Origin of the sequence: Providencia sp. wls1922, assembly GCF_009706505.1 — a bacterium.
Classification (GTDB): domain Bacteria; phylum Pseudomonadota; class Gammaproteobacteria; order Enterobacterales; family Enterobacteriaceae; genus Providencia; species Providencia lanzhouensis.
Window position 1 is genome coordinate 57,672 of record NZ_WLUG01000119.1, and the last position, 57,671, is coordinate 115,342.

A 57,671-nucleotide genomic window follows, 5' to 3' on the forward strand; every position below is an offset into this window, starting at 1 on the left:
TGAAGGATTATCGAACGATAATACCTAATAAAATTCCGATAGCGCCGAAGTCAGCGTCACTAAAGGTCGTATTTGCAATACCGATGTCGCCGAGGACTGGCAGTAAGAATACAGGTAAGAAGGTAATTAACAGACCTTGAGCAAAGGCACCAAGGATAGCACCACGGCGTCCACCCGTAGCGTTACCGAATACCCCAGCCGCCGCACCTACGAAGAAGTGTGGTACAACTCCCGGAATAATTACCGTCATGTTCAGTGCATACAAAACAAACATGCCTAATACACCCGCTGCAAAGCTGCTTAAGAAGCCAACTAACACAGCATTCGGTGCGTAAGGGAAGACCACTGGGCAGTCTAATGCAGGTTTTGCATTTGGCACTAATTTATCAGAGATCCCTTTAAATGCAGGAACGATCTCGGCAATAACCATACGCACACCTTGCAGAATGATGTAAACACCCGCTGCAAAAGTAATAGATTGCATCAACGAGAACATGAACCAGTTTTTACCACCGCTCACTTCACGAACAAAATCACTGCCTGCAAACAAACAAGTAATGATAAAGATGATGAACATAGTGAACGAAATAGCGACAGGTGTATCACGCAGGAACAGTAAGCTTTTTGGCACATTCATATCTTCAGTAGAATGTTCTTTATTACCAAATTTGCTACCGATAAAGCCCGCTAACACATAAGATATCGTGGAGAAGTGACCAATTGCTACATCATCAGAACCGGTGACTTTTTTCATGTACGGGTGTGCAATCGCAGGGAAAAACACCATACAGAAACCAACAATTAGTGAACCGACAGCAACGAGCATAGTTCCTTCCATACCTGCGGTCGCTAAGATAACCGCAATCATCATGGACATGAATAAAGTATGGTGACCTGTCAGGAAGATAAATTTCCATGGGGTCAGGCGAGCAATCAAGATATTGATTAACATCGCAAAGAACATGATCATTGCCATTTCACGACCGAAGCTTTTTTGTGCAATAGACACGATTGCTTCGTTGTTCGGCACGACACCATTGATACCAAATGCGTGTTGAAAAATTGCGGAAAAATCACCTAAAGAACTGACAACTAACCCTGCACCGGCGCCTAAAATTACAAAACCCATGATGGTTTTGATGGTGCCTTTAATGCATTCAGTAACAGGTTTCTTTTGAGCAATCAGACCGATAAGTGCGATCAGGCCGACGAGTACCGCCGGTTCAGAAAGCACATCTTGCATCAGAAAACGAAAGAATTCCATGAAGCCTCCGGTTACATCGCGCCGAGTTTCTGTAAAGCCACGCTCAGACGTTCTTTCATCGCGACTTTATCAATCATATTTTCCAGAGCAACAATTTCACCGCCAACTTGTTGAGCAACTAATTGTTCTGCGATATCTGTAGTGCCGACAAAAATATCGCTGACAGTACCTTTGGCTGAACCTAAGTCAACGTGGTCAACATCAGCCGCAACTTGTAGGTCTTTTAAAATTGTCTTGATGCTCATTTCCATCATTAGACTTGTACCTAAACCATTTCCACAAACAACAGTGATTTTCATAATATTTACCTATGACTCAATTATTCATATTTAGCGATGATGTTAAGGATGTCATCTACGTTTTCTGATTGCATGATGCTATCAATATCTTCTTGGTTATCAAAAAGTTCAGCCAGTTTTGCAATCGCACCGATATGGCTGTTGCTGTCTGTTGCTGCAAGAACAATCAATAACTTAATTGGATCGTTACCTTCTGAACCAAACTCAACCCCTTGTTTGATGACGGTTAAACCAAGAGATAACTGGTTAACTCCGTCTTCAGGGCGGGCATGTGGCATTGCAATACCTGGGCCTAATACATAGTAAGGGCCGATTTTTTCGTGGGATTGAATGATGGCATCAATATAACGAGGTTCGATGAACTTATTATTAATTAAGGGATTACAGGCAATTTTTATTGCATCACGCCAGTCATTGGCGCTGTCAACCACCTGAACCACATTCGGGGTTAGTAACGTAGTTAGCATTGGTTTGGCTCCTGGTAAAAAAGAAATTCTATTAGATGTTTTAGTAATGGAATGAATAGTAGTGATCTATGGTAGCGCTATCTAGCTGAATTATTCATTTTCGTGATAGCGCTATCATTTTGGCTAAATATCGTTAATAAAATCATTTTTAGTGCATTTGGCAGTTAATTAACAAATCGGAGCTGTGATAAGTTATCGTCGTTGAATAATAAGTTTAGACGAAACAAAGTAATTTCATGCAGAAAACCCGAAAAAGAAAGAATACAGGCAGAGTCACATTACAAGACGTCGCGAAATATGCGGGAGTCGGTTCAATGACGGTATCGCGTGCTTTGCGTACACCGGAGTTAGTCTCGGATAAATTGAGGGAGAAAATCAATGAAGCTGTTGAGGAGCTCGGTTACATTCCCAATTCCGCTGCGGGCATTTTAGCGTCAGGTCAAAGCCGAACCATTGCAGTATTGATCCCATCATTACGAGACAGTGCAAGCTCAGTTTTTCTGCAAGCTTTACAAGAAGTCTTGAACAAAAATAATTATCAAGTGGTGATTGGTAGTCACGATTATCAGCATAAAAAAGAGTCTGAGGTGTTACTCACGCTGTTGCAAAGTAGCCCCGCCGCATTAGTAATTTTTGGTGCTATGAATTCTGAAAGTGCTTTGGGGACTCTGAATAATTTACCTATCCCCGTAATTAACGTGACGGGGGATCCTGCTCATCGCTTTACACTCAATATAAAAAACAATTTAGGTGAAGCGGTTAGTTTTCTTACACACTATTTGCTGCAAAAAGGTCACCAGCGCATTGGTTATATTGGTGCACAAATGGACAGCAAAATGCAGGGGCAACAACTGAGTGGTTGGAATAACACACTGTTAAAGAATAACTTAAGTGCTGAGCAAAGTATTACGACGCCGTATGTGGCCACCATGGACTTTGGTCGGCAGGCGATTAGTGAAATGTTGACCCGTCAACCAGAATTAGAAGCCGTGATTTGTAGCCATGAAATGATAGCGTTAGGGGTCATGTTTGAATGTCAGCGGCGCCTAATCAAAATTCCGAAGATGTTGGCAGTGGTGTGCGTTGAAGGGTCGGAAAATTGTGATCATATTCATCCATCGCTCACATCAGTGCGCATTGATTACAGTAAAATGGCGCGAGAGACCGCGAAAAAACTCTTAAAATGGTTAGGGGATACGGAAGAAAGCTTTGCCAATATTCAGGATGAAATTGTCTTCCCTTATAAATTTGAGGCAAGGCAAAGTGGCTAGAAATCACTGTATTTGTTGCACTATATTGTGTATCCGGTCACAGAATCACGTAAAGGTTAAAAGTTATTTTTAATCTCGAAATAAGAATGCTGTAGAGGTCACTGTTTATTTATTCTTCTGTGCTAATTTCCTCCTTATATCTATCGTGCATGTTCGGATTTTATGCAGAGATAGATGCTTTGTTTAACTTGAGATAGTTATTACACTGGGGATAAGTACATTATGAAATCAATAAAAACACTCGTGTCTGCCGCAATTTTAGTTTCGTGTGGTGCGACAGCGGCAACAACAGGTTCTGAAGTTTTAATGGTACAAAATGGTGGAACGCCGAATAAGGTGTATTCTGCAAATAAACCAACGATCAAAGTTGCTACTTATAATATTGGTAAAAATGAGTTGGCGGCGGATGTCGCTAATTTAGATGAATTGAGCAAAGCGATCGCTAAGATTGATGCGGATGTTATTGTCTTAACTGAAATTGACAATAAAACTGCACGTAGTAAGAAAGTGAACCAACTAGAGGAAATTGCCAAAGCAAACAAAATGGATTTTGCGTTTGGTAAGGCACTCGATTTTGATGGTGGTGAATATGGTGTAGGAATTTTATCAAAATATAAAATTGAGAAATCCCAAGTCGTGAATTTACCATCAGGCGGAGCAGAGCAGCGAGTGGTATTATTATCACAAATTACAAAACCTGGTTTTGACTCACCCATTATTATCATGGGAACTCACTTAGACTGGCAGAAAGATCCTACCATCCGCATAGGTCAAGTTCGCCATATTCTCGATGCGACGATTGGTGATACCGAAACAGGTTTTGATAATATTGCTGCCTCCATCAAAATCCTCGCAGGGGATTTTAACTCAACCGCAAAAGAGCAACCTATTCAGGAAATCAGCTATTTTTGGGATCCAGTTGAGAAAAAAGGGGTGAATTATCGCACATGGCCTGCAGTTAACCCTGCCATAGATATCGACCATATCTTTACCTATAAAGGTCAGGTTTGGGATGTGAAAACCATGACAATTCCAACAGACAGTAAAGACTTTCAATGGTCAAAAGTCAGTGACCATTTGCCGGTTATTGCAGAACTTGAGTTACAAGAACAGTAGTTATTGGGATAGTGGACAGGCCTCTATTTGAGGTCTGTTTTTATTAGAATCACTTACTTTTGCAGTAATTTTTGGCGCTGAATATAACGGACTTGAGCTATCCCTAAGTACTCTTCAATAGCGGCGTAAATGCGTGAGCTTAATGCGTGAAAATCCGCTTCATTTTCTAAGGCGGGTTTAGTTAATATAATGAATTCATACATAAATTCTTTAATTGTCGAGAATTTATTGGCGACGTTTTCATAGTAAAATTGATAAACATAGGACTCTTGAGAATGGCTGAGTTCGGTATTATTTTTGATGTTGTTGGTTGCCAACAACAGTAGTTGAGTATTTGTCATTGTGAGCCCTGTTTTGTTTTTTTGACCCGTTTTTGGTTTTTCAACCTGATATCGGTTTTCGATTTTTTAACTTATTTTCGATGCTGGAAATAGTACACAAGTTAATATAAATATTTTATCAAAATTAGTCGGATAATTTTAGTTTTTGGTTTTTAAATTAAAGGTTAAATAGCATTGTACATTATATCATTATGTTAGCGATTTATTTCACTGAAAGAACATTGCAGAATGAAAATCATAATCTAATTTATTTAAATGTTAATAATTTTCTATCATATTAAAATATATGAATATAGTCATTATTTTGGGTTTTGCTGCTAAGTAGCTTTGCTTTCCCCCTATATTTCACGGGCTTTTTGTGTGTTTTTTGTTCGGTGAGTGAAAGTGTTAAAATAAAGTATCATGTAATTCTTAAAATTGTTTATCATTGGATTCCCTATTAATAATATAGGCGATTTCGCTCAATTAAATTATATTAATGTATTTTATTTGATTAAATAAACCTATTTAATTTCTCCCTAATAAAAAAGGGAATAAGATAAACTTATTCCCTTGATAATATGCTGAAATACAATATTTAACCTTTCAATTCTCTAGCACATTGTTGTAAATGCTGGAAAGAAGTGAACCGAGTTTGATGATGTAATTTAAATTGCTCATTAGGCTGATATGTTAAATCAATATTTGCAAATTGAGCCATTGCTTGTGCAACATTCTCACAAACACCTCCTGCGACAGCACCCAAAATAGCAGAGCCCAGTAATACTGGTTCATCCGCTTGAGTTGAAATCACAGGAACACCACAGGTATCCGCTAGAAGTTGGCGGATCAGAGGGTGCTGACCAGCACCACCACTGATAGCGATGTTTTGGATAACGGCGCCTGATTGCGCCTGAGCATCAATAATTTGTCGCAATCCATAGCCAATACTGCAAACGCCAGCGGTATAGAAGGCAAGTAAGTTATCAAAGCTGTTATCCATGGTTAAGCCCGCTATGATGGCTTTCGCGTGGGGATCGGCGAAGGGGGCTCTATTGCCTAAAAATTCAGGAACAATATGAATACCTTTAGCTAATTCAACTGCTTGAGATGGGGTACCTGATTTTTCTAATACCTTATCCGCCAGCATAACGGGTAATGGTTTGCTTTGCTCTTTTGCCATCACTTTGGCTTGTGTAGCCATCGGATGTAACGAAAGTAGTTGGTCAATTGCCGCACCGGCAGCACTTTGTCCCCCTTCGTTGAGCCACATTCCCGGGACCATTGCAGAATAATAAGGTCCCCAAACACCAGGGATAAACACCGGGTCTTGGGTGGTGGTCATCGTGCAGGAAGACGTACCGAAAACATATGCCATATTTGCAGTAGCATCACCATTCACCCCAACTGTACCAATTCCACCAGCATGAGCATCAATCATCCCTGCGGCAACTGGCGTCCCAACCAACAGTCCCATTTGTTCAGCCGCTTGGGCGGTTAAGCCGCTTCCGTTTGGTGTGCCTGGTTCGACAATTTCTTGACCAATGCGAGCAAAGTTTTCGTCCGCTAATTCAGCGAGACCAATTTGGCGAAAATAATCAGCATCCCAGCGTTTTTCATGTGCCAAGTAAGTCCACTTACAGGTTACTGTGCATGTAGAGCGCGCTAAAGAGCCTGTTGATTTCCACGTTAGGAAGTCTGCTAAATCAAAGAATTGCCACGCATTATCATAAGTTTGGCGGCGATTTTCTTTTAACCAAAGAATTTTTGGGGTTTCCATTTCAGGAGAAATTTTCCCCCCAACATAATTCAATACTGGATGTTTTAGGCTATTGATGCGCTCAGCTTGTTCTGTGGCGCGGTGATCCATCCAAACAATAATATTGCGTTCAGGATCCTCACTCGGGCTGACAGAAATAGGTTGCTGGTTTTTATCTAAAACAACCAGAGAGCAGGTCGCATCAAAACCAATTCCTGCGACACGTTTCGCATCAATCTTGGCATTTGCCATTGCATGTTTCACACAATAACAAACGGCATTCCAGATTTCGTTACTTGATTGCTCTACGAAATTGGCTCCATCACGGTAGAGCGTAATATCGTGTTTAGCTGACGCAAGCATGTTGCCATGCAGATCAAAAATACCTGCACGGGCACTGCCTGTACCGACATCAATACCAATGACGACGTCGTCATTTTTACTTTGCGTAGGGCTGTTCATATGTCCTCTCACAATCTTTATGGTTATCGGTAAAAACTAGAGGTCAACACTGTTTGGCAGGATCACAAGATCACGGATGGTGATATTTCTTGGACGAGTCAGCATAAAGAGAACCGCTTCAGCGACTTCGATAGGTTGCATTAAGCTGCCATTAGCTAATGCTTCTTCCATTTTTTCTTTTGGCCAGTCATCCAGTAATGCAGTGACAACAGGACCTGGTAATACTGCCCCAACGCGAACTCCGTGTTGGGACACTTGGCGGCGAGTTGAATGGACAAACGCTTGAACTGCAAATTTAGACGCGGTGTAGATAGGCTCCCAAATCACGGGCACCATACCTGCGATTGAGCTAGTAAACAGGACATCCCCTGATTTTTGCTCAATAAAGTGTGGGAGAACGGCGCGTACACTGCGAAATGCGGCATTGATGTTGAGGTTTAATACTTTATCCCAAACATCTGGGTCGCCTTCTGCGACAGGACCACCGATATAAGCACCTGCGTTAGCGTGGAAAATATCTAGGCGACCCGCTTTGGCTAAAATGGCGTCCAACATGCCATCCACTTGTTCTGGTTTCATTAAATCAACAACCAGAGGAATAGCATTGTCGCCTAATTCGGCAACTAACTGATTTAATCGCTCTTCGGCACGGTCAATTAAAACAACTTTCGCGCCAGCTTTGAGTAGGGTACGTGCGCACTCAAGTCCAATACCAGAAGCCGCACCTGTGATGGCGGCAACTTTGTTTTCTAATGAGATAGCCATGATGTTCACTCCGGATAAGTTAGTTAATCAATAGGGAAGTCAAACTGAGTATTAGAAATTAATTTAATTTTAATAAGTTACGAGGGGATTTGGCGGAATGTATTCAGTGAGTGAGAATGCAGGCAAATCGCCATATCAACTCGATTCTAGGTTAATTTCGATGTCGCTCAATCGATGGAGCAGTATTGCGACTTTTACGCTTTGGTGTCAAGCTAGGAAAAAATGGAGGCATAAATTTGTGAGCAAGATCAGACAAAACAAGAAAACCACGATCTATGACCTTGCAGAATTGGCAGGGGTTTCAGCCAGTGCCGTTAGCGCTGTATTAAATGGAAATTGGCAAAAAAGGCGTATTAGTGCTCAATTAGCTGAAAAAATTATGCGAATAGCGCAAGAGCAAAACTATTCGGTGAATAAGCAAGCGAGTCTATTACGCAGTAATAAATCCAAAATTATTGGGATGTTGGTTCCTAAATATGATAACCGTTATTTTGGGTCGATTGTGGAGCATTTTGAGGAGATGGCGCGTGAACGCGGGTTATTTCCTATCATTACCTGTACACGCCGTGATCCCCAATTAGAGTTAGAAGCCGCAAAGGCAATGCTTTCATATCAAGTGGATTGGTTGATTTCAACGGGGGCAACCGATCCTGATAAAATTACGCAAATCTGCCACGCATCAGGTGTGCCGACACTCAATTTGGACTTACCTGGTACATTGGCTCCTTCGGTGATTTCCGATAACTATCAAGGTGCAAAGCAGTTAACGCTCAATATTTTACAGAAAAGGCAGCAACGAGCCGCATCCTCAGAATCGCTGGTGTTTGTGGGGGGACGGGAAGAGGAGCATAACACTCGAGAGCGAATTCGAGGGTTTATCGATGCTCACAATTCTTTGAATATAGAGGTTCCTCAACACCATATTTTGACTTGTGGTTATGCACCAGAAAAAGCCGAACGAGCACTCTCCATATATTCTTCCCAGCATTCGTTGTTACAAAAAGGAACACCTCCAGACATTGAACTTTGTGGGTTGTTTGTCAACTCGACCATTTCATTGGAAGGGGTGATGAGGTGGTTAATGAAAGAAGGTCATACGGGTGCGCATCAGCCGCCGATGGGATGTTTTGACTGGGATCCATTTGTTGCATTACTTGGGAATGATATTGAGATGGTTAAACAGGATGTTCCCGCTATGCTAGAGCAAATTTTCGCCTTGATAGAATCGGGAGAAAGCCAGCCTCAGCTGATTGAGGTGATGCCTGTCATGATAGGAAAAACAGAATAAAATAAAATCAGGCTTAAAGCAGAAATGTTAAGCCTGATTTGGTCTACTTAATATTTTTATTTAATGCTTTTATTTAAAGCATCTAAACGCAATTGATGGCGCTGATTATAAAATTTTACGTAGGTTAAATACCCCGCCAAAATCGTGGAGAGACTTGCCGTCGCTAATAGCATAAATGTCACCATAATTTGGTATTTAACAGCCTGCAAAGGATCGACCCCCGCAAAAATTAGCCCTGACATCATACCGGGCAAGCTCACTATCCCAACCGTCTTGGCAGAATCCACCGTAGGAATTAATGACGCTCGAATACTTTCACGAATAATCGAGGCAGAAGCAATTTTAGGTGTGGCGCCCAAGCTGAGCATTTCTTGAATTTGCTGTTGTTGGCTATTAAAGCGCTGTCCTAAGTTATTGAAGCAGAGTCCGACGGCAATCATGGCATTCCCGGCAATCATCCCTGTAATTGGAATCACTTGCATTGGGGTAAACGCGATAGCTTCAGTGAGAATTAATACTAGCAAAGTTAAAAATGTGCCTGAAGTAATCGCAATTAATGCGGTTGGAAATAGTTTATCGAGGTATTTACTGCGTTTTTTCGCATTCCAGGCGGCGTTAAAGCAAATAAATAGCACCAATAAAACAGTGAGTGCCTTATGGTCAACGTGGAAAATATATTTGAGGATATAACCCGCAATTAATAGCTGAACAATGGCGCGGCACGTACTCCAAATAATATCTTTTTCAAGAGAGAGCTTCTCTTTATGGCTAATAAAAATAGCCACTAAGACTAACATGATAGAAAATGCGAGCGACTCATTGGAAATAGTAGGTTGATGCACGATTAATTCCTATTTTTCGCTATGGTGTACGGGAAGGGTAATAATATCGTCAGCATGGCCAATTTCATCTTGGTCATGAGTCACCCAGAGGACGGCAATATTATTCTTGACCGCTAATTGATGAATAAGCTCATTCACTTTGATTTTATTTTGTTCATCTAAGGCACTAGTAATCTCATCCAGTAATAAAATTTGCGGCAAGAATTGTAAATTACGGATCAATGAGATTCTCTGTTTTTCGCCGCCTGAAAGCTCATTAATGCCTTTTTCTAGGATGGTATCAGGTAGTGAAAAATAGCTTAAATCATCGAGGATTTTTTGTTTATCAAATGGTTTATTCCGTATTTGATAAGGAAAAAAGAGATTGTCATACACGGTATTACCAAAGAGTGTGGGCGTTTGAGTGCAATAGGAGACTTGTTGACGATATTTCTCTGGTGCAATTGCGTTGATATTTTCGCCAGCAAATAGAATTTCACCGCAACTTGGCGGGATGAGTGAAGAGACAATTTTTAATAATGTACTTTTGCCACAACCAGAAGGACCCGTGATCAATTTAAATTCACCTGGGTATAGGTCAATCTGCACATTATCTAAAATTATCTTCTGACCAACCTGAAAACCGATATTCTTAAGCTGTAATAAAGGCTGTTTTGTTTCCATATTTGACCTAATCCATCTAATTCTATTATCGATATTACGGATATTATGCGCCAATTTAGGGTAAATAGACACCGCGTTATCTGGAATAGGTTTGGCAAATTAGATTTGCATGAAGAAAATAGTTGCCTTATTATTTTAATCAACGTCTCGTTAGGAGATGGCATTCCTCCTAGTTTAACCGTCCTTGATGTGGACTGATGATGCCTACGTAAACCTTTTCATTTGAATGGGCGCGTAGGTTATGTGCCCGAATTTAGGGCATAAATGTCTGCAGGAGATTTTCCTTGCATTTATTCCCATCTAACTTGTAAGGAAAGTGGTAATGTATGCATCCCTCATTTCTATTGCTTTAGGTTCCGTTTTAGGTGGCTGGTTAAGATGGTTGATTGGCTTAAAACTGAATAATCTGCACCCTCACATTCCATTTGGTACTGTTTTCGTCAATTTAGTTGGTGGCTTTATCATTGGTTTTGCTGTCTCTTACTTTGCGAGCGCCAATATTAACCCTGCTTACAAACTGTTTATTGTTACAGGCTTTTGTGGGGTGTTTACGACGTTTTCAACATTTTCGTTGGAGGTGTTGGTGATGCTGCAAGAAGGGAAATTGGTGGTGGCATTTAGCACGATCGCGATTCATGTTCTCGGGGCTTTATTATTTACGCTGCTCGGTATGTTGTGCCATAACATGCTTTCTCAAGGATAATAGATTTTAATTAAGTATTTATTTTCCACCGATTATTTTCGTACGATTAATAGCCTATCCCTAAGTGTGAATAGGCTATTTTTGTTTCTATTTTGAGCAAAAAAAGAGAATCACGAAATAAAGCAGAATATGTTACCAATGGTGATAATGATGAATTTTTATCGTGATATAACTGCATCAAAATTGTGAATGCATAAAAATATATTTCAGGGCAATAGATTATAAATTTATCGTTTTCCCTAAGCTGAAAAAGTATGAATTATCATCGAATATAAAGCATAAAACATATCCTATTAAAAACGGAGCTGAATACGAAACTATCGCTCTGCATTTTCATTATCTTCCCTCATATATGACTTTTTAATCTACAGTTTTTCACTAGTGTATTTTTAGCCTTACACTGTAACTTAATCTATACATCTGTTTATTCAATGTTATGATGAAATTGTTGTTTAAATGTAATGGCTTGGATGGATATGTTCTATTTTGCTTTATTCTGTTCTTTGTTTTGAATGAATAAATCTGACATATCAAAATTAATAGATTAAATAACTAAAACAGAAGTAAATAAAAATAATAAATACGGGGAAAAACTTATGTCACAAATGTTAGCTCTGTTATTAATTGTCGGGATACTGTACATCGGGGATGCCATAGCAGTACGAACAAAAGCATGGATCCCATCGGTGTTTGTTTGCGCTGTATTATTCCTTTTAGGTTATTGGACATTCTTTCCTAAAGATATTGTGAGCATTGCGGGAATACCAAAGGTTGTCGCCGTGATGTTGATGTATTTACTCATTACCAATATGGGTACATTGCTCTCATTGAAAGAACTATTACACCAATGGAAGACTATCTTAATTTCGTTATCCGGTATTTTGGGGATTATTGTCTTTATTTATGGAGTAGGTCTGGCGTTATTTGATTTAAATACAGTATTAGTGGCAATCCCGCCATTAGTCGGTGGCATCGTCTCTTCATTAATTATGTCAAAAGGTGCTGCGGAAGCTGGGCTGGTGGATCTCTCAGTATTTGCCATCTTAATTTATGTGATGCAAGGTTTTGCCGGTTATCCACTCACGGCCATCATGTTGAAACGTGAAGGTCGCCGAGTGCTTGAGCAGTATCGCAATGGTACTTGGAAAGAGTCATTGGCCGTTGACGGTTCGGATGATGTCGAAGTCAAAACACTGGCATCTGAAAGTGCAATGCCTCGCATGTTCAAGCGAATTCCGAGCCACTATAACACCAGCTATTTCCAATTTTTACGCTTAGTGGTGGTGGGATATCTCGCCTATCTAGTCTCTACCGTTGCTGCACCTTATGTGAGCATCAGTCCGTTTGTTTTGTGCTTATTATTTGGTGTTATTGCCTCGTCGATGGGCTTTTTAGAAAGGCAGCCTCTGCAGAAAGCGAACGGTTTTGGCTTTGCTATCATGGCATTAATGCTATTTATCTTTGATACGTTAAATCATGCGACACCGGATATGTTGTTGAGATTAGTCTACCCAATGGTAGTGTTGATTGTGGCAGCGGTCATCGGCATGTTTATCGCGTCTTGGATTGTTGGAAAAATTCTAGGGGTATCAAAAGAGATGGCTTTCGCAGTCTCATTGACGGCGCTGTATGGTTTCCCCGCGGATTATATCATTACCAATGAAGCCATTAACGCACTGACCAAAGACGAAAAAGAGCGCCAGATTTTAACTAGCCATATGTTAGGGCCAATGTTAGTTGGCGGTTTTATCTCTGTCACGATGGTTTCTGTGGTATTAGCGGGGATCATGGTCGCTTACATTGTGCCTGTTGCGGCATAACGATAAATAGAATATTAAAATTTAACACGCTGAAAAATAATAGTTTAAGAAAGCGAAAAGAATAGAAAAAGGACAGAAAAATGGTCAATAACAGCATCACAGCATCCATTAAAAAACACACAGAAGCGATGATTGCTTTTCGTCGTGACCTTCACTCACATCCAGAATTACCTTTTGAGGAAGTGAGAACCACGAAGCGTATTGCTGAAGAATTGGCAAAAATTGGTATCGAGTATCGCCTCACAGAACCTACCGGAATTATTGCGGACATTAAAGGCGGAAAACCTGGAAAAACGGTCGCCTTACGTGCGGATATCGATGCATTACCTGTTCAGGAATTGAATGATTCCCTTGAGTATAAATCGACAAATCAAGGGAAGATGCACGCATGTGGGCATGATGCGCATACCGCGATGTTATTAACCGCAGCCAAAGCGTTATATGAAGTGCGTGATGAGTTAAAAGGAAATATTCGTCTGATTTTTCAACCGGCTGAAGAAATAGCGCAGGGTGCGAAAGCGATGGTGAAACAAGGTGCAGTGGACAATGTGGACAACGTGTTTGGTATGCACATCTGGTCTACGACGCCATCAGGAAAAATATCATGTAATGTTGGCGGGACATTCGCTTCTGCGGACTTGTTGGTCGTGAAGTTTAAAGGGCGAGGTGGGCATGGTTCGATGCCGGAAGCGACCGTTGATGCCGCAATCGTTGCCTCGTCATTTGTGATGAATTTGCAAGCGGTGGTTTCCCGTGAAACTTCTTCTCTAGACTCAGCCGTTGTGACTATTGGCAAAATGGAAGTAGGCACCCGATTCAATGTGATTGCAGAAAATGCAGTGCTAGATGGAACGGTACGTTGCTTTGATATTGAAACCCGTACTCGCATTGAAGCGGCAATCCGCCGTTACGCCGAACATACTGCCGCGATGTACGGCGCCACTGCTGAAGTGGATTATATCTACGGTACGCTGCCAGTGATTAATGAAGAGCGCAGTGCATTACTGGCGCAGTCGGTGATCAGCGAAGCATTTGGTGAAAATGCATTAATGGCAGAAAGACCAACCCCTGGTGGGGAAGATTTCAGCTTTTATATGGAAAACATTCCGGGCTGTTTTGCATTATTAGGTTCAGGTAACCCAGAAAAAGATACCCAATGGGCGCATCACCATGGCTGTTTTAACATTGATGAAGATGTGATGGCGTCAGGTGCAGAACTGTATGCGCAATATGCATGGTCTTATTTACACCAAGATAAGTTCTAATAAAAGAATGGGACTTAGTGCAGAAAATAGGCTGTTAGGGTTTCACATCATGATAATAGATTATTAAATCAAGCCTGAGTAATAAATAGATTGCTCAGGCTTTTCTTTTGTATTTTAAATCGAGATATTAACCACCAAATCCCATTTAATTAAACGTTAATTACGAATTATGGTGAACAAAAATGGCGTCTCTAAGGCGTTGTTGCAGCTCAAAGCGTTGTTCTTGGGTTAGCTTATCATCATGAGAAAGCTGCATTAGCATTTCATTCATATTATGAACGGAGTTTTCATCTAGCAATAAGGCGACTTTGTTTGTTATTTCTTGATAGTAATTCACAGCAAATCCTCCAGCGTATTGGGCTAATTAATTCTGTTTATCAATCACCATGACTGCCATGGTGTTTGGTTCAAGTGCGCGCATAATGTGGGGTTCATCACCTCGGTAGTGAATATAGTCACCGACATTGAGCTCAACAGGGTTGTCGAGTGGCCCAACTAATGCTCTGCCTGACATCAAAATAATATGCTCAGTGACATCATGCATATGGGGTTCTGAAACGCGATCTCGGCCGGGCTGTGCAACAACTGTATAAATATCCCGTTGAGAATTAGGGGGTGCAGAAGAGAGTAAATAGGCCAAATAGTTTGCGTGCTCTGCGCTCACAGGGGTACCTTCACCATGGCGGATCACAGTCACTGCTGCGCGTTTTTCTTCAATTAAACGTGAAAATGGAATATCCAGCGCAACACATAATGCCCATAGGGTTTCAATGCTGGGATTGCCGCTACCGGATTCCAATTGGGATAGTGTGGATTTGGCGATCCCCGCTTTACGCGCAAGTTCAGAGAGAGAAAGCCCACTTTTTTGCCTTTCACAAGCCAATGATTTTGAGATTAATTCGATAGGGGGCGTGAATAAGGTCAACTTTAACATCCTATTTGATTGCACTTAGCCTAAAGCAACGACATAATGAACGAATGTTTTTTATATCGAACGGTCGTTCTATGCAGACATCTAAATTTCAGTTTTCTATTCTCCATAATAGCACAGTGAAAAATATTGCACTGGTGTGTATTGCAGACTTAATTGTGGGAATTTCCTACGGTGCATTAGCTCATTCACAAGGTTTTGATTGGTGGGTGCCGTTGATGCTGTCCATTTTTGTGCTAGCGGGTGCATCCGAGTTTCTGTTTATTGGCGTGGTATTTTCAGGGGGAAGCCCTCTGTCAGCTGCCTTAGCTGGGCTATTAGTCAACTCGCGCCATATTCCATTCAGTTTTGCCGTCAGTGAACTAACGGGAAAAGGGGCAAAATCGTTGCTGGGATATCACATTATGAATGATGAAAGTGTGGTTTTTGGCTTGGCACAAGACAGCGAACGCGAGAAAACCGCCGCATTTTGGTTATGCGGATTAGGAATTTTAATCTGTTGGCCTGTTGGTGTGGTCATCGGAGAAATTCTAGGAAGCTTTATTCAAGATACCCATGCACTAGGGATGGATGCCATGTTTCCCGCCATTATCTTAGCGCTGAGTTTACCCGCGTTGAAAGATAAGCGCTTAAGACTCGCGGCGATAGTCGGGGCTGTAGTTGCTGTGGTAACAACACCGGTATTACCGGCGGGAATCCCCGTTTTACTGGCCTTGTTGAGTTTAGTTATCTATATAAGGAAATCATGATGATGGAACATCCTTGGTTAATCGTCAGTGGGATTTTTATTTTAGCGGTTGGGACGTACTTAATGCGGGCATCCGGCGCATTGCTAAAAGGGCGGGTCAATTTAACAGAACAAAATAAAGCCCTATTTTCAGCTGCTGCTATTGTGATTTTATTTTCAGTCGCGATGACTTCAACGCTCTTTTCAGGCAATGAATTATCGGATTTACCGAAAATAATTGGGGTGGTGGTGGCAGGTATTCTGACTTGGTACCGCAAGCCATTTATTGTGATTGTTTTGTCGGCTGCGATAGTCACAGCGGTATTACGCGGGTTATTTTAGTTAAAAAAAAGCCCCTATGGCATTAGGGGCTAAAATTAGGGATATACCTAAACGTTATTGTGTCCATTAAGATACTGATTTTTAACTAACAATGCCAAAAGGTTGATGTTATCAGTGTAACAGGCACAGCCTATGGTTTAGGTTGACTCATTCTTATTTAGCTACGGGCGCCGTAGCAGGAACCGGCATTGGCATCGGTTGTGCTGGCTTGAATTCAGGCACTTCCACGACAGACATTTTCACCATGTAGCGTTTGCCATCTTCAATTTTAGGTGTATCGTTTGCCAGTTTTTTCAAGGTTTCATTAGGTTTGGTGGTTTGTTCAGTCACGCTATACACCATATTATGATGATTTCCGCTGTGATGGCGTGGTGATTTATTCATATCAACATTAGCGGCTGCGGCGGCAAAGCCGACAGACAGTAAAACGGCAGCAAGTAAACCTTGGTTTAATTTGTTCATCTTTTATCTCCTCATTAACGTGATGAGAGGATAATTCATCAATTAGATTTCCCTCGCAATGGCTTTTACCTGCTTTGACTGAAGCTCCATATTTCCTGCACGTTTTATCCTTTCTTTGCACATTTTATTGAAAATAATGAGATTATTTTACGTAGAGAAGATTATGTGAAGGTAAAGAAGATAACCCAGAAAAATCTCTGGGTCATTGACGGTTAGCACGCGATTTGCGGTTGCTGTGGCTCGAGAGGAGGTAAACCATAGGCTGCGCGAGCACGGTCGCAGGCTTCATTGTGAATGCCGTTATGCCACGATTGTTCGAATTCTCGGCATGGCGTAGGGCGCTGTTCATAAATAGAGCAAGAAACACATTCCCCGACGGTGCCACCAAGTGCAGTACAGCGGGTATTAGGTTTTTGGTTTGTACCTTGCATGCAGCTCATAAAAGGGGTGATTTGCTCTGTTAAATGTTGAGGAACTGAACCACCGCCAGCCTCAGCTTCTGCCCAGTAAAATGAGACACGAAAGTAAGCACAACAAGCACCACAGCTAACACAGGGATTATCTGAAGGATCAGTTTTTAGTATATGAATAATATTGGTCATATAAAAAATCTAACAATGAAGTTGATAGTTCCCGTAGGAAACGGGAGACGCAACACAGGCAGGAGGCCTAAGAAAATGTTGCTCAGTCACTATTATGTTATGCAGCTTTACGTATTGGCAATATTTTTTAGAGTAAAAACCCAGTATTTCCTATCAAGTCGAAATAAAGTAAAAAATTTCAATCTGTTGCAGTTTGATAAAATGTCGAACGCGGAAAATAACAAACACAAAAAAACCTGCCGTTTGACGGGCAGGTTTCAATGAGTGTTAGGAGATTAGGGTGATTAAACGTGTTTTAAATCACCATCGTCATCTTGATTGAAGATTGACTTGTCTGTTTCACCCATTAACTGGCTAGTAACAGTACCTGCTGTCATTGAACCACTTACGTTCAGAGCAGTACGACCCATATCAATCAGAGGTTCGACCGAAATTAACAGCGCAACTAACGTGACTGGTAATCCCATTGCTGGCAGTACAATCAGTGCGGCGAAGGTTGCACCGCCACCCACACCGGCAACACCGGCAGAACTGATAGTCACGATACCGACTAAGGTTGCAATCCATAGTGGATCAAATGGGTTGATCCCCATGGTTGGAGCGACCATCACTGCTAACATCGCAGGGTAGATACCTGCACAACCGTTTTGGCCAATAGTTGCACCGAAAGACGCCGAGAAGCTTGCGATAGATTCTGGTACACCAAAACGACGAGTTTGCGTTTCAATATTCAGTGGAATACTGGCTGCGCTCGAACGGCTAGTGAATGCAAATGTCAGTACTGGACCTGCTTTCTTAAAGAATTTGATTGGGTTTAAGCCCGTTGTCGCCACTAAGATGCCGTGAACCACAAACATAATAGCTAGCGCGACATAGGATGCGACGACGAAAGTTCCTAAGTTAATGATATCGGCTAAGTTAGAGCTTGCGACCACTTTGATCATCAGCGCCATCACACCGTATGGGGTTAAACGCATGACTAAGCGAACGAGTTTCATTGCCCATGCTTGCATCACATCGATAGCCGCTAATGCTTTTTCACCGCGCTCTTTATCATCTTTAAACAGTTGCAGCGCAGCTACCCCTAAGAAGGCTGCAAAAATAACCACACTAATGATAGATGTTGGGCTTGCACCCGTTAAATCAGCAAACGGGTTTTTCGGGATAAAGGACAGGATTAACTGAGGAACCGTTAAATCTGAGACTTTACCAATATAATTTGTTTCAATGGCCGCTAGACGTGCAGTTTCAGATTGACCTTGAACCAGACCTTCAGCGGTTAAGCCGAACAGGTTTGCGATCAAGATACCCACTAAAGCAGCAATGGCTGTGGTAAACAGCAGTGTACCAATGGTTAAAAAGCTAATTTTCCCTAAAGAAGATGCCTTATGAAGTCGAGCGACCGCACTCAGAATAGAGGCGAACACCAGAGGCATAATCACCATTTGTAACAGTTGAACGTAACCATTACCGACGATATTAAACCAAAGAATGGAGTCTTTTACCGTTTGGTGACCGGAACCATACACAAGGTGAAGTCCGACACCATAAGCAACACCGAATACGAGACCCAGTAAAACTTTTTTGGACAGGCTCCAACCATTCGATCCGAGTTTTGCTAACAGTATTAAAAGTGCTACGAAAACGAGCACATTGATAATCAGAGGAATATTCATTCCGCACTCCAAATTGTAATTATTTTACATAATGATTCTTGTTGTTAATCCTTAATAGGTATAAGGATTTCATTTCTTCTAACAACTGGTTATATGATATCAGTTGAAGTTAGTCATTACTTATAATCAAAAGTTATAATTTAGGTTGATTAATGCTTACAGTATATTACAAAAGTGAGCTTTTTGTCGGTAAGTGTATATTTATCTGATTATTAAAATAATTTAGTGCGTTTTCAATTTGCTGGAACCAATCAGCGAGATGGGCTGTTGGAATTAAGACAGCACAGACGGTCAAAAGCACAGCAATAAAGCGTTCTCCGCGTTTACTGGACTTGCCGCGTAAGATGGGAAAACAAAAACGTGTTGGCAGAGGCCATAAAAAGGGAACCCCCGATGGAGTCAGCATATCAGCCACTAAATGGCTCATATAACCTAATAAAAATGCTTGGATAAGGTCGCTAGGTAGGTCCCAATAGTGAGGTAGCCATTGGTAGCTGCTGATCAGTAAGATTAGCCAAGCGATCAGACTGTGAGTGAATCCTCGATGCCCACACAGTTTTGATATAGGTAGTGAAATAATACGAAAAAGCCGCCCGAGAATAGATGAAGGATGGTCAATATCCGGCAATAAGGCACCTAGCAACACTCCTGGCACCATATGCAACCAATCACCCTGAGCGAACTCTGGGGTAATTTGCAATTTATGAGCCATTACAAGTGAGGCGACGGAAAAAAGCAGATGCCCTTCAGCAGTCATGGTGGATAAAATACCATCTGTTTATCTATACAGTAGGCGGGCAGTATAAAGGGTTTGTAGGAAATATGGTAGTGGGGGAGAGTTAAAAAAACTCTTATTTATTAGTTAATAACCGTAGATTTTTATACTTTTTTAAATTTCCCCTACGTGAAAAACGTAAGGGAAATCGAGTTCCGTTAACTTATTTAAGATTAACGTAAATTTTCTGGGCGTAAATCGTTCAATGAGGCGATTTTAACATCAGCCAAACCCCAGCGTGGGTCATTGAAATGCTTACTATCAGGCACGACGATAGAACGCATTCTTGCCGCTTTTGCAGAAATCATTCCATTAAAGGAGTCTTCTAAAGAAGCACAATGGATAGGCTTGGTGGATAACTCAGCAGCTGCTTTTAAATAAACTTCGGGATGAGGCTTACTTAATGGCAAGTCTGCTGCTGAAACGACGGCAGAAAAATAATGGCGGATATCAAATAAGTTAAGCACTTTTTCTAGCATATAATCTGGAGATGCAGATGCTAAAGCGATTTTTAGATCCATTGAGCGGCACAGTTCAAGTGCATGCTGTACACCAGGCAGTAATGGGCGTTTTTCTTCCACTAAACCAATAACGCGGTCAATAATACGCTGCTTTGTTGCTTCTAAGCTACAACCTTGCCAAGGAGATGCGTTGTACCAAAGTTCAACAACGTGATCGATACGTAAACCTAGAGTGTCAGGAAGAGTGTGCTTAATGGACAAATCGACGCCTAACTCTGCAAAAACTTCATCTTCCCCTTGTTCCCAAAAAGGTTCCGAGTCAATCAGCAAACCATCCATGTCAAAGATGACAGATTGGATAGGTAATTTATGATACATAGCAAACTCCATTCATTTAGATACCCGCTTAAAAAGAGGGTGGGGATTGTCGCTGTACTTTAATCACAGTCATTTTGGTTTCTGAAACGATTCTAACAAGCTATGACTTGGGGTTATAGAGATATATGTGCTATCACATGATTTTATTAGAAATTTGAGTTTAGTTATTGATGTGAATTCAATTCAATTTTTGAATAATCCGAAACTCGGTTTTTAACTATCATTTTTTTATAGAAATTTGGAGCCAGCAAATATTATCGGCTATGATTAGCGTAGAAAAACACTTTAAGGAATAGTTGTAATGAATTACCACAAGGCAAATTCTCTTGCGATTGGCAAACGTATTTTGGGCTGGATCGTATTTTTTGTGGCGTTAATTTCCACATTGACATCGCTAATTAAATTAGCGGCTCTGAAAGGAATTCAAGGCGAAGGAATTAATGCAGTTGCCAATGATTTTGTTAAATTAATGGCGGAGATGACTCGACAAAGTACGCCGTTTCTCAATGTATTTTGGAATAATTCACCAGTCCCTGAAGTGAGCCATGGTTTTTCAGGTAGCTGCATCGGATTTTTTGTTATTTTTATTTTCATCTTTGTGGGGCTTGCTTTAAGTGCTTCAGGTTTACGCATGTATCGACAAATTAAATTCATTCGCGAAAGTATTGAAGATCATGTCATTCTTGAAAATGCAAAAGGCAGTGAAGTGACCAAAGAAGAATTAGAAGCCAAAGTCACTATTCCTCGACATACTATTTTCAAACAGTTCTTTTTGATGTATTTCTGGCCGATTGTTTTAGGGATCGCCATTTATTTTGCATTGAAACTTCTGAATTGGTAGTTTTTCATGATGTGGCCGCTTTTCATTATGTTGATAGTGCCCGTCATGTTGATGTTTTCCCATCATGAAAATGCACAGCATCGGTATTTACTCCGCCGCTGTGCATCTCTTATTTCCGTCTATTTGACTCGTAGTTATTCGTCGTCTAGTAAATTATCAATAATGCTGCGAGCGTGCAGATAGCTCTGTTCATTACCAAATATATTGGCTTGATTGAGTAAGAAATAGAGTTGATAGATTGGTTGCCTGTCTAAGAAGCCCGCTGGTAATGGCCAAACACTTTGGTACCCATCAATAATTTGAATCGGAATTTCTTTATATAATGGTAACATGGCGATATCACATTCCCGATCACCCCAATAACAAGCAGGGTCATAGAGTACGCCATCCATTTGGTTGGTGACCGCACAATTTGCAGGCCACAGATCCCCATGTAATAAAGAGGGCTGAGGTTGATGACCGGATAAGCGGTGTTTAACAATATCTACGAGTTGTTGAATATCACCAAAAACCATGCCTTTCTCAGATGCAATTTGTAATTGAAGACCAATACGTTTTTCTGCAAAGAATGCATTCCAACGCTTTTCCCACCCATTAGGCTGAACAATGGTACTGAGCATAGTATCAAAGTCGAACCCATAGCTCGGCTGTTCTTCCCATTGATGTAATCGCGCCAATTGTTGACCAAAATGCCAGGCATTGGTGCTATCAAAATGTTTTAACGGGAAATATTCGAGGAGAAGAAAGCTGTGGTGCTTGTTGCTACCCAAACCGTAGACTTTGGGAACGGTGATGGTTTGGCTTTTCGCTAGCATTTCAAGCTGCTCTGCCTCTTGTTTAAAAAGAGGGAGAAACTCGCGGCGATTTTGTTTTACGAACACCGTATGCTCACCATAATCGATTCTTAAGGTGTGATGAATATCCCCACCAGAGAGAATCACTTTATTTCGCAGCTCTGCCTCACCAAAGTGTTCAATTAATAAACGATTCATCGCTTGCCACATGATCCACCTCGCTGTGATTTGGTCTTCACTCATACCATACTATAGCGTCAATTTAGGAATTAACAGTGATCATTGTTTAATAATTACGCCTTATTTCGAAATGATTGATGGCTGATTTTGTTCAAGAATTGGGAGAGGATTGATTTCGGCGATAATGGATGGATATCGCGTTTCTTCTTTTATATAGAGTAAACTTCAAGATAAAAGAGAGTCGAATAGAAGAAAGAAAAAGCTGAATAGGTTTTCACCGTATTCAGCTGAGGTTGATGACAAAGAGGGATAAAAGCGTGGTTTTCCCTCTTTGTGTTATCAGGCGAAAATCAATAAATTGATTTTCCTCGTTAATTTTACAACCCAAACGAGCCATTTCCAAACCTGATGGGTTTGTCAATGGCCTGAGCTGAATAGGTTTTCACCGTATTCAGCTTTATATCATTAGGCAGTATGCAAATCTTGGCGTGTGCTATGGGATTTGCGGCGCGCGAGGATTAATTTGCTATAGAGCAGGGCGATAACAAAGTAGCCCGCTTGGATCACAACAATCGTTGGGCCTGTTGTCGCATTAATATGGAAGCTGACAATCGTACCCAGCACGCTGGAGGTGACTGAAGCGATAATTGCTATCACCAACATCCAACCAAAGCTACGGCATAGAACAAAGGCGATGATCCCCGGTGAAATCAACATTGCAATCACCAGAATGATCCCGACAGCTTGCAGTGATGCCACGATGGTTAAAGCTAATAGAGAAAGTAATCCGTAATGTAGCCATTTAACCGGCAAGCCGATAACACGTGCTTGATTTGGGTCAAAGCAGTACAGCATAAAGTCTTTACGTTTGAGTAAGATAATCGCAATGGTTATCCCCGCAAACAGTAAGATTTGTTTAAATTCTTCGTCGGTGATCCCCAAAATATCCCCGAATAAAATATGGGTAAGATGTTGTTCAGTATCAATTTTTGCGAACATTACCAAGCCGACAGCAAACATACCCGAGAAGACAATACCCATGACGGTGTCTTCTTTTATTCGACTGTTCTCTTTTAAATAGCCGGTAGCAACGGCGCAAAATAGCCCCGAAACAAAAGCCCCAATAGCAAGCGGAATGCCAATGAGTGATGCAATGATAATTCCGGGTAATACTGCATGGGAGATGGCGTCTCCCATTAATGACCAACCTTTCAAGACTAAAAAGCAGGATAAAATAGCGCAGACGGTTCCCGTAACAATCGCCGTAATCAAGGCTTTTTGCATAAATGGAAATGCGAAAGGATCCATCAGTAAGTCCATAAAATCACTCATGGGTGGCTCCTTGCTGTTTACGGTGATGCAAGTCAGCGACTTCGCTACGGGCTTTGCGACGAGAGGCAAACAGCCCGTGTTTTGGAGCAAAGAAGAATGCCAGTAAGAAAATTACTGTTTGGAACGTAACAATTAGCCCGCCCGTTGCCCCATTTAAAAAGTAGCTGAGGTAGGCACCAATTGCGCTGGTGGCAGTACCGATAGAGACGGAAATGATTAGCAATGTTTTAAATTTATCTGTCAGTAAATAGGCAGTGGCACCTGGCGTAACCACCATCGCAATGACCAATATCGCCCCAACGGTTTGCAGTGCGGCAACGGTACATGCGCTTAATAAGGTGAAGAAAATGATTTTTAGGCGTAGTGGGTTTAAGCCAATGGAACGCGCATGGCTTTCGTCAAAAAACACGGCCAGTAAGTCTTTCCATAGGCACATCAGGACAATAAATGAAACGGCAATGATAATCTCGACTTGAAGCACGTCAGCATCGGCGATCCCCAAAATATTACCGAAGATAATACTTTGCACGTTTACTGAGGTTGGGTTCAACGAAACAATTAATAACCCCGCCGCAAAAAAGGTGGAAAAGATAAAGCCAATAACGGCATCTTCCCGTAAGCGGGTGAGATGTTTAACAAATGTCATGGCGAGGGCGGCGAGAATACCTGTAAAAAAAGCCCCCGCAGCGTAAGGTAATCCAAGCGCATAAGCGCCCGCCACACCGGGCACAACAGAGTGGGAGAGGGCATCTCCCATCAACGACCAACCTTTGAGCATTAAATAAGCTGATAAGAAAGCACACACCGCTCCGACGATGGCACTCACCCATATGGCTTTAACCATAAAGTTGTACTCAAAGGGTTGCAGTAACAACTCAATCATTCAGATTCCTTAGGCTGATTTTTTCTAACCGGTGCATCGTGATCGTGACCATAGAAGACGGCGGCGCGTTCATCATCAGTAATTACCGTGACAGAGCGTGGGTCATCATCGTCGTGAAGCTCTTGACCAGACAGGTTAATATGACGTAGTACGCCACCAAATGCTTTTTGCAGATTACGCTGAGTAAAGGTGGTTTCTGTTGGACCACTCGCCAACACTGTGCGGTTTATTAAAATCACATGGTCACAAAATTCAGGCACACTTCCCAAGTTATGGGTTGAGACTAGAATTAAATGACCTTCATCGCGCAGACTGCGGAGTAGGTCAATAATGGCATTTTCTGTTTTTACATCGACCCCTGTAAAGGGTTCGTCGAGTAATAGAACTTTACCTTGCTGGGCGAGGGCGCGAGCCAAAAACACCCGTTTTTTCTGACCACCAGAAAGTTCACCAATTTGGCGATGCTCCAAACCCGCTAAATCTACGCGTTCTAAAGCCATTTTTACGGCTTCTTTGTCTTCCTTTTTAGGAATACGAAAGAAGCCCATTTTGCCATAACGCCCCATCATCACCACATCAGAAACTAGCACTGGAAAATTCCAATCCACTTCTTCTGTTTGTGGAACGTAGGCAATCACATTCTCTTTTAATGCCGCTTTAATCGGCTGATCATTGAGGGTCACACTACCAGACGATGGTGTGACTAATCCCATAATGGTTTTAAACAGTGTTGATTTACCACTTCCGTTCACGCCCACAAGGGCGCAAATGGAGCCACCGTGAATATTGAAACTTGCATCATAAATCGCGGTATGACCATTGTTGTAAGTGACAGTTGCGTCATCAACAACCAGAGTCGGATGTTCAAATTGATTTGTATGGCTCATTTACTGTGAAAATCCTTTTGCGATAGTATCGACGGTTGTGTTCAGCAGATCTATGTATGTTGGTACAGGGCCTTCAGCGGTTGATAGTGAGTCGACGTATAATACTCCGCCGTATTTCGCGCCAGTTTCTTTACTGACCTGCAGAGCTGGCTTGTCTGAAATGGTACTTTCGCTGAAAACAACGGGAATGTTGTGTTCACGAACTGTATCAATCACTTTTTTAACTTGCATTGGTGAGCCTTGCTCTTCAGCATTGATTGGCCACAAATAGACTTCTTTAAAGCCATAATCTTTAGTGAGGTAGCTAAATGCGCCTTCACTGGTCACTAACCAACGCTTATCTTCAGGAATACGATTTAAACGTTCACGTAAAGGTGCATCAAGCGCCGCAATTTCTTGGGAATATTTTTTCGCGTTAGCATTATAAATGTCGGCGTTTTCTGGGTCATATTTCACCAGCGCCTTACGGATATTTTCGATATAAATTTGTGCGTTAGCAGGTGACATCCAAGCGTGAGGATTAGGATTATCTTTATATTCCCCTTCACGGATTGGCATAGGTTCAATGCCTTCAGTGACGACAACTGCAGGCACATCTTTAAGGTTTTCAAAGAAACGCTGGAACCAAACTTCCAGATTCATTCCGTTCCATAAGATAAGGTTAGCATCGTAGGCTTTCATAATATCTTTTGGTGTCGGTTGATAACCGTGGATTTCTGCACCCGGTTTAGTGATGGATTCGACAATTGCGGCATCACCGGCTACATTTTGAGCAATATCTTGTATTATAGTAAATGTGGTGACCACTTTAAATTTTTTAGCCAAAGCAGGTTGGCTGACAAATAAAACGGCAGCTAATGCAATGAATGTGGTACGTAATAGCGTTGATAATCGGAATAAACAGTTTGTCATAAAATAGATCCTAACGTTGGGTCGCGAGTTCTATGAACTAAATTAATCTCATTAAATGGTTAATCTAAATAAGTATGTTATTGGGCTTGAATGTATTTTCTCATTTATATTGACCTATTTGACTCTACAATGAGTATGGTCTTTCAGGCTGATAGTATTTATATCCCAATTGATAATGATTATCAATATCAATTATGAAAAATCCCGTTAAATGGTAAAAGGGGTATTTTTGTAATCGATGAGTTGCTGGCTATCATTATTATTTAACATGACTAAAACACGTCCAGAAGTAAAAGTTAAGTAAAAAATGTATTATTTTTCTAAAGATTAGCTATTCTTTTGGTGTTTTAATTTGCAGAGGATACAACAGTGAAAAAAATGGTCGGCAGTGCGCTTGTACTTTTGCTATTGGCAGGTTGCTCAAGTGATCCCAATAAAACAGCGAACAGAACAAGAATGCTAGATAATCGCAATCAAATGCCAAATACGACAGCCAATACTAGTTATCCACGAACTCCATATGATGAGTTTATTCGTGAATCCGCGAATCGTTATAGTGTGGATGAAACACTGATTAGAGCCATTATTGAAGTAGAATCTAACTTCCGACCAGAAGTGGTGAGTAAATCTAATGCCATTGGTTTAATGCAAATTAAAGCGTCAACAGCAGGGCGTGATGCATATCGTTATCAAGGGCGTTCTGGTGAACCAAGTTCTAACGATTTAAAAGATCCACGTAAGAATATTGATATCGGTACAACCTATATTCGTATTCTCAAAGAACAACATTTGGCGGGTATTAGCCACCCGCAAACTATGTATTATGCGACCGTTGTGGCTTACGTGAATGGGGCCGGGGCATTACTAAGAACATTTGATAATGATAAAACTAAAGCTATTGCGATGATAAATAACTTATCACCAGAAGAGTTTTATCAACATGTTCAGTCTAAACACCCCGCGCCGCAGGCTCCACGTTATTTGTGGAAAGTTAAGAATGCGTATAATGCATTAGCGGCGAATTACTGATATTCCGTCATTAAGTGTGGGAGCTGCGCGATAATTTCAACGATACCGTTGATGACAAATTGCACTCCCATACAAATTAATAAAAAACCCATTATCCGCCCAATTGCATCAATCCCACTGTTCCCTAGCCATTTCATAATTGACGTCGCTCCCCGTAGCCCAATCCAAACAATCATACTGGCGATCAGAAAAACAATAATGGGTGCGACAGTGATAACCCATGGCGCAAAACCAATATCCCCTTGCAAAGAAGCGGTGGAACTAATAATGATCGCGATGGTGCCAGGGCCTGCAGTACTTGGCATTGCGAGAGGGACGAATGCGATATTTTGGTTACCTTGACGTTTTTTGGGAACACTTAAATCGTCAGTGGAGACATTATTGTTATCTTCACTATTATCTGAATTAGGAAATAGCATCCCAAAACCAATAAAAACAACAATAAGCCCACCTGCAATACGTAGCCCAGGAATCGAAATTCCGAAGGTGTTCATGACTAATTGGCCAGCATAGAAAGCAACGAGCATGATACAAAAGACATAAATTGCAGCCAGCAGTGATTGGTGGTCACGTTGTTCTTTGGTCATGTTGGCGGAAATACTGAGCATCACGGCAATGGCGGTCAGTGGGTTAGCCAGTGGAAGGAGTAAAACTAAGCCAAGGCTAACGGCTTGAAAAAGTTGTAAAATATCTTGCATGTCGAAAATTACCCTCCAAATTAATCTAGAATGGCTTCTCGTTGGAACTATAACAAACATTGTTACTAATTTGTGGAATCAGAAGGGTATTCTCCCACCAAATTTAGGACAAAGAGATTTTTTTACGTGAGATTGCATAATGTTTTTACTTAATGAATGACAAAGTTGTTCACATTAACTGTGGATAACATCCCGATTCATGTGTGAATAAGTGTAATTATTTGTTGAATAACAAAGGGGTATGTCACTGGATTAAAAACATTCAATATTTTGAGCAAAAAAAAACCTTTTTATGTGAGATAAAAAGGTCAAGGGCATTATTGCTAGAGGGGGTTTATGTTCATTTGTTAGTGAGTATATACAGTGCTATCTGTTTTACTGACAGGTTATGTAAATTCGTTAAAAGATTATTGTCAGACGATAATCTTATTTCTTGGTAATATAATTGGAATATTCTTTACAAACTCTTTTTTATTTTAAAAACTGCTTTACGGTTTATTGTGTATTCTAAATTTCATGTTAAATAGAATTTTAGGATAGCCAATGAGAAAGTTACTGTCACCATTAGTTACTTCATCAATGCTGCTTGTTTTGGCTATTGCCGCTGTGCTGATCCTGTTCCCACAAATGTGGAAACAATCTATTTTTCCTTCGCTCTCTCAATTATTACCAGATTCAGTTAATTCCTTTATGGTACAAAACGAATTGGCGAATAATGCGTGTGATAATTTAGAAAATAATTTAAGAAGTTTTGCAGATTATCTGCAAGCAAATGCAGACGTTGTTGAAGTGAAGGGAATGAATGGATTAGAAGAGCAAATTGCTAATATTCAAGCCAGATTAAATAATTTACCCAGCGATGTGCGTAATTTCGTATGCCAACAAGAGTATGCCAATCTTGAAGGTCTAAAAAGCGTTTTTTCTTTAGGATACCGTTCATAAAATAACAGAGTATTCATTTACACTGTGTTATTGAATATTATTGATATCGGTGCCAATTCTTATCGTTTTATCCATGATATGCTTACCATATGAATATCAATTTAGGATCTGTGATGAGCATATTTAAACTTCCATTTGTGAATTGGTTAGTACTTAATGGATTTGCTGCTTATTATCTGCATATCAAAGAGGGCTTTTTCTGGAGTTTTTCTGGTTGGATGGGGATTATCGGCATCCTGGTTGCCTTAGAGGCTTTCGGCTGGATTGGCGCAAGTTTATATTATTTTGTTCAGCAAAAAACCTCACCAAATCCTATTAGCCCCGCATCTTCTCTTATTACTAGGGGCCCTTATCGGTTATCTCGTAATCCGTTATATCTTGCTTTTACCTCGATGAGTTTAAGCTTCGCTTTGTTTTCGCATTCACCTTATTTTTTGGTTTCAGGTTTGGTCTTTTGGTTAATTACTGACTTATACACCATTCCCCAAGAAGAAAAATTCTTATCTGAACGTTTTAAAGAGGAGTGGCGTACTTATACTCAGCAAACACGACGCTGGCTATAATTCATATTGGTTTAATCTGTTGGTTGTTTGTTTTTTATAAGTGATATCACCTATTTAATGTTGAGTTATTGCTATTATTATCTATTAATTTAGCTTTCGATGCGAATTTTGATATTTTTCAAGGCGGTTTCCTTTTTGTACATATAAACTGGTATAACCCATAGACTTGTGAGGTTATTGCCGTGAACAAAAAAGTGTTATTAGGTGCTATCGTTTCTTCAGTATTACTGTATTCGGCATCAGCTGTAGCATGCCCTTACTGCAATGGAAACTATGATCACCGCTATCAAAACAATTACCATCAGAACAATTATCGCCAAAACAATGAAATCGCTAAGTTAGCGAAAGAGTTTGATGATAAGCGTTTTGAATTGAACAAACTGTACGATGCTGGCGCCAAAGATGATGACCCGAAAGTAAAAACGCTGGTGAAAGAGCTTGATGATTTATCACTGCAACTTCGAAACGAAGAAGACAAACAATATAACCGCCCATATCGTGATGGTGGATGGGGTGGGCGCGGTAACCATCGCGGTTGTTGGTAACGTTTTGTTGTAATAAGGCTATTCAAAGTCATGTTGGGTAGCCTTTTTGTCTTTTTTCACAGGATGATGGAATGATATTTTTCTCCCCTTAACGATTTATCGTGAAAAAGTGTGGTGAGAGATGAAAAAAGTAATAATTACCGCGTTAGAGCATCCCACAACCCTAAATATTTCATTATCGCGTTCAAAATCACGTATTGAATGGTTACCTGAATATGCAGTGAGAACGGATTGCAATGGCTATGGTCATAATATTCTTATTATGATGGCGGATTAAACGTTAATGAGCCCTGAGCATCAGTAATTTTAGCGCTACAATAATCAACAACTGGCTATCGCCATAAAATATGTCTGTGTTATGATTACGAGTTGAGTTGCTAGCGATGTGCATAATTGCGTTATCAATTATATCTGCTTTAGCTTATATAATGTGTACATAATTGTGTACCTATCTCGCATAGTGAAGTGAGAAATCGTCAGTAACGTATTGATTTATAAACTTTGGAATAATCAAGCAAGTGATCTTTCGTGTGGGTCACCACTGCTGATAAGGATTTTTTAATGCCTGTTATTACTCTTCCTGATGGAAGTCAGCGTCAATTCGACCATGCAGTTTCTGTCATGGATGTGGCTCGCGATATCGGCGCCGGTCTAGCAAAAGCATGTATAGCTGGTCGTGTTAATGGTGAGCTGGTAGATGCTTGTGAACTGATCGAGCATGACGCAAACCTGTCAATTATCACGAGTAAAGATGATGATGGTCTAGAAATCATTCGTCACTCTTGTGCTCACTTATTAGGTCATGCAATTAAACAATTGTGGCCAAATACCAAAATGGCAATCGGTCCAGTTATCGACAACGGTTTCTATTATGATATTGACCTTGACTATACGCTGACCCAGGAAGATTTGGACAAGCTAGAAAAGCGTATGCTTGAGCTTGCCAAAACAGATTATGATGTGGTTAAAAAACGTGTTTCTTGGGCAGAAGCTCGTGAAACATTCGTAAACCGTGGCGAAGATTATAAAGTTGAAATCTTGGATCAAAATATTAGCCAAGATGATCGCCCAGGTTTATATCACCACCAAGAATATATTGATATGTGTCGCGGTCCACACGTACCAAATATGCGTTTCTGTCACCACTTTAAATTACAAAAAGTGGCAGGGGCATACTGGCGCGGTAACAGCGATAATAAAATGCTGCAACGTATTTACGGTACTGCATGGGCAGATAAAAAGCAGCTTGCTGCATATCTGCTGCGCTTAGAAGAAGCGGCGAAGCGTGACCACCGTAAAATTGGTAAGCAATTAGATTTATATCATATGCAGGAAGAAGCGCCGGGTATGGCATTCTGGCATAACGATGGTTGGACAATTTTCCGTGAACTGGAAACTTTTGTACGTACCAAACTAAAATCCTACAATTACCAAGAAGTTAAAGGCCCATTTATGATGGACCGCGTATTGTGGGAAAGAACAGGTCACTGGGAAAACTACAAAGATGCAATGTTCACAACCTCATCTGAGAACCGTGAATATTGTGTTAAACCAATGAACTGCCCAGGTCACGTTCAGATCTTTAACCAAGGGTTAAAATCATATCGTGATTTACCACTGCGTATGGCAGAATTTGGTAGCTGCCATCGTAATGAGCCATCAGGTGCACTGCATGGTTTAATGCGCGTACGTGGCTTTACCCAAGACGACGCCCATATCTTCTGTACTGAAGATCAAATTTTGGGCGAAGTGACTAGCTGTATTGAGATGATTTATGACGTTTACAGCACTTTCGGTTTCGAAAAAATCGTTGTAAAACTGTCTACTCGCCCTGAAAAACGTATCGGTACAGACGATATGTGGGATACAGCAGAAGCAGACTTAGCCAATGCGCTGAAGTCGAAAGGTATTGAGTTCGAATACCAGCCGGGCGAAGGTGCATTCTACGGTCCGAAAATTGAATTTACACTGTATGACTGCCTTGACCGTGCATGGCAATGCGGTACTGTACAATTAGACTTCTTCTTACCGGGTCGTCTAAATGCTTCTTATGTTGGCGAAAATAATGAGCGTATTACGCCAGTTATGATCCACCGTGCGGTTCTGGGTTCATTAGAGCGCTTTATCGGTATCTTAACGGAAGAATATGCCGGTTTCTTCCCAACATGGTTAGCACCACAACAAGTTGTTGTGATGAACATTACAGATAGTCAAGCAGACTATGTTCAAGAATTAGTTAGCAAGCTGCAAAGTGTTGGCATTCGTGCGAAAGCGGACTTACGTAACGAGAAAATCGGCTTTAAGATCCGCGAACACACCCTGCGTCGTGTTCCTTACATGTTGGTTTGTGGTGAGAAAGAAGTTGAATCAGGTAAAGTGTCTGTTCGTACCCGTCGTGGTAAAGATTTAGGCAGCCTTGATGTTAACGAATTCATGACTAAACTACAGGAAGAAATTCGCAGTCGTCAGCTCAATCAGATGGAGGAATAAGGTATTAAAGGCGGAAAAAAACTCCCAACAGCACGTCCGAATCGTATTAACGAAGAGATCCGTGCAACTGAAATTCGTGTTACTGGCATTGACGGTGAACAACTTGGTGTAATGAGTGTGCGTGACGCACTTGCCAAAGCGGAAGAGGCTGGTGTTGATTTAGTTGAAATCAGCCCAAACGCAGAGCCACCAGTTTGTCGAATCATGGATTACGGCAAGTATCTTTATGAGAAGAGTAAATCTCAGAAAGAGCAGAAAAAGAAACAAAAAGTTGTTCAGGTGAAGGAAATTAAATTCCGTCCAGGAACAGATGAAGGAGACTACCAAGTTAAATTACGTAGCCTCATTCGTTTCTTAGAAGATGGTGATAAAGCGAAAATCACACTGCGTTTCCGTGGTCGTGAAATGGCTCACCAACAAATCGGTATGGAAATGCTTAACCGCATCAAGGCTGATTTGGAAGAGCTCGCCGTCGTCGAATCATTCCCTTCACGTATTGAAGGGCGCCAAATGATTATGGTGATGGGACCTAAGAAAAAATAATAGGTCATGATTAAGAACGCGAGTGGGGATTGCACCTCACTCGCGTTTTTTTATTGATAGACCCAGTTATTTACATGATCCTTAGTGAATAATTTGAATATCTGCTTGAGTAATCTCACAATAAGCAGTAAAATCCGCGGTCGAATCGCTTTGTAAAACTCGCCTTGTTCGAGTTAAAGCTAAAAAAGAATATCGCGTTCGGGTAATAAGTTGTTTAAAAAGGCATTACCGAGGCGCTTGCTTTAGAGAATGTAGCAAATCTCTTTATCCAGTTGGAGGAATGAAGTATTAAAGGCGGAAAAAGAATCCCATCAACACGACCAAATCGTATTAATGATGAAATTCGTGTTCCTGAAGTCCGTTTAACCGGTTTAGACGGCGAACAGTTAGGCATCATGAGCGCGCGTGAAGCGCTTGAAAAAGCTGAAGAAGCAGGTGTTGACCTCGTAGAAATCAGCCCAAATGCTGAACCGCCAGTTTGTCGTATTATGGATTACGGCAAATTCCTTTATGAGAAGAGCAAGTCTCAAAAAGAACAGAAAAAGAAACAAAAAGTTGTTCAGGTGAAGGAAATTAAATTCCGCCCTGGTACAGATGAAGGTGATTATCAGGTCAAACTACGCAACCTGATTCGCTTTCTAGAAGATGGTGATAAAGCGAAAGTAACACTGCGTTTTCGTGGTCGTGAAATGGCTCACCAGCAAATCGGTATGGAAATGCTTAATCGCATCAAATCTGATTTGGAAGAGTTAGCATCTGTTGAATCATTCCCTTCGAAGATTGAAGGGCGTCAAATGATTATGGTGCTGGCACCGAAGAAGAAATAATTAGGCAACCAAGTAATAGTTTCACAGTAATGTGAGTATTATTCGCCTAATTAATTCGTAGTTAATCACAATGCGAAGTTGGAAATAAAAGAAATGCCAAAGATTAAAACTGTACGTGGCGCAGCAAAGCGCTTTAAAAAAACTGCAGGCGGTGGCTTTAAGCGTAAGCATGCAAACCTTCGTCACATTCTGACTAAAAAGTCTACTAAGCGTAAACGCCATTTACGTCCGAAAGGAATGGTATCTAAGGGCGATCTGGGTCTGGTTGTTGCTTGCCTGCCTTACGCATAAGTAAACATTTAGTTAATTAAGAATAAAGACGATAGGAGATAGCTATGGCTCGCGCAAAACGTGGTGTAATCGCACGTGCACGTCACAAGAAAATCATGAAACAGGCGAAAGGTTACTATGGTGCACGTTCACGTGTTTACCGCGTAGCGTTTCAAGCGGTAATCAAAGCTGGTCAATATGCTTACCGTGACCGCCGTCAACGTAAACGTCAGTTCCGTCAACTGTGGATCGCGCGTATCAACGCTGCGGCTCGTCAGAACGGTCTGTCTTACAGCCGTTTCATCAATGGCTTGAAAAAAGCTTCAATTGAAATCGACCGTAAGATCTTAGCAGACATCGCAGTTTTCGATAAAGCAGCATTCACTGCTTTAGTTGAAAAAGCAAAAGGCGCTTTAGCTTAATGTTTGCTTGAAGAGAGGAAGGAAACTTCCTCTTTTCATTTATAATGTTTGTATTAAAAATCAGCTTGTGTTAATACTTTCAGTCTATATTAGTAACCTTAACCTTGTGTTTTTGAGACTATTTTAATGAACAACGTAATTTTTCGTTTCTTTTTTTACTTTAGCACCTGAATCTCGGGGGCTTTTGCGTATAGCGAGTAGAATAGAAACGAAAAGTTACGCTAAAGCCTCCGTTAGGAGGCTTTTTTGTTTTTGGTTTGATAGAAAATACAGTAAAATCAGTCAGGTATTCACATCTTATTAATATGATTGTGATGATAAATTTAGTGAATAACTAGCAAAAGACCGAGTGGTCATAAAGGGGAAACAATGCCACATCTCGCTGAATTGGTTGCACAGGCAAAAGCAGCCATTGAACAGGCCCAAGATGTTGCGACGTTAGAGTCAGTGCGTGTTGAATTTTTAGGCAAAAGCGGCCACTTCACACTCCAGATGAAAACGTTGCGTGATCTGCCTGCGGATGAACGCCCAGCAGCAGGGGCTGTGATTAATGAAGCTAAAGTCCAAGTTCAAGATGCACTGAACGCCCGTAAAGATGCAATGCAAGCCGATATTCTGAATGCACGTTTAGCATCAGAAAAAATCGACGTTTCATTACCAGGTCGCCGTATGGAAAATGGTGGATTACACCCAGTAACTCGCACCATTCAGCGAATTGAAGAATTTTTTGGTGAATTAGGTTTCTCTGTTGAGACAGGGCCTGAAATCGAAGATGACTACCATAACTTTGATGCACTGAACATTCCTGCTCATCATCCAGCGCGTGCTGATCACGATACTTTCTGGTTTGATGCAAAACGTTTATTACGTACTCAAACATCTGGTGTGCAGATCCGTACGATGAATGGTCAGCAACCACCAATCCGTATTATTGCACCAGGTCGCGTTTATCGTAATGACTACGACCAGACTCACACCCCAATGTTCCACCAAACTGAAGGTCTGATTGTTGATAAAGACATTAGCTTTACCAACTTAAAAGGCACACTTCATGACTTCCTGAACAACTTCTTTGAAGAAGAAGTTCAAGTTCGTTTCCGTCCATCCTATTTCCCGTTCACTGAGCCTTCTGCTGAAGTTGATGTTATGGGTAAAAACGGCAAATGGCTGGAAGTATTAGGCTGCGGTATGGTGCACCCTAATGTATTACGCAATGTTGGTATTGACCCTGAGGTCTACTCTGGATTTGCATTTGGTATGGGAATGGAGCGTTTAACCATGTTGCGTTATGGCGTTTCTGACCTTCGTGCATTCTTCGAAAACGATCTTCGTTTCCTCAAACAGTTTAAATAAGGCGGGTCTATCTCATGAAATTCAGTGAACTATGGTTACGCGAATGGGTGAACCCGGCGGTAAGCAGTGAAGAATTATCAGACCAAATCACCATGGCTGGTCTGGAAGTTGATGGCGTTGAAACCGTTGCCGGTCAATTCCATGGTGTTGTTGTGGGTGAAGTTGTTGAATGTGGACAACACCCTAACGCAGATAAACTGCGTGTCACGAAAGTGAATGTTGGCGGCGATCGCTTATTAGATATCGTATGTGGCGCACCAAACTGCCGCCAAGGCTTACGTGTTGCCGTTGCAACCGTCGGCGCTGTATTGCCGGGTGATTTCAAAATTAAAGCAGCGAAATTACGTGGCGAACCGTCTGAAGGCATGCTGTGCTCATACTCTGAGCTAGGTATTTCTGATGATCACAGTGGCATTATTGAGTTACCGCAAGACGCTATTATCGGTACTGACATCCGTGAATACCTAAAATTAGATGATCACGCGATTGAAATCAGCATTACACCAAACCGTGCAGATTGCTTAAGTATCTTAGGTGTGGCGCGTGATGTCGCGGTTATCAATAAATTAGATTTAGTTGAACCTGCAATCAGCCCAGTGGCAAGCACAATTAAAGACACATTCCCAATCCGTGTTGAAGCGCCTGCTGCATGTCCACGTTTCTTAGGTCGTGTTATCAAAAATATCGATGTTAGCGCACCAACGCCAATGTGGATGAAAGAAAAACTACGTCGTGGCGGTGTTCGTTCTATTGATGCTGTGGTTGATATCACAAACTATGTTCTGTTGGAATTAGGTCAGCCACAACACGCTTATGATTTAGATCGTTTAAATGGCGCAATCGTTGTGCGTATGGCGAAAGATGAAGAGAAGCTAGTACTGCTAGACGGTACTGAAGCGACTTTGAAATCTGACACGCTGGTTATTGCCGATGAAACTCAAGCTTTGGGTATCGCGGGTATCTTTGGTGGTGAGCACTCAGGTGTTAACACTGAAACCAAGAACATTTTATTAGAATGCGCATTCTTCGAACCACTGGCTATCACAGGCCGTGCTCGTAATTACGGTCTGCACACTGATGCTTCACACCGTTTTGAACGTGGTGTTGACTCGCAGCTGCAATTTAAAGCGATGGAACGTGCAACAGCATTGATCGTCGATATTTGTGGTGGCGAAGTCGGTGAAATCATTGACGTTTCTAGCAAAGCACATTTACCAAAACCAGCAAATATTAAGCTGACGCGTAAAAAATTAGACCGTTTAATCGGTCACGTGATTGCAGACGAAACGGTGACCGATATCCTGAAACGTTTAGGTTGCCAAGTCCAAGTTTCAGAAGATTGCTGGGATGTGGTGGCACCAAGCTGGCGTTTCGATATGCAAATCGAAGAAGATTTAGTTGAAGAAGTCGCTCGCGTATACGGATATAACAATATCCCAGATGTACCGCTGCGTGCTGATTTGATTATGACTGACCATAAAGAAGCTAATTTACCGCTGAAACGTATTAAAGCGATGTTAGTTGACCGTGGTTATCAAGAAGCGATTACTTACAGCTTCGTAGACCCTAAAATTCAGAGCCTATTACACCCGCAGGAAGAAGTACTTTCTCTGCCAAATCCAATCTCAGCTGATATGTCCGCCATGCGTTTGTCTCTGCTGACTGGTTTATTAGGCACTGTGGTCTATAATCAAAATCGTCAACAAAACAGAATTCGTTTATTTGAGACAGGTCTGCGCTTTACGCCTGATAATCAAGCAGAATATGGTATTCGTCAGGAAAACATGCTGGCGGGTGTGATCACGGGCAACAAATTCGATGAACATTGGTCATTAGATAAACAAGTTGTTGACTTCTTTGATTTAAAAGGTGATCTTGAAGCTGTTTTTGAATTGACTGGAAAACTAAATCAAATTACATTTAAATCTGAAGCACATCCAGCACTACATCCTGGGCAAAGTGCTGGGATTTATCTGGAAAATGAACATATTGGCTTTATCGGTGTTGTTCACCCAGAACTAGAACGTAAACTCGATTTAAATGGTCGTACAGTCGTGTTTGAAGTTCGTACTGATGCAATCGCACAGCGTGTTATTCCAGAAGCGAAAGCGATTTCGCGTTATCCGTCGAACCGTCGTGACATTGCTGTGGTTGTGCCAGAAACTGTAGCAGCTGCCGAAGTTTTAGCAGAATGTAAAAAAGTTGGCATAAATCATATAGTTGGCATAAACTTATTTGATGTGTATTGTGGTGAGGGGATAGCAGAGGGTTATAAGAGTCTCGCTATCAGTCTCGTCTTCCAAGATACTCAGCGTACCATGGAAGAAGAAGAGATTACCGCGACCGTTGATCTGTGTGTTGCTGCGTTAAAACAGCGATTCCAAGCCTCCTTGAGGGACTAAACTTATGGCGCTTACTAAAGCTGAAATGTCAGAAAATTTGTTTGAAAAACTGGGTGTTAGCAAACGTGATGCGAAAGACCTTGTTGAAACTTTCTTTGAAGAGGTTCGCCTTTCCTTAGAAAACGGTGAGCAAGTTAAATTATCTGGATTCGGTAACTTTGATTTACGTGATAAAAATCAACGTCCCGGTCGTAACCCTAAAACTGGGGAAGATATTCCAATCACTGCTCGTCGTGTTGTTACTTTCCGCCCAGGCCAAAAATTAAAAAGCCGTGTGGAAAAAGCAACGCCAAAAGAGTAATCCTATTCTCTGAATAGCAGAGTAATAAAAAAGACCGCCTAGGCGGTCTTTTGTTTTTAAGTAATAGACACACTTTTAAATGTGGTGAAACATATTTTTCTCTTGATGGATTAACGCAGCAATATAGTTCTCAGCTAGTTTAGTCGCTTCAGCTTCTTTTCGGAGCTCAGTAAGAGAATCCTGGCTATTATGTTGCGGTGTGTTGCTTGTGTTTATCAAGTGTGGTGCGAAAATCACAGCTAAATTTCTGATGGACATTTTATGAGATGCTTCATTATTGGAAATAAGAGCACAAAAGCGAGTAACAAGCTGTAATGTTAATGGTGGTGGTGCCAGGCGATTTAATGCGCTGTAGATCCTATTGTCACAGTTTTTTAAAATCGAAAGGGCTCTATTTTTTAATTGTTCATTACTTTTAATTTGTTGGGTCACATCTTCTTTATTTTTTACTGCATCAGCACAGGCTTGTAAGTCATCAAATGAAATATCTGATTTGAAGTCAATGTTGCTCGTTTTTCTGAGTGATTCGCCTGCTATTTTTTTAAACGCGCTGGCTAATGTTGTTAAAGGATAGTGCTCTAGTTGTGTAAGATGGTAATGAGCACTTTCTGGGTCATTTATCTTATTAACGAGTTCGCTGACGGCATTTTTGCTGCCTTCAGTACGAAATATACCTTCACTTTTTGAATACTCGTTATGCTTAAGAATTGTACTACCTAGCAGGTTAATGGCACGGTTTTTCTCTCTATCTATGTCAGAGAGACGATCATAATTATTAATAAGTTCCACATTGCTTTGTTGTAACTTAGTTATTTCGTTTTTTCGTATTTTTTCTGCTCGCTGGGCTTTATGCTGTGCAATTATGTGTAATGCAGCGGCTCGTGCAGCATCGGCTACGGTATGCCCTGTTAAACCATCTTGGGGAATGATTTCATCTTGAGGTGATAAGTTTTTTGCGGAAGTTTCATCTGCAAAGGAAACGGTGCGAGCGGGTGTATCTTTGTTTGGTTGGCTAATCATAACAAAGGGTTCACTTAAAACGATTTGTTTCTTGCTGGTTTGTTTGCTTTGGGAACTAAAAAATAAAGAAAAAAAGCTAACAAACGATTGAGTTACTTTTTTTAGCGATGTTTTAAAGTGATTGCTAGCCTTATTCTCAGTTTGGTCAGTCTCTTTTATGTTGTTTGCAGAGAGTTGCGGTTTAGAAAAGGAGCTAACTGTGTTTGGTTTCATATGTAAACCTTTATTATGGTTAAGAGTAGAAGTAGAAGTAGAAGTAAAATTAAAATTGGCAGCAGTTTAAATTTTTTCTTATGCTCTCTCTTATATAAAACGCGCTTATTTTTTTAACAAAAGATAATTATTGTAAATGTAATGACTATTTCCTTGAAACAATTACAAAAACAACAATTTCAATCCGATATGGGGTTGATAATGCTGTTGTTACTGAGTCTTTTTATCATTGCAATGCTATCGCTCAGTGCAGGGGAAATTTGGTATTGGCCAAGCCAATGGATGGATGATTCAGCACAATTATTTGTCTGGCAAATTCGCTTACCTCGGCTCCTTGCGGTGATCACCATTGGAGCATCATTGGCGGTGACAGGCGCCATCATGCAAGCGTTATTTGAGAATCCATTAGCGGAGCCTGGATTGCTAGGGATCAGTAATGGTGCTGGAGTGGCGGTTGTTTTTACCGTATTGCTCTCATCGGGTATTACCTATTATTGGCTAGTTAGCATAAGTGCCATTCTCGGTGCTTTAGTCCTCACCGGTATTTTACTCTATTTTGCTCGCCATCAACATTTGAATAATGCCAGCTTATTATTAGTTGGCGTTGCGCTTGGCGTGATCAGCGGTGCGTGTATGACATGGATGGTCTACATGAGCAGTAATTTAGATTTACGCCAATTACTGTATTGGATGATGGGCAGCTTCAGTGGTGTAGATTGGCGTCAAATAGGATTGGTCATTGCTTGTCTACCGTTTTTATTTTGGGCAATAACTCAGGGAAAAATTTTAAATTATATATTACTGGGGGATATTCAAGCCTATCAATTGGGTATTTCTACGCATCGCTGGCGATTAATATTAATTATCATTACCGGAATATTAATTGGGCTCAGTGTGGCAATTGCGGGGGCAATTAGTTTTATAGGATTAGTGATCCCCCACATATTAAGGCTAAGTGGGATCACCGATAACCGTTTTTTATTACCAGCCTGTGCAATTGCTGGGGCGCTATGCTTATTAATTGCAGATTTGTTGTCCCGATTACTGATAGACAATGCTGAAATTCCGATTGGCGTGATTACCGCGACCTTGGGTGCTCCTATTTTTATTTACCTTCTCGTCAAAAATCATACATGGCGACAGTAATATGAATAAAACAGTGATAATTGAAATGCAAAATCTGAGTGTGAAAAACCGATTACGGGATATTAACCAGTCCGTTTTTGCAGGGGAGCAGATACACCTATTAGGTGCCAATGGGGCAGGAAAAAGTACGTTACTTTCAGCGTTGATTGGCTGCACTTCTTACATAGGAACGATTTTATTTAATAGTGTCAATCTGAAAGATTATGCTGTTCAGGATGTTGCAAGGTATCGTTCGTATCTCACACAGCAAACAGGAATTTTACCGAGTTTAAAAGTGTTTCAATACTTATCCTTGTTTATTGAGCAGCATGTCATTCCGCCCATGATTTTTAGCGAATTATGTGAAGATTTCCAGCTTTCTCCATTATTATCTAAGCCTATTAACCAATTATCTGGTGGGGAATGGCAGCGAATTAGGATAGTTGCTGTATTTTTGCAGGTATGGGATAGGGACTGTTTGAGCGGAAAAATAATCTTATTTGATGAACCAATAAACAATTTAGATATTATTCAGCAAGGAATGCTAGATAAATGGGTGAAATGTTTTTGTCATTGCGCAGGAACAGTTATAATGAGTGGACATAATCTTAGTCATTCTTATAAAAATGCAAGTCGAATTTGGATGATGAAGAAAGGCACAATTATCTATGCAGGTGAGCCTGACAATGTCATGACAGAAAGTCATTTGTCAGATGTATTTATGGCTGATATAAAACTCAATCAGAGCTCATTGAATAAAGTATGGCAAATTAACGATCATACTAATTAGCTAATCGTGTTCTTATTGCCCGTATCACGGCAATGATTGCAGTAATGATGACTGGTGTTGAGGTTCGGTTAAAGTAATTTTAACTAGAATATCCTATTTATAATGAAACTAGGCTACAAACAATATGAGCAATTTCCTTCCGTTTTCAAAACCAGCAATCGGGGATGAAGAGGTTAAGGCAGTAGAAAACGTTCTGCGTTCAGGCTGGATCACGACAGGCCCACAGAATCATCAATTAGAAGAAGATTTTTGCAAACGTTATGGTTGCAAGCATGCGATTGCCCTTGCATCGGCAACTGCTGGTATGCATGTTGTTTTGATGGCGCTGGGTATTGGTCCAGGTGATGAGGTTATCACTCCGTCACAAACATGGGTTTCAACTATCAATATGATTGAGTTGCTAGGTGCAACGCCAGTTATGATTGATGTTGATCGTGATACCCTCATGATTCAGCCAGAAGCAGTAGAAAAAGCCTTAACGAGCAAAACGAAGGCAATAATCCCTGTTCATTATGCTGGTGCCCCCTGTGATTTAGATGCCCTACGTGCCATCGCACAAAAAGCGGGCGTTTTCCTCATTGAAGATGCGGCTCATGCGGTTGGAACACGTTATAAAAATGAGTGGATTGGTGAGAAGGGCACGGCCATTTTCTCATTTCATGCAATCAAAAATGTGACTTGTGCGGAAGGTGGCTTAGTTGCCACTGATGACGATGCACTTGCTCAGCGTGTTCGTGCATTAAAATTCCACGGTTTAGGCGTCGATGCGTTTGATCGCCAAATGCAAGGTCGTAAACCACAAGCAGAAGTGGTTGAGCCGGGTTTCAAATATAACCTATCTGATATTCATGCGGCGATTGCAGTAGTACAATTATCCCGCGTTGAGTATTTAAACCAGCGCCGAGCGGAACTGTCGGCACGCTACCGTGAGTTACTGAAAGACTCTCCATTACAGATGTTATCTGTGCCAGAATACCCACATTTACACGCCAACCACTTATTTATGGTGCGTGTTGATAAGTCTGTATGTGGCATTGACCGCGATGCATTTATGGAGAAGTTGAAAGAGCATAATATTGGTACGGGATTACATTTCCGTGCAGCTCATACGCAAAAATATTACCGCGAAAAATACCCAGAGCTGTCATTACCAGAATCAACATGGAATAGTGCAACGCTTTGCTCATTGCCTCTGTTCCCAGACATGACTGACGCGGATGTTGAACGGGTAGTGAGTGCGATTAATACAGTCCTTTTGGAGTCAAAATAGTGTCATTAGCTGATGAATTTGATGAGATTAAAAAAGTCTCAGTAGTAATCCCTGTTTATAACGAAGAGCAAAGTCTGCCTCAGCTGTTAGAACGTACGATTAAATCCTGTAAACAATTGACTCAAGCTTATGAGTTAATTTTGGTTGATGATGGAAGTAGCGATCGTTCTGCAAAAATGTTGGTTGAGGCGGCTGAAAATCCAGATAACCATGTCATTGCGATCATTTTAAACCGCAACTATGGTCAACACTCTGCGATCATGGCGGGTTTCAATCAAGCGGATGGCGACTTAGTTATCACTCTTGATGCGGACTTACAAAACCCACCGGAAGAGATCCCTCGTTTAGTGCAAACAGCGGCCCAAGGCTATGATGTTGTTGGAACTCGTCGTGCTAACCGTCAAGATTCATGGTTCCGCAAAACGGCATCAAAAATGATCAATGCGATGATCACCAAGGCGACTGGTCGTTCAATGGGTGACTACGGTTGTATGCTGCGTGCCTATCGCCGTCATATCATTGAAGCGATGCTTCAATGCCATGAGCGCAGCACCTTTATTCCTATTTTAGCGAATACATTTGCGCGTAGAACCATCGAAATTGATGTAGCGCATGCTGAACGCGAGTTTGGTGATTCAAAATACAGCTTTATGAAGCTGATTAATTTAATGTATGACTTATTAACTTGTTTAACGACTGCGCCTCTGCGTCTGTTAAGCGTGGTTGGTAGCATTATCGCTGCTGGTGGCTTTGTGCTGGCAGTGTTGTTAATTGTTTTACGTTTACTGTTCGGTGCGAGCTGGGCAGCTGACGGCGTATTTACACTGTTTGCGATACTCTTTATGTTTATCGGCGCGCAGTTTGTTGCTATGGGATTATTGGGCGAATACATCGGTAGGATCTATAATGATGTGCGCGCGAGACCTCGTTATTTTATTCAAAAAGTCGTCGGTGCAGACCTTAAAACCGACAAAAATCAGGAAGAAAACTAATGAAAGCTATTGTTTTTGCCTATCATGATATTGGCTGTGTAGGGATAAAAGCGCTTGAGAAAGCGGGTTTTGATATTCAGGCAGTATTTACACACACTGATGATCCAAATGAAAACCACTTTTACTCTTCTGTAGCTCGTGTCAGTGCAGATATGGAACTTCCTGTTTTCGCTCCAGAAAACGTTAACCACCCACTGTGGATTGAACGTATTCGTGAGATGAAACCTGATGTGATTTTCTCTTTCTACTATCGCGATATGTTAAGCGAAGAACTGTTAGCATTAGCACCGAAAGGCGCTTTCAACCTGCATGGTTCTTTACTGCCTAAATACCGTGGTCGTGCACCAATCAACTGGGCACTGTTAAATGGTGAAAGCGAAACAGGCGTGACGCTGCACAAAATGGTCGCTAAAGCTGATGCTGGCGACATCGTAGCGCAAGAAAAAGTGGCTATCACGGATACTGATACTGCTCTGACTCTGCACGCGAAAGTTCGTGAAGCAGCAGAAGTTCTGTTAGATAAAACTCTGCCATTAATCGAAGCGGGCAGCTATAAAACTGTTGCTCAAGATGAGAGCCAAGCAAGCTACTTCGGTCGTCGTTGTGCTGATGACGGTCAAATCGACTGGAGCCGTAGCGCGAAAGAAATTAACTGCCTGATCCGCGCAGTGACTGAACCATACCCAGGCGCGTTCACCTATTTAGGTGCACGTAAAATGATCGTATGGCGTGCTCGTGTATTAGACGATAACCAAGGTAAAGCTGCGGGTACCGTATTATCTAGCGACCCACTTCGTATCGCATGTGGTCAAGGCGCACTGGAAATCGTGAGTGGTCAAAGCGAAACCGGTTTATACATGCAAGGCAACCGTCTAGCTAATGAAATGGGCATCGTGACTGACGTTCGTGTTGGTGCTAAACCAACTGCGCAAGTTAAGCGTCGTAAACGTGTTCTGATCTTAGGTGTGAACGGCTTTATCGGTAACCACTTAACTGAGCGTCTGTTACAAGATGACAACTACGATATCTATGGTATGGATATTGGTTCATCTGCAATTGAACGCTTCATCGGTAACCCACGCTTCCACTTCATCGAAGGTGACGTAAGCATCCACACTGAGTGGATTGAATACCACATCAAAAAATGTGACGTTATTCTGCCATTGGTTGCTATCGCTACGCCAATCGAATATACCCGTAACCCACTGCGTGTATTCGAATTAGACTTCGAAGAAAACCTGAAAGTTGTTCGTTACTGCGTGAAATACAACAAACGTATCATCTTCCCATCAACTTCTGAAGTTTATGGTATGTGTGATGATAAAGAGTTTGATGAAGACGAATCTCGCCTAATAGTTGGTCCAATCAACAAACAACGTTGGATTTACTCTGTATCTAAACAGTTACTTGACCGAGTAATCTGGGCATACGGCGCGAAAGAAGGTCTGAAATTCACCTTATTCCGTCCATTTAACTGGATGGGGCCACGTTTAGACAGCCTGAACTCTGCGCGTATTGGTAGCTCACGTGCGATTACTCAGTTGATCCTGAACTTAGTTGAAGGTTCACCAATCAAGTTAGTCGATGGTGGTGCACAAAAACGCTGCTTCACAGATATCAAAGATGGTATCGAAGCACTGTTCCGCATCATTGAAAACAAAGACGGCAAATGTGATGGTCAAATCATCAACATCGGTAACCCAACTAACGAAGCAAGTATTCGTCAGTTAGCGGAAATGCTGTTAGAAAGCTTCGAAAAACACCCAGCTCGTAGCAAGTTCCCTCCATTTGCTGGCTTCCGTGAAATCGAAAGCGCTAGCTACTATGGTCAAGGTTACCAAGACGTCGAGCATCGTAAACCAAGTGTTGAAAACGCACGTCGTTTACTTGACTGGGTTCCGACTATCGACATGAAAGATACCATTGAAGAAACATTAGACTTCTTCTTACAGGGTGCTGTAGAAGAGCTGGAAAGCAAAAAATAATGAAAAAAGTTGGCTTGAGAATCGATGTGGACACCTATCAAGGTACATTGAAAGGGGTTCCTCAATTACTTAAAGTGCTCAAAGAGCATGATATTCAGGCCAGCTTTTTCTTCAGTGTAGGACCCGATAATATGGGGCGCCATTTATGGCGCCTTTTGCGTCCTAAATTTCTGTGGAAAATGCTACGGTCGAATGCGGCATCTTTGTATGGTTTAGATATTTTACTGGCGGGTACTGCGTGGCCAGGTAAAAAAATCGCCAAAGATTTAGGCTATTTGATGAAACAAACCTTGGATGCTGGGCATGAAGTCGGCTTACATGCATGGGATCATCAAGGATGGCAAGCCAAAGTGGCTAAATGGAGCGAAGCTCAACTCACTGAACAAGTGAAATTGGGTGTCGATGCATTGCAGCACGCGACAGGTCAACGAGTCACTTGTTCTGCGGTTGCAGGGTGGCGTGGTGACGAGCGTGTACTCGAAGTTAAACAAAGGTTTGATTTCGACTACAATAGTGACTGCCGTGGAAAATTCCCATTTAGACCTATTCTACGCGATGGTTCGTTGGGAACAGTACAAATTCCAGTGACGTTGCCGACCTACGATGAAGTCGTCGGTACAGTAGTAACAGACGAAGAATTTAATGATTTTATTCTTCAAGCAATAAAAGATGACCAAGGTGTTCCGGTTTACACTATCCATACGGAAGTGGAAGGAATGTCAAAGTCACAACAATTTTCACAATTATTGGAACGAATTAAGCAAGAAGAAATCCAATTCTGTACATTGAGTGAATTGTTGCCTGAAGACATCAATACGCTTCCAAAAGGAAGAGTGGTTCGCGCCCCATTCCCGGGACGAGAAGGTTGGCTGGGCTGCCAAGAAGAGGAATAAAATACCCATGTTGAATAACCGAGCGAGCAAAGTAGGAGCCTCTCTGCTGGCTCTTTTTTTTGTCTTGACCTATTTGTTGCCGTTAAACAGTCGTTTACTTTGGCAGCCGGATGAAACCCGTTATGCGGAAATCAGTCGCGAAATGCTACAACGCGGTGACTGGATAGTGCCGTACATGCTGGATATTCGTTACTTTGAGAAACCAGTAGCGGGGTATTGGATCAACAATATTAGCCAAATGATTTTTGGTGACACAAACTTTGCAGTTCGTTTTGGTTCTGTCTTCTGTATTTTATTGAGCACTCTGCTGGTTTACCGCATGGCAAAAATGATGTGGCGTAACAGCCATGTTGCCTATGTGGCAAGCTTCATCTACATCTCGATGTTCTTGGTGTTTGCAGTAGGGACATACAGCGTTCTTGACCCGATGCTATCGTTATGGATAGCCGCCAGTATGTTTTGTTGCTTATGGGCGATGAAAGCTCGAGAGGTTAAGACCAAACTCGCCGCATGGGGAGCTCTTGGGCTGGCCTGTGGTATGGCGTTTATGACCAAAGGCTTTTTAGCTTTAGCTATTCCTGTCATTGTGATGCTACCTATCACCTTGTATCAAAAACGTTTCCTTGAAATGCTTAAATATGGTCCATTAGCGATTATTACTGCGGTGATCATCAGCTTGCCGTGGGCATTGGCCATAGCCAAACAAGAACCGGATTACTGGAATTACTTTTTTTGGATTGAGCATGTGAAACGCTTTACGGCGGATGATGCTCAGCACGTTGCGCCATTCTGGTACTACATTCCGATTATTTTGCTTGGGGCTATTCCGTGGATGGGCTTAGTACCTGGCTCATTAATTAAAGGATGGAAAGAGCGTAAATCTAGCCCAGATATGTTCTTTTTACTATGTTGGTTTGTAGTTCCGGTGATTTTCTTCAGTATTTCACGCGGAAAACTACCGACTTACATGCTGCCGTTTATGGCGCCATTGGCGCTGCTAATGGCGAAATATGGTGTGGATTGTGTACGTAATGGCACCATGAAGGCATTGAAAGCCAACGGAATTATTAACATTGTTATCGGGATTGCCGCCGTGATAGCGGTGATTATCGTCAGCAGTGTGATCAAAAAGCCCCTATATGAGCATGATGAATGGTCAAAAATGGTGCTGGGGGTTGTGGCGTTTTCAATTTGGGCGATCATCGGCTATCTCTGTACCGTATTAAATGCGAAATATTGGCTGTGGGCGGCATCTTGTTCATTGGCGGTCAGCTTATGTATTGGTAGTGCATTACCAAATAACACTATTGATTCGAAGTTACCGCAGAATTTTATTCATCAAAATCATGATCTCTTGATGAACAGTCAATATTTGATGGCAAGTAACGTCGGCGTAGCTGCGGGGCTGGCATGGGAAACCAAAAATTCCAATATTTATCTCTATAATAGCAGCGGTGAATTAACTTATGGCTTGGAATACCCAGACAGTGCGCATCGTTTGGTTAAACCGGATGAATTTGCTGCATGGCTGGCAAAAGCTCGCCAAGAAGGGCAGGTCACCGTGGTGTTCTTGTTAGGTAAAAAAGAAGGGTTGCCAGACATTCCGAAGCCGGATGAAGTCATTAAGAATTCCCGTATGGCGATAGTGGTTTACCATAAACAATGATAGCGCAATTACTTCTATTACTTCTTGTCAGTGTGTTGACTTGCATTGGGCAAATAGCCCAAAAGCAAGCGGTCGTCGTTTGGCAAGGAGACAAACATAATAAAGCCGCATCCGCCATTCGTTGGCTGGTGCTGGCGGTATTAATGTTGGGATTGGGAATGCTGTTTTGGCTAAAGTTATTGGAAACAATGCCACTCAGTATTGCCTACCCGATGCTCAGTATTAATTTCGTTTTGGTCACATTGATAGGGCAATTTGTCTACCATGAGCAAACGGGGCTAAACCACTGGCTCGGGGTTGCCTCAATCATGATGGGAATACTACTGATGAGTATAAGTGTATGAATAAAGGATACTTATGGGTACTCGGTAGTGCGCTATTAGTCACCGTCGCACAGCTCAGCCTGAAAGCGGGAGTTGTTGAGCTTCCATCGTTCTCTCTAGGTTGGCACTGGTTGCAGCTAGAATGGCTGGCAGATAATGCGGCAAGTTTAGGGGTTATCTTTGTCGGGTTAGTCTGCTATGCGTTATCGATGCTGTGTTGGCTATTTGCGTTAAAATATATCGCGCTTAATAAAGCCTACCCGCTTATCAGCCTCAGCTATGTTTTCGTTTACATATTGGCGGTGGTGTTGCCATGGTTCAATGAACCCGCAACGGCGTTAAAAGCGGCGGGGATTGCATTTATTCTGCTAGGCGTATGGCTGATCAGTCGACCTTCTAAGCCTTTAACGAAAAAAGCTAAATAGCATCAGATAATTAGCCTTAGGTGTTTATTTTTTATGCGCTGTACTGTTGATCATTGTACATTATAGTCTCGCGTATTAAGATATCACTTAAGGTTATTATTTTGGGGTTATCTATGCCCGCTGGTTATCTATAAGGTACGCTATGATAGTGAATCTCAAATACCTACCATTGCTGTGTTGCCTCGTGTTGATTGGCTGCTCTTCATCCGTAAAACGGACGTCAGCACCGCCAATGAAAACCCAATTGTCTGATCCCATAATGACTATCGCGCAGCTCAAAGACCAGCTAAGCCAGTGGTATGGCACGCCGTATCACTATGGCGGCATGAGCCAAAATGGTGTGGATTGTTCGGGTTTTGTCTATCGAACATTCAGTGATCGCTTTGCGATTGAAGTCCCGCGTACGACGGTTGACCAAACGCGTTTAGGTACGCGTATTGATAAATCGGATTTAATGCCGGGTGACCTTGTATTTTTTAAAACGGGATCAGGGGAAAACGGTCTGCATGTTGGGATTTACGATACTGACAACACATTTATCCATGCATCTACCAGTAAAGGTGTGATACGTTCATCGATGGATAATAGCTATTGGCGAAAAGTGTTTTGGCAGGCACGGCGCATCTAATTTCGCTTCATTCCTCATTAATTCTTCAGTGATTATGCTATCTTAGGAGCAAGTTTTGCTTTTAGGATAGCCGAATGTCTACATTACGTTTATTTATTTCTGAATCCTTCGATCCTTGGTTTAATTTAGCGGTTGAAGAAACCATTTTTCGTCAAATGTCAGCTGATCAACGCGTGATGTTCTTATGGCGGAATGCCGATACGGTGGTCATCGGTCGCGCTCAAAACCCATGGAAAGAGTGTAACACTCGTAAAATGGAACAAGATAATGTTCGATTAGCGCGTCGTAGCAGTGGTGGCGGGGCTGTATTTCAAGATTTAGGCAATACCTGTTTTACCTTTATGGCAGGGAAACCGGAATATGATAAAACCATTTCAACGCAAATTATTGTGGATGGGCTGGCAAAAGTCGGGATCCACGCTGAAATTTCTGGGCGTAATGATTTAGTACTCGAAACTGAAAATGGTCCACGAAAAATTTCAGGCTCAGCCTACCGTGAAACTAAAGATCGTGGCTTTCACCACGGTACTTTACTGATTAATACCGATTTAAGTCGTTTAGCAAATTACCTCAATCCTGATCCTAAAAAACTGCAAGCCAAAGGGATTACGTCAGTACGTTCTCGCGTTGCCAACTTAAATGAGCTAGTACCGGATATTTCTCATGAAAAAGTGTGCGAAGGGATCATAAATAGCTTCTTTAGTTATTATGGTGAAACCGTCGAACCGGAATATATTTCACCGGAAAAACTCCCTGATTTACCTAATTTTGCAGAGACATTTGCGAAGCAAAGTAGCTGGGAATGGAACTTTGGGCAAGCGCCTGCTTTTAGTCACATGGCGGATACCCGATTCCCATGGGGCGGTATTGAGTTTCATTTTGATATTGAAAAAGGCGTGATCACGCGCTGCCAATTTTTCACCGACAGTCTCGATCCATCGCCATTAGAATGGTTAAGTCAGCAATTGGTGGGGCAAGTTTACCAAACGGAAACCATCCGTCAGTTAATGAAACAAATGAAGACGCTGTGGCCCGCGTTGACGGAACAGTTTGCAGATTTAGAAAACTGGCTCGTTAACGAACTGAGATAAAAAAAGAGCCGATGATTATCGGCTCAAAATATAGATTTCGTTGGAATGGGTGTTTGAGGGTGTAACGAAAATCTAATGTGCGCTTAATGATGGCAATTGCAAGTCATAAAAGTTTTGCATTCTGGTAACTCACCCGCTTGACGGAATTTAGCAGGGGTAGTATCAAAATGTTTCTTGAAAATACGCGTAAATGTGGCTTGAGAGCTAAAGCCATATTGCAACGCGATATCTAGAATAGGTAAGTTGCCTTCACGTAATGATTTAGCGGCTTCTAGCAGGCGACGTTTACGAACATATTCGCCTAGCGTGCAGCCCTTAAGTTCTTTAAATACACGCTGCAAATGCCATTTCGAATATCCGCTTTTATCCGCGATAGTATCGATTTTGATGCCTTCATTGCGTTGTAATTGGCTTTCAAGCCATCTAATGATTTCATTGACTACACTTTCTGACATATCTACCTCCTACTCTAGTAGGCTATTGTTCATTAATAACTAATAATAACTCATGAAATTATGGTCTATTCTTCCTTTTTTTCCGATATATCGATAGGCTAATCGTGCGGTTTTTGAATGAGAATAACTATTGTTACGATAGTTTTCATTGAAATGCGAAAAACTATACATACATAGATGAATGTTAATTTATCTTTTAATTCAATTGATTATGATTATTTTTCTGGATAAAAATAGCTTTATTTAGGCTGTTAATAGACTTATTCAAATTTATTGTTGGTGCTGTTCTATTTTATTAACCAAGTAAATTATTGAAATTTTATTTGATGTTATTATGAACAAAATAACTCAAGGTAATATAACAATTAACAGGAAATTCCGAGGTAAATTGTTTTCTTAACAATAGTGCGATGTATTGAAAGGTTCATTTACCCATGAAATTTAAGATTGGGGTAAATGAACCTGATTTCAATATGTAGTTACTTATTAATTACCACTGATAATTCACATTCCAATAAAAATTACGACCTTCCTGTGGTACGCCCATAGAAGAGACATAGTTTCTATCAAACGCATTCTTCAGGGTCAGGGTGGTATTTAGCCCTTTGACAAATTGGTCGGCTTTGTAGTTTACGTAAAAGTCATGTACGCCATAACCTGCATATTGAATCACTTCACGGTGTTTGCGATCTAACCCGTTCTCTGTATTTTGGTTTGATGATTGATATTGTGAGTTCCCCATGAATTTAGTTTTTGCGGTAAATTCACCGGACCAACCCACGTTGACGTCACTGTTTGCAATTGGTGCATTGAAACGCATTATCAGTGTTTCAGGGCGAATGGCCGATAGGGAATAATGCGTATCATTTTCTCGCCCGTCAGTGATATTGTGGTTGATATTGAAGTCAAACCACTCATTTGAATATCGAATGTGGCTATCAAACCCGGATATTGTCGCAGATGGAATATTCTCCAAGAATATTTGCGATGGGAACCAGTTTCCACTGACCTTCTTAAAATCACCACTGGTCACGATGTGATTTTTTGACTTTGTATGGAAATAAGTTGAGCCAATTTGCAGTTCATCACCCTGCAAAACAAAATTATCAAAACTGAAAGTGAATCCAGCCTCAACCGTTTTATTTGTCTCCGGTTTTAAATCGGGTGATGGGCGGAAATCAGAGACAAGACCGAGTAGGGGAACAGTAAAATGGTTAGAGTTATTGTAGAGTTCAGAGAGACGTGGGGCACGATAACTTTCGGCATAGGATGAATGTAATTTGACCCAACTCGTTGGTGTGACGGTAGCGGCAAAACGCGATGACCAATTATTGTGCTGCTGTTTGCCAACATTTTCACGTGCAGTTTTGTAATGGGTAAAACGGGTTCCCGCAGACAAAGTCACAGGCACGCTTTTTAAGCTTACATCATCGATTAACCACGCAGAAGCATTCGAAATCTCGGCTGGAGGGTAGCTTATAGCGTATTCATTAGACTTCTGATGTTGCTGAACATAATCAATTCCACTTTGAATATGGTGACTTATACGTGGCGTATGAATAGAAAAGTCATTAGAAAACTGACTTCCATAGGTGTATTGATTACGCGTTTCAGTGTCATAACTGTATGACGTAAAAATGTTTGATTTTTTCTGTAAATCTAATTGTGAAAGATGAAGGTTGGTGTAATAAAGTGACCAATTTGCCTGCCAATTCAATGGATTATTAGGTGTGAAATTTTGGTCAATGATAATGTCTTTTTGTATGGTTTCCCTCTGGTGAGGGGAGTTTTTAAATTTAGGTTGACGGGTGTCAATGACTTCTGGTTGTTTTAAGTCAATGGCATCATTGCGGTATTCTTTGTAATGCAAACCGATAGAATAGGCGGGAAGCGCATACCACGTTGTTTTGAATAACCAGTTATGCACTGATTCTCGATGGTCATACTTATTGGAAACAGGCGATCCAGCTAGCTGTTTTTTCCGTTGGGTGTAACTGATTACGCCATCTAGTGGACCTAAACGCCCTAAAAGCGTGGCTCCCGCATGATAACTGGGGTCATTGCGATTCATTCCACCGAATAAACGACCACCAAATTTTCGGTCGGGCTTAAGAATATCCGATGGCGTTAACGTTTTGATGGAAATAGTTCCAGCCAGTGCGCCGCTTCCATGTTGTACAGAAGACGCGCCTTTATGAATGTAAGTTTTGCTGATCAATGATGGATCAATGAAGGTGGCATCAAATAAGCCCGAATAAAAATCTTGGGGAACATTATCCACCATAATTTTTACGCCACGTGAATCGTAGCCTCGCATCTGCACTGACTGCCCATAGGTACTACCTGCTCCAGTCACAAAAATGCCCGCTTGACCCTTTAACAAATCGAGAGCAGATGAGGCAGTTTGTTGTTCTGGTGCCGTAGTATCAATGACCTCAAATTGTTCGGCAACGGCAAATTTTTCGTTATTTAGAGGGGTAGTGGTTACGTGGATCACGTCGTTAGCGGCTAAGGTACTGAATCCAGTCATAGCAAGGGCGACGGCTAATGTTGATAAAGAAAATACTTTGCTGTGTGAAGCATCTGAAGTTGATGCTGATCTCAATGTAAACGCCATTAGGAAATCCTTTCCTGAGTAATATGATTCTGGCTACCGAGATAATAAAAAATATCAGAGGTGGCTTATAGTTAAAAACGAGAATCATTATCGATAATAAAATGGCGGAATCAAGTATTTTTTAGTTAATAATACTGAGTTTTTCAAAATAAATAGTTAATTATTTCTTTAGATGAATGTGTTTGCAGTGAGTTATTTAGAGGGCAAATGAAAATAAGCGCTTTAGATTGAAAATAAGCTAAAGCGCAGGTGTCATTTTTGGATGAAAAGGTTATTTAAAGCGGAAGTTAACTGCGTCAGCCAGTATTTCAATCAATTGTTCAGTGTCCTCCCAACCCAAACATGGATCGGTAATTGATTGACCATAAACTAGAGGCTGATCTGCACAGATTTTTTGATTGCCTTCTTTTAAGAAGCTTTCTGCCATCACACCACTAATTGCTGTTGAGCCTTGCTTAATCTGTTGAGCGATATCTTGCGCTACATCTAATTGGCGACGATGAATTTTCTGGCAGTTACCATGGCTGAAGTCCACCACTAAATGCTCAGCTAAACCAAACTCATTTAATTTTTCACAAGCTTGTGAAATGTACTGCGCTTCATAGTTAGGCTTCTTGCCACCACGCATAATGATATGCCCATGAGGGTTACCACTGGTTTGGTAGATTGTCATCTGCCCGCTCTTATCTGGTGATAAAAACATATGCTGCGCTTTGGCGGCACGAATAGCATCAATAGCGATATTGATATTACCATCGGTACCATTTTTAAAACCAACAGGGCAGGAGAGCGCTGATGCCATTTCACGATGGATCTGGCTTTCGGTGGTACGAGCGCCAATCGCTCCCCAGCTAATTAAGTCCGCAATATATTGTCCTGTCACCATGTCGAGGAATTCAGTAGCGGTTGCTAATCCTAATTGATTAACTTCAATCAAAAGCTTGCGCGCTAAACGAATGCCGGTGTTCACTTGGCATGAGTTATCAAGGTGCGGGTCAGAAATTAAACCTTTCCAGCCCACAACGGTACGCGGTTTTTCAAAATAGGTGCGCATGACAATTTCTAAGCGATCTTGATATTTTTGGCGTAACGTATTTAGCTTATTAGCGTATTCAATTGCGGCATCAATGTCATGAATAGAGCAAGGACCTACAATCACCAGCAAACGCGGGTCTTCACCTGATAGGATCTTTTCAATTCGTTTACGTGACGCTGTCACGTTATCGGCGATTGCTTGGGATATCGGAAATTCCTCAGCGAGTGTTTGTGGCGTAATTAAACTGTCCACTCGCTGAGTTCGTAACTCATCTGTTTTATGCATTTTGTTTCTCAAAACTTTTACTCGGCTGAGCCTTTTTGTACAGCCGTATTAGTGACTAAGGTCACAATAAACGAAACTGGCTCAAATTCAAACCACCAACTTGGGTTGAATGAATAATTTTTTATATTTTATTTTGCTAAAAAATACGACGCTGTAATCCCATCGTATCAATCACTTTGGCTGAAATTTCTTCAACAGAGTAGTTGGTAGTATTTAAGTAATTGATTTTATTCTGTCTAAATAGCGCTTCTACTTCAGCAATTTCAATACGACACTGGCGAAGCGAGGCGTAACGGCTATTTTCTCTGTGTTCTTCACGAATTGCGGCAAGGCGTTCAGGGCTGATAGTTAAACCAAAAAGTTTATGGGTATAGGGACGTAATGCGGCAGGCAGCTGTAAATTGTCCATATCATCGGCAGTGAATGGGTAGTTGGCGGCTTGTATGCCAAATTGCATCGCTAAATATAAGCTTGTTGGTGTTTTACCGCAGCGAGAGACGCCAATTAAGATTACTTGAGCTTGTTCAAGGTTACGTAATGAAATGCCATCATCATGAGCGAGGGTATATTCAATTGCTGCAATACGGGCATCATATTGATTCATATTTTGCATGGATAACCCGTGAGTACGATTGAGTTTTGGCTCCGGTTCTAACCCGACTTCTCGCTGTATTGGGGCGACCAAACTTTGCACAATATCCTGACAAAATCCTGCACTTTGAGTGATGATTTCTTTCACTTCTGAGGAAATTATTGAATAAAACACCAGTGGACGAAGGGCTGTTTCAGCATAAATAGTGTCAATTTTTTGTTTAATTTCAAGCGCTCGTGCTTGCGTGGTAACAAACGGTAAAGTGTAAGAAATAAAGGATAATGGAAATTGAGATAAGACGGCGTGCCCTAACGTTTCAGCTGTGATTGCGGTGCCATCAGAGATAAAAAAAACGGTACGTTGAACTTGGCTGGCATTTTTACTCATAGAATTTAATTCGCTCATAACTGGCTTCTTTTTATCGTATTTTTTCTGAGTTTTGGAAAATATTGTAAGTGAATAAACATTTAAAAATCATTTATGGGGGGAAGTATAGACAAATTTTGAACAATTTTTAGAACAAAAAAATTTTATTAATTGATGGAACGATTCACCAGTCCATCTTCCCATAACGTCTGTGCTAGTCTATTCGCGAGGCGAATTTTCGCCAACGAGATTTTTTACGATTTGTTGTCTGTCACTAAATTGCTATAAAAGGATCGCTTTCAATGTCCACAAATGGCCTTACTCCGTGTAATGTACTTTGGTATAACCAATTAGGGATGAACGATGTTGACCGTGTTGGAGGCAAAAACGCTTCCCTCGGTGAAATGATCACCAACTTGTCCGATCTTGGTGTATCCGTACCAAACGGTTTTGCGACAACCGCACAGGCGTTTAATGATTTTCTGGAGCAGAGCGGTGTAAACCAGCGTATTTACAACCTGCTAGATGAAACGGATATTGATGATGTGAACCAACTGGCGGCAGCCGGTGCTCAGATCCGCCAATGGGTGATTGATACCCCATTGACGCAAGCATTAGAGCAGGATATTCGTGAAGCTTTCCTTCAATTATCTGAAGGTGAAGCCGAAGCGTCATTCGCTGTTCGCTCATCAGCAACCGCTGAAGATATGCCTGATGCCTCATTTGCTGGGCAGCAAGAGACATTCCTCAACGTTCAAGGGATTGATGCGGTATTGGTTGCCATTAAACATGTATTTGCGTCGCTGTTTAATGACCGTGCTATTTCTTATCGTGTACACCAAGGCTACGACCATCGTGGCGTCGCGTTATCTGCGGGTGTACAACGAATGGTGCGTTCTGACCTCGCTTCTTCCGGCGTTATGTTTACTATCGATACTGAGTCTGGTTTTGACCAAGTCGTGTTTATTACCTCCGCATATGGTCTCGGCGAGATGGTGGTACAGGGCGCGGTAAACCCAGATGAGTT

General features: G+C 41.4%; 61 protein-coding genes, 1 riboswitch and 1 other annotated feature (1 of these 63 only partly in view). Of the genes, 35 read left to right on the forward strand and 26 right to left on the reverse strand.

What is annotated here, in order from left to right; genetic code table 11:
* Positions 1–7 precede the first annotated feature (7 nt).
* Genes GKR71_RS19425 through GKR71_RS19435 form a run of 3 tightly spaced genes read right to left on the reverse strand, consistent with a single transcriptional unit; the run spans position 8 to position 2,030 of the window.
* Positions 8–1,264 carry a PTS ascorbate transporter subunit IIC gene (locus GKR71_RS19425; protein ID WP_006659411.1) on the reverse strand — a complete coding sequence of 419 codons (1,257 nt, stop codon included), beginning with the start codon at positions 1,262–1,264 and terminating at the stop codon, positions 8–10.
* Between the two features lie 11 nt (positions 1,265–1,275).
* A complete protein-coding gene (locus GKR71_RS19430; protein WP_006659412.1) occupies positions 1,276–1,563 on the reverse strand; it encodes a PTS sugar transporter subunit IIB in 288 nt (95 codons plus the stop codon).
* Between the two features lie 20 nt (positions 1,564–1,583).
* Entirely contained in the window at positions 1,584–2,030 is a 447-nt protein-coding gene (locus GKR71_RS19435) for a PTS sugar transporter subunit IIA (RefSeq protein ID WP_036953691.1), read from the reverse strand.
* 236 nt (positions 2,031–2,266) lie between these two features.
* Between GKR71_RS19435 and GKR71_RS19440 the strand changes: the two genes are divergently transcribed.
* Both GKR71_RS19440 and GKR71_RS19445 read left to right on the forward strand, forming a co-directional pair.
* Positions 2,267–3,301, forward strand: coding sequence for a LacI family DNA-binding transcriptional regulator (locus tag GKR71_RS19440; protein ID WP_154610137.1), 1,035 nt, complete (start codon positions 2,267–2,269; stop codon positions 3,299–3,301).
* Positions 3,302–3,523: 222 nt separating this feature from the next.
* A complete protein-coding gene (locus tag GKR71_RS19445) occupies positions 3,524–4,417 on the forward strand; it encodes an endonuclease/exonuclease/phosphatase family protein (protein ID WP_036953685.1) in 894 nt (297 codons plus the stop codon).
* A gap of 53 nt (positions 4,418–4,470) precedes the next feature.
* Here the strand turns inward: GKR71_RS19445 and GKR71_RS19450 are convergent, their stop codons facing one another.
* From GKR71_RS19450 to GKR71_RS19460, 3 genes are all read right to left on the reverse strand, one after another.
* Complete coding sequence (locus tag GKR71_RS19450; RefSeq protein ID WP_154634744.1) at positions 4,471–4,758, reverse strand: hypothetical protein; 288 nt, start codon at positions 4,756–4,758, stop codon at positions 4,471–4,473.
* Positions 4,759–5,335: 577 nt separating this feature from the next.
* Positions 5,336–6,958 carry an FGGY-family carbohydrate kinase gene (locus GKR71_RS19455; RefSeq protein ID WP_036953679.1) on the reverse strand — a complete coding sequence of 541 codons (1,623 nt, stop codon included), beginning with the start codon at positions 6,956–6,958 and terminating at the stop codon, positions 5,336–5,338.
* A 36-nt stretch (positions 6,959–6,994) separates the two neighbouring features.
* The gene (locus GKR71_RS19460) at positions 6,995–7,723 is read right to left on the reverse strand and encodes an SDR family oxidoreductase (protein ID WP_036953676.1); all 729 of its coding nucleotides are present in this window, start codon (positions 7,721–7,723) and stop codon (positions 6,995–6,997) included.
* A gap of 238 nt (positions 7,724–7,961) precedes the next feature.
* Between GKR71_RS19460 and GKR71_RS19465 the strand changes: the two genes are divergently transcribed.
* Positions 7,962–9,011: a LacI family DNA-binding transcriptional regulator gene (locus GKR71_RS19465; protein WP_036953673.1), complete on the forward strand. Its 1,050-nt coding sequence runs from the start codon at positions 7,962–7,964 to the stop codon at positions 9,009–9,011.
* A gap of 56 nt (positions 9,012–9,067) precedes the next feature.
* Here GKR71_RS19465 and fetB read toward each other — a convergent pair whose 3' ends face one another.
* Together fetB and fetA are read right to left on the reverse strand one after the other, a co-directional pair.
* Complete coding sequence (gene fetB / locus GKR71_RS19470; RefSeq protein WP_036953670.1) at positions 9,068–9,853, reverse strand: iron efflux ABC transporter permease subunit FetB; 786 nt, start codon at positions 9,851–9,853, stop codon at positions 9,068–9,070.
* A 9-nt stretch (positions 9,854–9,862) separates the two neighbouring features.
* Positions 9,863–10,516 (reverse strand): iron efflux ABC transporter ATP-binding subunit FetA, encoded by a 654-nt coding sequence (gene fetA, locus GKR71_RS19475; protein WP_108479036.1) that lies wholly within the window; start codon positions 10,514–10,516, stop codon positions 9,863–9,865.
* Positions 10,517–10,660: 144 nt separating this feature from the next.
* Positions 10,661–10,730: riboswitch (Fluoride riboswitch) on the forward strand.
* Positions 10,731–10,838: 108 nt separating this feature from the next.
* Between fetA and crcB the strand changes: the two genes are divergently transcribed.
* The 3 genes from crcB to GKR71_RS19490 all read left to right on the forward strand — a co-directional run bounded on the left by crcB (position 10,839) and on the right by GKR71_RS19490 (position 14,304).
* Entirely contained in the window at positions 10,839–11,219 is a 381-nt protein-coding gene (crcB, locus tag GKR71_RS19480; RefSeq protein WP_154634745.1) for a fluoride efflux transporter CrcB, read from the forward strand.
* 596 nt (positions 11,220–11,815) lie between these two features.
* Positions 11,816–13,039 (forward strand): hypothetical protein, encoded by a 1,224-nt coding sequence (locus tag GKR71_RS19485; RefSeq protein WP_036983683.1) that lies wholly within the window; start codon positions 11,816–11,818, stop codon positions 13,037–13,039.
* A gap of 80 nt (positions 13,040–13,119) precedes the next feature.
* Positions 13,120–14,304, forward strand: coding sequence for a M20 family metallopeptidase (locus tag GKR71_RS19490; protein WP_154634746.1), 1,185 nt, complete (start codon positions 13,120–13,122; stop codon positions 14,302–14,304).
* 160 nt (positions 14,305–14,464) lie between these two features.
* Here GKR71_RS19490 and GKR71_RS19495 read toward each other — a convergent pair whose 3' ends face one another.
* Together GKR71_RS19495 and GKR71_RS19500 are read right to left on the reverse strand one after the other, a co-directional pair.
* On the reverse strand, positions 14,465–14,641 hold the full coding sequence (locus GKR71_RS19495) for a DUF2526 family protein (protein ID WP_108479034.1): 177 nt from the start codon (positions 14,639–14,641) through the stop codon (positions 14,465–14,467).
* Positions 14,642–14,668: 27 nt separating this feature from the next.
* Positions 14,669–15,238 (reverse strand): helix-turn-helix domain-containing protein, encoded by a 570-nt coding sequence (locus tag GKR71_RS19500; protein WP_036950519.1) that lies wholly within the window; start codon positions 15,236–15,238, stop codon positions 14,669–14,671.
* 71 nt (positions 15,239–15,309) lie between these two features.
* Between GKR71_RS19500 and GKR71_RS19505 the strand changes: the two genes are divergently transcribed.
* Both GKR71_RS19505 and GKR71_RS19510 read left to right on the forward strand, forming a co-directional pair.
* Positions 15,310–15,984 carry an AzlC family ABC transporter permease gene (locus GKR71_RS19505; RefSeq protein ID WP_154609733.1) on the forward strand — a complete coding sequence of 225 codons (675 nt, stop codon included), beginning with the start codon at positions 15,310–15,312 and terminating at the stop codon, positions 15,982–15,984.
* Positions 15,981–16,304 carry an AzlD domain-containing protein gene (locus GKR71_RS19510; RefSeq protein ID WP_080675622.1) on the forward strand — a complete coding sequence of 108 codons (324 nt, stop codon included), beginning with the start codon at positions 15,981–15,983 and terminating at the stop codon, positions 16,302–16,304. The genes GKR71_RS19505 and GKR71_RS19510 overlap by 4 nt, the downstream gene beginning before the upstream one ends.
* Positions 16,305–16,457: 153 nt before the next feature.
* On the opposite strand, the gene GKR71_RS19515 is transcribed toward GKR71_RS19510, so the two are convergent.
* From GKR71_RS19515 to hxpB, 5 genes are all read right to left on the reverse strand, one after another.
* A complete protein-coding gene (locus GKR71_RS19515) occupies positions 16,458–16,766 on the reverse strand; it encodes a hypothetical protein (RefSeq protein ID WP_036950515.1) in 309 nt (102 codons plus the stop codon).
* A 212-nt stretch (positions 16,767–16,978) separates the two neighbouring features.
* Positions 16,979–17,368: a YkgJ family cysteine cluster protein gene (locus GKR71_RS19520; RefSeq protein WP_036950513.1), complete on the reverse strand. Its 390-nt coding sequence runs from the start codon at positions 17,366–17,368 to the stop codon at positions 16,979–16,981.
* Between the two features lie 284 nt (positions 17,369–17,652).
* Positions 17,653–19,044 carry an L-cystine transporter gene (locus GKR71_RS19525; RefSeq protein WP_036950508.1) on the reverse strand — a complete coding sequence of 464 codons (1,392 nt, stop codon included), beginning with the start codon at positions 19,042–19,044 and terminating at the stop codon, positions 17,653–17,655.
* A 166-nt stretch (positions 19,045–19,210) separates the two neighbouring features.
* Entirely contained in the window at positions 19,211–19,801 is a 591-nt protein-coding gene (locus GKR71_RS19530; protein WP_154634747.1) for a metal-dependent hydrolase, read from the reverse strand.
* A 191-nt stretch (positions 19,802–19,992) separates the two neighbouring features.
* Positions 19,993–20,658 carry a hexitol phosphatase HxpB gene (gene hxpB / locus GKR71_RS19535; RefSeq protein WP_036950504.1) on the reverse strand — a complete coding sequence of 222 codons (666 nt, stop codon included), beginning with the start codon at positions 20,656–20,658 and terminating at the stop codon, positions 19,993–19,995.
* Between the two features lie 301 nt (positions 20,659–20,959).
* Here hxpB and GKR71_RS19540 point away from each other — a divergent pair, with 301 nt between their 5' ends.
* Complete coding sequence (locus tag GKR71_RS19540) at positions 20,960–21,499, forward strand: YniB family protein (protein ID WP_036950502.1); 540 nt, start codon at positions 20,960–20,962, stop codon at positions 21,497–21,499.
* A 134-nt stretch (positions 21,500–21,633) separates the two neighbouring features.
* Here the strand turns inward: GKR71_RS19540 and GKR71_RS19545 are convergent, their stop codons facing one another.
* The 5 genes from GKR71_RS19545 to GKR71_RS19565 all read right to left on the reverse strand — a co-directional run bounded on the left by GKR71_RS19545 (position 21,634) and on the right by GKR71_RS19565 (position 26,487).
* On the reverse strand, positions 21,634–22,503 hold the full coding sequence (locus GKR71_RS19545) for a fructosamine kinase family protein (RefSeq protein WP_154634748.1): 870 nt from the start codon (positions 22,501–22,503) through the stop codon (positions 21,634–21,636).
* 435 nt (positions 22,504–22,938) lie between these two features.
* Positions 22,939–23,805 (reverse strand): metal ABC transporter permease, encoded by an 867-nt coding sequence (locus GKR71_RS19550; RefSeq protein WP_036950498.1) that lies wholly within the window; start codon positions 23,803–23,805, stop codon positions 22,939–22,941.
* On the reverse strand, positions 23,798–24,688 hold the full coding sequence (locus GKR71_RS19555; protein WP_108479029.1) for a metal ABC transporter permease: 891 nt from the start codon (positions 24,686–24,688) through the stop codon (positions 23,798–23,800). The genes GKR71_RS19550 and GKR71_RS19555 overlap by 8 nt, the downstream gene beginning before the upstream one ends.
* Complete coding sequence (locus GKR71_RS19560; RefSeq protein ID WP_036950494.1) at positions 24,685–25,575, reverse strand: manganese/iron ABC transporter ATP-binding protein; 891 nt, start codon at positions 25,573–25,575, stop codon at positions 24,685–24,687. The genes GKR71_RS19555 and GKR71_RS19560 overlap by 4 nt, the downstream gene beginning before the upstream one ends.
* The gene (locus GKR71_RS19565; protein ID WP_108479028.1) at positions 25,576–26,487 is read right to left on the reverse strand and encodes a metal ABC transporter substrate-binding protein; all 912 of its coding nucleotides are present in this window, start codon (positions 26,485–26,487) and stop codon (positions 25,576–25,578) included.
* Between the two features lie 369 nt (positions 26,488–26,856).
* Between GKR71_RS19565 and GKR71_RS19570 the strand changes: the two genes are divergently transcribed.
* Positions 26,857–27,516: a transglycosylase SLT domain-containing protein gene (locus GKR71_RS19570; protein WP_230085126.1), complete on the forward strand. Its 660-nt coding sequence runs from the start codon at positions 26,857–26,859 to the stop codon at positions 27,514–27,516.
* On the opposite strand, the gene GKR71_RS19575 is transcribed toward GKR71_RS19570, so the two are convergent.
* Entirely contained in the window at positions 27,510–28,214 is a 705-nt protein-coding gene (locus GKR71_RS19575) for a MarC family NAAT transporter (protein ID WP_154609735.1), read from the reverse strand. The genes GKR71_RS19570 and GKR71_RS19575 overlap by 7 nt on opposite strands.
* Before the next feature lie 543 nt (positions 28,215–28,757).
* On the opposite strand from GKR71_RS19575, the gene GKR71_RS19580 reads away from it, so the two are divergent.
* The 13 genes from GKR71_RS19580 to ihfA all read left to right on the forward strand — a co-directional run bounded on the left by GKR71_RS19580 (position 28,758) and on the right by ihfA (position 38,872).
* Complete coding sequence (locus GKR71_RS19580) at positions 28,758–29,156, forward strand: hypothetical protein (protein ID WP_154634749.1); 399 nt, start codon at positions 28,758–28,760, stop codon at positions 29,154–29,156.
* 113 nt (positions 29,157–29,269) lie between these two features.
* The gene (locus tag GKR71_RS19585) at positions 29,270–29,719 is read left to right on the forward strand and encodes a methyltransferase family protein (RefSeq protein ID WP_036950484.1); all 450 of its coding nucleotides are present in this window, start codon (positions 29,270–29,272) and stop codon (positions 29,717–29,719) included.
* 182 nt (positions 29,720–29,901) lie between these two features.
* Positions 29,902–30,264 (forward strand): hypothetical protein, encoded by a 363-nt coding sequence (locus GKR71_RS19590; RefSeq protein WP_036950482.1) that lies wholly within the window; start codon positions 29,902–29,904, stop codon positions 30,262–30,264.
* Positions 30,265–30,385: 121 nt separating this feature from the next.
* Positions 30,386–30,541, forward strand: coding sequence for a hypothetical protein (locus GKR71_RS19595; protein ID WP_154600265.1), 156 nt, complete (start codon positions 30,386–30,388; stop codon positions 30,539–30,541).
* A 284-nt stretch (positions 30,542–30,825) separates the two neighbouring features.
* Positions 30,826–32,754, forward strand: a complete 1,929-nt coding sequence (thrS, locus tag GKR71_RS19600; RefSeq protein WP_036950480.1) for a threonine--tRNA ligase — start codon at positions 30,826–30,828, stop codon at positions 32,752–32,754.
* 3 nt (positions 32,755–32,757) lie between these two features.
* Positions 32,758–33,297, forward strand: a complete 540-nt coding sequence (gene infC / locus GKR71_RS19605; protein ID WP_071992134.1) for a translation initiation factor IF-3 — start codon at positions 32,758–32,760, stop codon at positions 33,295–33,297.
* A gap of 287 nt (positions 33,298–33,584) precedes the next feature.
* Positions 33,585–34,124, forward strand: coding sequence for a translation initiation factor IF-3 (gene infC / locus GKR71_RS19610; protein WP_071992133.1), 540 nt, complete (start codon positions 33,585–33,587; stop codon positions 34,122–34,124).
* Between the two features lie 93 nt (positions 34,125–34,217).
* Positions 34,218–34,415, forward strand: coding sequence for a 50S ribosomal protein L35 (gene rpmI, locus GKR71_RS19615; RefSeq protein ID WP_004263702.1), 198 nt, complete (start codon positions 34,218–34,220; stop codon positions 34,413–34,415).
* A 44-nt stretch (positions 34,416–34,459) separates the two neighbouring features.
* On the forward strand, positions 34,460–34,816 hold the full coding sequence (gene rplT / locus GKR71_RS19620) for a 50S ribosomal protein L20 (protein WP_006659451.1): 357 nt from the start codon (positions 34,460–34,462) through the stop codon (positions 34,814–34,816).
* Positions 34,817–34,936: 120 nt separating this feature from the next.
* Positions 34,937–35,067, forward strand: a sequence feature (Phe leader region).
* Positions 34,943–34,987, forward strand: a complete 45-nt coding sequence (gene pheM / locus GKR71_RS19625) for a pheST operon leader peptide PheM (protein WP_126437459.1) — start codon at positions 34,943–34,945, stop codon at positions 34,985–34,987. Its footprint overlaps the feature before it by 45 nt.
* 118 nt (positions 35,068–35,185) lie before the next feature.
* The gene (pheS, locus tag GKR71_RS19630; protein ID WP_036950469.1) at positions 35,186–36,169 is read left to right on the forward strand and encodes a phenylalanine--tRNA ligase subunit alpha; all 984 of its coding nucleotides are present in this window, start codon (positions 35,186–35,188) and stop codon (positions 36,167–36,169) included.
* A gap of 14 nt (positions 36,170–36,183) precedes the next feature.
* A complete protein-coding gene (gene pheT, locus GKR71_RS19635; RefSeq protein ID WP_036950467.1) occupies positions 36,184–38,571 on the forward strand; it encodes a phenylalanine--tRNA ligase subunit beta in 2,388 nt (795 codons plus the stop codon).
* Between the two features lie 4 nt (positions 38,572–38,575).
* Positions 38,576–38,872, forward strand: coding sequence for an integration host factor subunit alpha (gene ihfA, locus GKR71_RS19640; protein ID WP_004263721.1), 297 nt, complete (start codon positions 38,576–38,578; stop codon positions 38,870–38,872).
* A 75-nt stretch (positions 38,873–38,947) separates the two neighbouring features.
* Here the strand turns inward: ihfA and GKR71_RS19645 are convergent, their stop codons facing one another.
* Positions 38,948–40,105 (reverse strand): Rho GTPase-activating protein, encoded by a 1,158-nt coding sequence (locus tag GKR71_RS19645; protein WP_036950464.1) that lies wholly within the window; start codon positions 40,103–40,105, stop codon positions 38,948–38,950.
* Positions 40,106–40,246: 141 nt separating this feature from the next.
* Between GKR71_RS19645 and btuC the strand changes: the two genes are divergently transcribed.
* The 11 genes from btuC (at position 40,247) to GKR71_RS19700 (ending at position 51,293) form a co-directional block, all read left to right on the forward strand.
* Positions 40,247–41,251 carry a vitamin B12 ABC transporter permease BtuC gene (gene btuC / locus GKR71_RS19650; protein ID WP_154634750.1) on the forward strand — a complete coding sequence of 335 codons (1,005 nt, stop codon included), beginning with the start codon at positions 40,247–40,249 and terminating at the stop codon, positions 41,249–41,251.
* Between the two features lies 1 nt (position 41,252).
* Positions 41,253–42,020 (forward strand): vitamin B12 ABC transporter ATP-binding protein BtuD, encoded by a 768-nt coding sequence (locus tag GKR71_RS19655; protein ID WP_154609736.1) that lies wholly within the window; start codon positions 41,253–41,255, stop codon positions 42,018–42,020.
* Positions 42,021–42,144: 124 nt separating this feature from the next.
* Entirely contained in the window at positions 42,145–43,290 is a 1,146-nt protein-coding gene (arnB, locus tag GKR71_RS19660; RefSeq protein ID WP_036950459.1) for a UDP-4-amino-4-deoxy-L-arabinose aminotransferase, read from the forward strand.
* Positions 43,290–44,282 (forward strand): undecaprenyl-phosphate 4-deoxy-4-formamido-L-arabinose transferase, encoded by a 993-nt coding sequence (gene arnC, locus GKR71_RS19665; RefSeq protein WP_036950457.1) that lies wholly within the window; start codon positions 43,290–43,292, stop codon positions 44,280–44,282. The genes arnB and arnC overlap by 1 nt, the downstream gene beginning before the upstream one ends.
* Positions 44,282–46,267, forward strand: coding sequence for a bifunctional UDP-4-amino-4-deoxy-L-arabinose formyltransferase/UDP-glucuronic acid oxidase ArnA (gene arnA, locus GKR71_RS19670; RefSeq protein WP_154634751.1), 1,986 nt, complete (start codon positions 44,282–44,284; stop codon positions 46,265–46,267). Before arnC ends, arnA begins: the two co-directional genes overlap by 1 nt.
* Positions 46,267–47,160 carry a 4-deoxy-4-formamido-L-arabinose-phosphoundecaprenol deformylase gene (gene arnD / locus GKR71_RS19675; RefSeq protein WP_154600263.1) on the forward strand — a complete coding sequence of 298 codons (894 nt, stop codon included), beginning with the start codon at positions 46,267–46,269 and terminating at the stop codon, positions 47,158–47,160. Before arnA ends, arnD begins: the two co-directional genes overlap by 1 nt.
* A gap of 7 nt (positions 47,161–47,167) precedes the next feature.
* The gene (gene arnT / locus GKR71_RS19680; protein ID WP_036950450.1) at positions 47,168–48,826 is read left to right on the forward strand and encodes a lipid IV(A) 4-amino-4-deoxy-L-arabinosyltransferase; all 1,659 of its coding nucleotides are present in this window, start codon (positions 47,168–47,170) and stop codon (positions 48,824–48,826) included.
* Positions 48,823–49,170 carry a 4-amino-4-deoxy-L-arabinose-phosphoundecaprenol flippase subunit ArnE gene (gene arnE, locus GKR71_RS19685; protein ID WP_036950448.1) on the forward strand — a complete coding sequence of 116 codons (348 nt, stop codon included), beginning with the start codon at positions 48,823–48,825 and terminating at the stop codon, positions 49,168–49,170. The genes arnT and arnE overlap by 4 nt, the downstream gene beginning before the upstream one ends.
* Positions 49,167–49,574: a 4-amino-4-deoxy-L-arabinose-phosphoundecaprenol flippase subunit ArnF gene (gene arnF / locus GKR71_RS19690; protein ID WP_036950445.1), complete on the forward strand. Its 408-nt coding sequence runs from the start codon at positions 49,167–49,169 to the stop codon at positions 49,572–49,574. Before arnE ends, arnF begins: the two co-directional genes overlap by 4 nt.
* 142 nt (positions 49,575–49,716) lie before the next feature.
* A complete protein-coding gene (locus GKR71_RS19695; protein ID WP_154604012.1) occupies positions 49,717–50,202 on the forward strand; it encodes a C40 family peptidase in 486 nt (161 codons plus the stop codon).
* Between the two features lie 74 nt (positions 50,203–50,276).
* Complete coding sequence (locus GKR71_RS19700; protein ID WP_154609740.1) at positions 50,277–51,293, forward strand: lipoate--protein ligase A; 1,017 nt, start codon at positions 50,277–50,279, stop codon at positions 51,291–51,293.
* An 83-nt stretch (positions 51,294–51,376) separates the two neighbouring features.
* Here GKR71_RS19700 and GKR71_RS19705 read toward each other — a convergent pair whose 3' ends face one another.
* From GKR71_RS19705 to ppsR, 4 genes are all read right to left on the reverse strand, one after another.
* Positions 51,377–51,748 (reverse strand): helix-turn-helix domain-containing protein, encoded by a 372-nt coding sequence (locus GKR71_RS19705; protein WP_006813273.1) that lies wholly within the window; start codon positions 51,746–51,748, stop codon positions 51,377–51,379.
* Positions 51,749–52,238: 490 nt separating this feature from the next.
* Complete coding sequence (locus GKR71_RS19710; RefSeq protein WP_154634752.1) at positions 52,239–54,365, reverse strand: TonB-dependent receptor domain-containing protein; 2,127 nt, start codon at positions 54,363–54,365, stop codon at positions 52,239–52,241.
* 271 nt (positions 54,366–54,636) lie between these two features.
* On the reverse strand, positions 54,637–55,686 hold the full coding sequence (locus GKR71_RS19715) for a 3-deoxy-7-phosphoheptulonate synthase (RefSeq protein ID WP_154599993.1): 1,050 nt from the start codon (positions 55,684–55,686) through the stop codon (positions 54,637–54,639).
* Between the two features lie 136 nt (positions 55,687–55,822).
* Positions 55,823–56,665, reverse strand: coding sequence for a posphoenolpyruvate synthetase regulatory kinase/phosphorylase PpsR (gene ppsR, locus GKR71_RS19720; protein WP_154634758.1), 843 nt, complete (start codon positions 56,663–56,665; stop codon positions 55,823–55,825).
* Positions 56,666–56,946: 281 nt separating this feature from the next.
* Here ppsR and ppsA point away from each other — a divergent pair, with 281 nt between their 5' ends.
* Positions 56,947–57,671, forward strand: partial view of a phosphoenolpyruvate synthase gene (gene ppsA / locus GKR71_RS19725; protein ID WP_108479015.1) — the 5' end (the start) only. It continues 1,654 nt past the right edge of the window; 725 of the gene's 2,379 nt are visible here — the first part of the coding sequence; the start codon lies at positions 56,947–56,949; the stop codon falls past the right edge of the window.

Coding starts and splice junctions, on each gene's coding strand:
- GKR71_RS19425 (WP_006659411.1), bottom strand. CDS start 1,264: ATGGAATTCTTTCGTTTTCTGATGCAAGATGTGCTTTCTGAACCGGCG.
- GKR71_RS19430 (WP_006659412.1), bottom strand. CDS start 1,563: ATGAAAATCACTGTTGTTTGTGGAAATGGTTTAGGTACAAGTCTAATG.
- GKR71_RS19435 (WP_036953691.1), bottom strand. CDS start 2,030: ATGCTAACTACGTTACTAACCCCGAATGTGGTTCAGGTGGTTGACAGC.
- GKR71_RS19440 (WP_154610137.1), top strand. CDS start 2,267: ATGCAGAAAACCCGAAAAAGAAAGAATACAGGCAGAGTCACATTACAA.
- GKR71_RS19445 (WP_036953685.1), top strand. CDS start 3,524: ATGAAATCAATAAAAACACTCGTGTCTGCCGCAATTTTAGTTTCGTGT.
- GKR71_RS19450 (WP_154634744.1), bottom strand. CDS start 4,758: ATGACAAATACTCAACTACTGTTGTTGGCAACCAACAACATCAAAAAT.
- GKR71_RS19455 (WP_036953679.1), bottom strand. CDS start 6,958: ATGAACAGCCCTACGCAAAGTAAAAATGACGACGTCGTCATTGGTATT.
- GKR71_RS19460 (WP_036953676.1), bottom strand. CDS start 7,723: ATGGCTATCTCATTAGAAAACAAAGTTGCCGCCATCACAGGTGCGGCT.
- fetA (WP_108479036.1), bottom strand. CDS start 10,516: ATGGAAACAAAACAGCCTTTATTACAGCTTAAGAATATCGGTTTTCAG.
- crcB (WP_154634745.1), top strand. CDS start 10,839: ATGTATGCATCCCTCATTTCTATTGCTTTAGGTTCCGTTTTAGGTGGC.
- GKR71_RS19485 (WP_036983683.1), top strand. CDS start 11,816: ATGTCACAAATGTTAGCTCTGTTATTAATTGTCGGGATACTGTACATC.
- GKR71_RS19490 (WP_154634746.1), top strand. CDS start 13,120: ATGGTCAATAACAGCATCACAGCATCCATTAAAAAACACACAGAAGCG.
- GKR71_RS19500 (WP_036950519.1), bottom strand. CDS start 15,238: ATGTTAAAGTTGACCTTATTCACGCCCCCTATCGAATTAATCTCAAAA.
- GKR71_RS19505 (WP_154609733.1), top strand. CDS start 15,310: ATGCAGACATCTAAATTTCAGTTTTCTATTCTCCATAATAGCACAGTG.
- GKR71_RS19510 (WP_080675622.1), top strand. CDS start 15,981: ATGATGATGGAACATCCTTGGTTAATCGTCAGTGGGATTTTTATTTTA.
- GKR71_RS19515 (WP_036950515.1), bottom strand. CDS start 16,766: ATGAACAAATTAAACCAAGGTTTACTTGCTGCCGTTTTACTGTCTGTC.
- GKR71_RS19520 (WP_036950513.1), bottom strand. CDS start 17,368: ATGACCAATATTATTCATATACTAAAAACTGATCCTTCAGATAATCCC.
- GKR71_RS19525 (WP_036950508.1), bottom strand. CDS start 19,044: ATGAATATTCCTCTGATTATCAATGTGCTCGTTTTCGTAGCACTTTTA.
- GKR71_RS19530 (WP_154634747.1), bottom strand. CDS start 19,801: ATGACTGCTGAAGGGCATCTGCTTTTTTCCGTCGCCTCACTTGTAATG.
- hxpB (WP_036950504.1), bottom strand. CDS start 20,658: ATGTATCATAAATTACCTATCCAATCTGTCATCTTTGACATGGATGGT.
- GKR71_RS19540 (WP_036950502.1), top strand. CDS start 20,960: ATGAATTACCACAAGGCAAATTCTCTTGCGATTGGCAAACGTATTTTG.
- GKR71_RS19545 (WP_154634748.1), bottom strand. CDS start 22,503: ATGTGGCAAGCGATGAATCGTTTATTAATTGAACACTTTGGTGAGGCA.
- GKR71_RS19550 (WP_036950498.1), bottom strand. CDS start 23,805: ATGAGTGATTTTATGGACTTACTGATGGATCCTTTCGCATTTCCATTT.
- GKR71_RS19555 (WP_108479029.1), bottom strand. CDS start 24,688: ATGATTGAGTTGTTACTGCAACCCTTTGAGTACAACTTTATGGTTAAA.
- GKR71_RS19560 (WP_036950494.1), bottom strand. CDS start 25,575: ATGAGCCATACAAATCAATTTGAACATCCGACTCTGGTTGTTGATGAC.
- GKR71_RS19565 (WP_108479028.1), bottom strand. CDS start 26,487: ATGACAAACTGTTTATTCCGATTATCAACGCTATTACGTACCACATTC.
- GKR71_RS19575 (WP_154609735.1), bottom strand. CDS start 28,214: ATGCAAGATATTTTACAACTTTTTCAAGCCGTTAGCCTTGGCTTAGTT.
- GKR71_RS19580 (WP_154634749.1), top strand. CDS start 28,758: ATGAGAAAGTTACTGTCACCATTAGTTACTTCATCAATGCTGCTTGTT.
- GKR71_RS19585 (WP_036950484.1), top strand. CDS start 29,270: ATGAGCATATTTAAACTTCCATTTGTGAATTGGTTAGTACTTAATGGA.
- GKR71_RS19595 (WP_154600265.1), top strand. CDS start 30,386: ATGAAAAAAGTAATAATTACCGCGTTAGAGCATCCCACAACCCTAAAT.
- thrS (WP_036950480.1), top strand. CDS start 30,826: ATGCCTGTTATTACTCTTCCTGATGGAAGTCAGCGTCAATTCGACCAT.
- rpmI (WP_004263702.1), top strand. CDS start 34,218: ATGCCAAAGATTAAAACTGTACGTGGCGCAGCAAAGCGCTTTAAAAAA.
- rplT (WP_006659451.1), top strand. CDS start 34,460: ATGGCTCGCGCAAAACGTGGTGTAATCGCACGTGCACGTCACAAGAAA.
- pheS (WP_036950469.1), top strand. CDS start 35,186: ATGCCACATCTCGCTGAATTGGTTGCACAGGCAAAAGCAGCCATTGAA.
- pheT (WP_036950467.1), top strand. CDS start 36,184: ATGAAATTCAGTGAACTATGGTTACGCGAATGGGTGAACCCGGCGGTA.
- ihfA (WP_004263721.1), top strand. CDS start 38,576: ATGGCGCTTACTAAAGCTGAAATGTCAGAAAATTTGTTTGAAAAACTG.
- GKR71_RS19645 (WP_036950464.1), bottom strand. CDS start 40,105: ATGAAACCAAACACAGTTAGCTCCTTTTCTAAACCGCAACTCTCTGCA.
- btuC (WP_154634750.1), top strand. CDS start 40,247: ATGACTATTTCCTTGAAACAATTACAAAAACAACAATTTCAATCCGAT.
- GKR71_RS19655 (WP_154609736.1), top strand. CDS start 41,253: ATGAATAAAACAGTGATAATTGAAATGCAAAATCTGAGTGTGAAAAAC.
- arnB (WP_036950459.1), top strand. CDS start 42,145: ATGAGCAATTTCCTTCCGTTTTCAAAACCAGCAATCGGGGATGAAGAG.
- arnA (WP_154634751.1), top strand. CDS start 44,282: ATGAAAGCTATTGTTTTTGCCTATCATGATATTGGCTGTGTAGGGATA.
- arnD (WP_154600263.1), top strand. CDS start 46,267: ATGAAAAAAGTTGGCTTGAGAATCGATGTGGACACCTATCAAGGTACA.
- arnT (WP_036950450.1), top strand. CDS start 47,168: ATGTTGAATAACCGAGCGAGCAAAGTAGGAGCCTCTCTGCTGGCTCTT.
- arnE (WP_036950448.1), top strand. CDS start 48,823: ATGATAGCGCAATTACTTCTATTACTTCTTGTCAGTGTGTTGACTTGC.
- arnF (WP_036950445.1), top strand. CDS start 49,167: ATGAATAAAGGATACTTATGGGTACTCGGTAGTGCGCTATTAGTCACC.
- GKR71_RS19695 (WP_154604012.1), top strand. CDS start 49,717: ATGATAGTGAATCTCAAATACCTACCATTGCTGTGTTGCCTCGTGTTG.
- GKR71_RS19700 (WP_154609740.1), top strand. CDS start 50,277: ATGTCTACATTACGTTTATTTATTTCTGAATCCTTCGATCCTTGGTTT.
- GKR71_RS19705 (WP_006813273.1), bottom strand. CDS start 51,748: ATGTCAGAAAGTGTAGTCAATGAAATCATTAGATGGCTTGAAAGCCAA.
- GKR71_RS19710 (WP_154634752.1), bottom strand. CDS start 54,365: ATGGCGTTTACATTGAGATCAGCATCAACTTCAGATGCTTCACACAGC.
- GKR71_RS19715 (WP_154599993.1), bottom strand. CDS start 55,686: ATGCATAAAACAGATGAGTTACGAACTCAGCGAGTGGACAGTTTAATT.
- ppsR (WP_154634758.1), bottom strand. CDS start 56,665: ATGAGTAAAAATGCCAGCCAAGTTCAACGTACCGTTTTTTTTATCTCT.